The organism is Magnetospirillum sp. 15-1 (assembly GCF_900184795.1).
In the GTDB taxonomy this organism is placed as follows: domain Bacteria; phylum Pseudomonadota; class Alphaproteobacteria; order Rhodospirillales; family Magnetospirillaceae; genus Phaeospirillum.
In genome coordinates, this window is sequence record NZ_FXXN01000027.1 from 56,964 (window position 1) to 114,315 (window position 57,352).

52 protein-coding genes (2 of these 52 only partly in view) are annotated in these 57,352 nt (G+C 64.3%); 22 read left to right on the plus strand and 30 right to left on the minus strand.

All coding sequences use genetic code 11. The features are described from left to right. From CP958_RS18460 to CP958_RS18470, 3 genes are all read right to left on the minus strand, one after another. Positions 1 to 756 carry the 5' end (the start) of a cache domain-containing protein gene (locus CP958_RS18460; protein WP_096703682.1) on the minus strand. 933 nt of this gene lie to the left of the window's left edge, so only the first 756 of its 1,689 coding nucleotides appear in the window; the start codon lies at positions 754 to 756; its stop codon lies off the left edge, out of view. Between the two features lie 280 nt (positions 757 to 1,036). Then, positions 1,037 to 1,741 (minus strand): glutathione S-transferase N-terminal domain-containing protein, encoded by a 705-nt coding sequence (locus CP958_RS18465; RefSeq protein ID WP_096703683.1) that lies wholly within the window; start codon positions 1,739 to 1,741, stop codon positions 1,037 to 1,039. A gap of 100 nt (positions 1,742 to 1,841) precedes the next feature. Next, positions 1,842 to 2,264, minus strand: coding sequence for a bacteriohemerythrin (locus tag CP958_RS18470; RefSeq protein ID WP_096703684.1), 423 nt, complete (start codon positions 2,262 to 2,264; stop codon positions 1,842 to 1,844). A 181-nt stretch (positions 2,265 to 2,445) separates the two neighbouring features. Here CP958_RS18470 and gcvA point away from each other — a divergent pair, with 181 nt between their 5' ends. Beyond that, positions 2,446 to 3,336 carry a transcriptional regulator GcvA gene (gcvA, locus tag CP958_RS18475; protein ID WP_096703685.1) on the plus strand — a complete coding sequence of 297 codons (891 nt, stop codon included), beginning with the start codon at positions 2,446 to 2,448 and terminating at the stop codon, positions 3,334 to 3,336. On the opposite strand, the gene CP958_RS18480 is transcribed toward gcvA, so the two are convergent. Beyond that, positions 3,321 to 4,145, minus strand: a complete 825-nt coding sequence (locus CP958_RS18480; protein ID WP_242442989.1) for a crotonase/enoyl-CoA hydratase family protein — start codon at positions 4,143 to 4,145, stop codon at positions 3,321 to 3,323. The genes gcvA and CP958_RS18480 overlap by 16 nt on opposite strands. A gap of 154 nt (positions 4,146 to 4,299) precedes the next feature. On the opposite strand from CP958_RS18480, the gene CP958_RS18485 reads away from it, so the two are divergent. The 7 genes from CP958_RS18485 (at position 4,300) to CP958_RS18515 (ending at position 12,332) form a co-directional block, all read left to right on the plus strand. Then, positions 4,300 to 5,211 carry a glycine--tRNA ligase subunit alpha gene (locus CP958_RS18485; RefSeq protein WP_096703686.1) on the plus strand — a complete coding sequence of 304 codons (912 nt, stop codon included), beginning with the start codon at positions 4,300 to 4,302 and terminating at the stop codon, positions 5,209 to 5,211. Positions 5,212 to 5,214: 3 nt separating this feature from the next. Beyond that, on the plus strand, positions 5,215 to 7,281 hold the full coding sequence (glyS, locus tag CP958_RS18490) for a glycine--tRNA ligase subunit beta (protein WP_096703687.1): 2,067 nt from the start codon (positions 5,215 to 5,217) through the stop codon (positions 7,279 to 7,281). Between the two features lie 108 nt (positions 7,282 to 7,389). Continuing rightward, positions 7,390 to 10,074, plus strand: a complete 2,685-nt coding sequence (gene ppdK, locus CP958_RS18495; RefSeq protein ID WP_096703688.1) for a pyruvate, phosphate dikinase — start codon at positions 7,390 to 7,392, stop codon at positions 10,072 to 10,074. Between the two features lie 101 nt (positions 10,075 to 10,175). After that, positions 10,176 to 10,586 carry a response regulator gene (locus tag CP958_RS18500; RefSeq protein ID WP_096703689.1) on the plus strand — a complete coding sequence of 137 codons (411 nt, stop codon included), beginning with the start codon at positions 10,176 to 10,178 and terminating at the stop codon, positions 10,584 to 10,586. Positions 10,587 to 10,670: 84 nt separating this feature from the next. Further along, positions 10,671 to 11,045, plus strand: coding sequence for a hypothetical protein (locus CP958_RS18505; protein WP_096703690.1), 375 nt, complete (start codon positions 10,671 to 10,673; stop codon positions 11,043 to 11,045). A 13-nt stretch (positions 11,046 to 11,058) separates the two neighbouring features. Then, positions 11,059 to 11,565 carry a sigma-70 family RNA polymerase sigma factor gene (locus CP958_RS18510; RefSeq protein ID WP_096703691.1) on the plus strand — a complete coding sequence of 169 codons (507 nt, stop codon included), beginning with the start codon at positions 11,059 to 11,061 and terminating at the stop codon, positions 11,563 to 11,565. Beyond that, positions 11,562 to 12,332: an anti-sigma factor gene (locus CP958_RS18515; RefSeq protein WP_096703692.1), complete on the plus strand. Its 771-nt coding sequence runs from the start codon at positions 11,562 to 11,564 to the stop codon at positions 12,330 to 12,332. The genes CP958_RS18510 and CP958_RS18515 overlap by 4 nt, the downstream gene beginning before the upstream one ends. Positions 12,333 to 12,345: 13 nt before the next feature. On the opposite strand, the gene CP958_RS18520 is transcribed toward CP958_RS18515, so the two are convergent. After that, entirely contained in the window at positions 12,346 to 13,143 is a 798-nt protein-coding gene (locus CP958_RS18520; RefSeq protein WP_096703693.1) for an RMD1 family protein, read from the minus strand. A 186-nt stretch (positions 13,144 to 13,329) separates the two neighbouring features. Here CP958_RS18520 and CP958_RS18525 point away from each other — a divergent pair, with 186 nt between their 5' ends. From CP958_RS18525 to CP958_RS18535, 3 genes are all read left to right on the plus strand, one after another. Then, positions 13,330 to 15,915 (plus strand): PAS domain S-box protein, encoded by a 2,586-nt coding sequence (locus CP958_RS18525; RefSeq protein WP_242442990.1) that lies wholly within the window; start codon positions 13,330 to 13,332, stop codon positions 15,913 to 15,915. Between the two features lie 164 nt (positions 15,916 to 16,079). Continuing rightward, positions 16,080 to 16,541: a response regulator gene (locus CP958_RS18530; RefSeq protein ID WP_096703694.1), complete on the plus strand. Its 462-nt coding sequence runs from the start codon at positions 16,080 to 16,082 to the stop codon at positions 16,539 to 16,541. A gap of 58 nt (positions 16,542 to 16,599) precedes the next feature. Next, entirely contained in the window at positions 16,600 to 17,685 is a 1,086-nt protein-coding gene (locus CP958_RS18535) for a cobalt-precorrin-5B (C(1))-methyltransferase (protein WP_096703695.1), read from the plus strand. Here CP958_RS18535 and CP958_RS18540 read toward each other — a convergent pair whose 3' ends face one another. The 16 genes from CP958_RS18540 to CP958_RS18615 form a co-directional block, all read right to left on the minus strand. Then, the gene (locus CP958_RS18540; protein ID WP_096703696.1) at positions 17,686 to 18,435 is read right to left on the minus strand and encodes a cobalt-precorrin-6A reductase; all 750 of its coding nucleotides are present in this window, start codon (positions 18,433 to 18,435) and stop codon (positions 17,686 to 17,688) included. Beyond that, positions 18,432 to 18,842 carry a response regulator gene (locus CP958_RS18545; protein WP_096703697.1) on the minus strand — a complete coding sequence of 137 codons (411 nt, stop codon included), beginning with the start codon at positions 18,840 to 18,842 and terminating at the stop codon, positions 18,432 to 18,434. Before CP958_RS18545 ends, CP958_RS18540 begins: the two co-directional genes overlap by 4 nt. A gap of 88 nt (positions 18,843 to 18,930) precedes the next feature. Then, entirely contained in the window at positions 18,931 to 20,847 is a 1,917-nt protein-coding gene (locus CP958_RS18550) for a response regulator (RefSeq protein ID WP_096703698.1), read from the minus strand. Between the two features lie 19 nt (positions 20,848 to 20,866). After that, positions 20,867 to 21,241: a response regulator gene (locus tag CP958_RS18555; protein ID WP_096703699.1), complete on the minus strand. Its 375-nt coding sequence runs from the start codon at positions 21,239 to 21,241 to the stop codon at positions 20,867 to 20,869. A 10-nt stretch (positions 21,242 to 21,251) separates the two neighbouring features. After that, complete coding sequence (locus CP958_RS18560; protein ID WP_096703700.1) at positions 21,252 to 21,773, minus strand: chemotaxis protein CheX; 522 nt, start codon at positions 21,771 to 21,773, stop codon at positions 21,252 to 21,254. Between the two features lie 37 nt (positions 21,774 to 21,810). Beyond that, a complete protein-coding gene (locus CP958_RS18565; protein ID WP_096703701.1) occupies positions 21,811 to 22,962 on the minus strand; it encodes a HAMP domain-containing sensor histidine kinase in 1,152 nt (383 codons plus the stop codon). Positions 22,963 to 22,984: 22 nt separating this feature from the next. Beyond that, positions 22,985 to 23,356 (minus strand): response regulator, encoded by a 372-nt coding sequence (locus tag CP958_RS18570; protein WP_096703702.1) that lies wholly within the window; start codon positions 23,354 to 23,356, stop codon positions 22,985 to 22,987. 280 nt (positions 23,357 to 23,636) lie between these two features. Continuing rightward, positions 23,637 to 25,415: an acyl-CoA dehydrogenase gene (locus CP958_RS18575; protein WP_096703703.1), complete on the minus strand. Its 1,779-nt coding sequence runs from the start codon at positions 25,413 to 25,415 to the stop codon at positions 23,637 to 23,639. A gap of 3 nt (positions 25,416 to 25,418) precedes the next feature. Then, on the minus strand, positions 25,419 to 26,354 hold the full coding sequence (locus tag CP958_RS18580; RefSeq protein ID WP_096703704.1) for an FAD-binding protein: 936 nt from the start codon (positions 26,352 to 26,354) through the stop codon (positions 25,419 to 25,421). 129 nt (positions 26,355 to 26,483) lie between these two features. Further along, a complete protein-coding gene (locus tag CP958_RS18585; RefSeq protein ID WP_096703705.1) occupies positions 26,484 to 27,233 on the minus strand; it encodes an electron transfer flavoprotein subunit beta/FixA family protein in 750 nt (249 codons plus the stop codon). Between the two features lie 44 nt (positions 27,234 to 27,277). Beyond that, a complete protein-coding gene (locus CP958_RS18590; RefSeq protein ID WP_197706425.1) occupies positions 27,278 to 28,765 on the minus strand; it encodes an aldehyde dehydrogenase family protein in 1,488 nt (495 codons plus the stop codon). 31 nt (positions 28,766 to 28,796) lie between these two features. Beyond that, positions 28,797 to 30,434, minus strand: coding sequence for a GMC family oxidoreductase N-terminal domain-containing protein (locus CP958_RS18595; protein WP_170959029.1), 1,638 nt, complete (start codon positions 30,432 to 30,434; stop codon positions 28,797 to 28,799). Positions 30,435 to 30,500: 66 nt separating this feature from the next. Next, positions 30,501 to 31,952, minus strand: coding sequence for an MFS transporter (locus CP958_RS18600; RefSeq protein WP_096703708.1), 1,452 nt, complete (start codon positions 31,950 to 31,952; stop codon positions 30,501 to 30,503). Between the two features lie 220 nt (positions 31,953 to 32,172). Then, positions 32,173 to 33,576, minus strand: a complete 1,404-nt coding sequence (locus tag CP958_RS18605; protein ID WP_141400569.1) for a DcaP family trimeric outer membrane transporter — start codon at positions 33,574 to 33,576, stop codon at positions 32,173 to 32,175. A 97-nt stretch (positions 33,577 to 33,673) separates the two neighbouring features. Next, entirely contained in the window at positions 33,674 to 35,101 is a 1,428-nt protein-coding gene (locus CP958_RS18610; RefSeq protein WP_197706426.1) for an aldehyde dehydrogenase family protein, read from the minus strand. Positions 35,102 to 35,159: 58 nt separating this feature from the next. Continuing rightward, positions 35,160 to 36,308: an acyl-CoA dehydrogenase family protein gene (locus CP958_RS18615; protein ID WP_096703711.1), complete on the minus strand. Its 1,149-nt coding sequence runs from the start codon at positions 36,306 to 36,308 to the stop codon at positions 35,160 to 35,162. 300 nt (positions 36,309 to 36,608) lie between these two features. Between CP958_RS18615 and CP958_RS18620 the strand changes: the two genes are divergently transcribed. From CP958_RS18620 to CP958_RS18655, 8 genes are all read left to right on the plus strand, one after another. Beyond that, the gene (locus tag CP958_RS18620; RefSeq protein WP_141400570.1) at positions 36,609 to 37,274 is read left to right on the plus strand and encodes a TetR/AcrR family transcriptional regulator; all 666 of its coding nucleotides are present in this window, start codon (positions 36,609 to 36,611) and stop codon (positions 37,272 to 37,274) included. A 146-nt stretch (positions 37,275 to 37,420) separates the two neighbouring features. Next, entirely contained in the window at positions 37,421 to 38,302 is an 882-nt protein-coding gene (locus tag CP958_RS18625; RefSeq protein ID WP_141400571.1) for an alpha/beta hydrolase, read from the plus strand. A 213-nt stretch (positions 38,303 to 38,515) separates the two neighbouring features. Beyond that, on the plus strand, positions 38,516 to 39,403 hold the full coding sequence (locus CP958_RS18630; RefSeq protein WP_096703714.1) for a fumarylacetoacetate hydrolase family protein: 888 nt from the start codon (positions 38,516 to 38,518) through the stop codon (positions 39,401 to 39,403). Positions 39,404 to 39,417: 14 nt separating this feature from the next. Continuing rightward, positions 39,418 to 40,404, plus strand: coding sequence for a cupin domain-containing protein (locus CP958_RS18635; RefSeq protein WP_096703715.1), 987 nt, complete (start codon positions 39,418 to 39,420; stop codon positions 40,402 to 40,404). A 43-nt stretch (positions 40,405 to 40,447) separates the two neighbouring features. Next, a complete protein-coding gene (locus tag CP958_RS18640) occupies positions 40,448 to 41,644 on the plus strand; it encodes an FAD-dependent monooxygenase (protein ID WP_096703716.1) in 1,197 nt (398 codons plus the stop codon). A 188-nt stretch (positions 41,645 to 41,832) separates the two neighbouring features. Next, positions 41,833 to 42,441 (plus strand): UbiX family flavin prenyltransferase, encoded by a 609-nt coding sequence (locus CP958_RS18645; protein WP_096703717.1) that lies wholly within the window; start codon positions 41,833 to 41,835, stop codon positions 42,439 to 42,441. A 34-nt stretch (positions 42,442 to 42,475) separates the two neighbouring features. Then, positions 42,476 to 42,826: a hypothetical protein gene (locus CP958_RS26015; protein WP_141400572.1), complete on the plus strand. Its 351-nt coding sequence runs from the start codon at positions 42,476 to 42,478 to the stop codon at positions 42,824 to 42,826. Continuing rightward, entirely contained in the window at positions 42,823 to 43,299 is a 477-nt protein-coding gene (locus CP958_RS18655; protein ID WP_170959030.1) for a pyridoxamine 5'-phosphate oxidase family protein, read from the plus strand. Before CP958_RS26015 ends, CP958_RS18655 begins: the two co-directional genes overlap by 4 nt. 66 nt (positions 43,300 to 43,365) lie before the next feature. Here the strand turns inward: CP958_RS18655 and CP958_RS18660 are convergent, their stop codons facing one another. Then, positions 43,366 to 44,130 (minus strand): IclR family transcriptional regulator C-terminal domain-containing protein, encoded by a 765-nt coding sequence (locus tag CP958_RS18660; protein WP_170959031.1) that lies wholly within the window; start codon positions 44,128 to 44,130, stop codon positions 43,366 to 43,368. A 17-nt stretch (positions 44,131 to 44,147) separates the two neighbouring features. Further along, the gene (locus CP958_RS18665; RefSeq protein WP_242442992.1) at positions 44,148 to 45,944 is read right to left on the minus strand and encodes an aldehyde ferredoxin oxidoreductase C-terminal domain-containing protein; all 1,797 of its coding nucleotides are present in this window, start codon (positions 45,942 to 45,944) and stop codon (positions 44,148 to 44,150) included. 255 nt (positions 45,945 to 46,199) lie between these two features. Between CP958_RS18665 and CP958_RS18670 the strand changes: the two genes are divergently transcribed. Both CP958_RS18670 and CP958_RS18675 read left to right on the plus strand, forming a co-directional pair. Next, positions 46,200 to 47,297 carry an FUSC family protein gene (locus CP958_RS18670; RefSeq protein ID WP_141400573.1) on the plus strand — a complete coding sequence of 366 codons (1,098 nt, stop codon included), beginning with the start codon at positions 46,200 to 46,202 and terminating at the stop codon, positions 47,295 to 47,297. Between the two features lie 39 nt (positions 47,298 to 47,336). After that, the gene (locus CP958_RS18675; protein ID WP_096703722.1) at positions 47,337 to 47,819 is read left to right on the plus strand and encodes a MarR family winged helix-turn-helix transcriptional regulator; all 483 of its coding nucleotides are present in this window, start codon (positions 47,337 to 47,339) and stop codon (positions 47,817 to 47,819) included. A 68-nt stretch (positions 47,820 to 47,887) separates the two neighbouring features. Here CP958_RS18675 and CP958_RS18680 read toward each other — a convergent pair whose 3' ends face one another. The 7 genes from CP958_RS18680 to CP958_RS18705 form a co-directional block, all read right to left on the minus strand. After that, entirely contained in the window at positions 47,888 to 49,657 is a 1,770-nt protein-coding gene (locus CP958_RS18680; protein ID WP_096703723.1) for a thiamine pyrophosphate-requiring protein, read from the minus strand. Next, positions 49,654 to 50,556 (minus strand): NrfD/PsrC family molybdoenzyme membrane anchor subunit, encoded by a 903-nt coding sequence (nrfD, locus tag CP958_RS18685; protein WP_096703724.1) that lies wholly within the window; start codon positions 50,554 to 50,556, stop codon positions 49,654 to 49,656. Before nrfD ends, CP958_RS18680 begins: the two co-directional genes overlap by 4 nt. Before the next feature lie 7 nt (positions 50,557 to 50,563). Continuing rightward, complete coding sequence (locus CP958_RS18690; protein ID WP_170959032.1) at positions 50,564 to 51,169, minus strand: 4Fe-4S dicluster domain-containing protein; 606 nt, start codon at positions 51,167 to 51,169, stop codon at positions 50,564 to 50,566. Then, positions 51,166 to 53,778, minus strand: coding sequence for a molybdopterin-dependent oxidoreductase (locus CP958_RS18695; protein WP_096704176.1), 2,613 nt, complete (start codon positions 53,776 to 53,778; stop codon positions 51,166 to 51,168). The genes CP958_RS18690 and CP958_RS18695 overlap by 4 nt, the downstream gene beginning before the upstream one ends. Positions 53,779 to 53,789: 11 nt before the next feature. After that, a complete protein-coding gene (locus CP958_RS26020) occupies positions 53,790 to 54,140 on the minus strand; it encodes a MoaD/ThiS family protein (RefSeq protein ID WP_141400574.1) in 351 nt (116 codons plus the stop codon). A gap of 34 nt (positions 54,141 to 54,174) precedes the next feature. Further along, complete coding sequence (locus CP958_RS18700; RefSeq protein WP_096703726.1) at positions 54,175 to 54,384, minus strand: hypothetical protein; 210 nt, start codon at positions 54,382 to 54,384, stop codon at positions 54,175 to 54,177. Positions 54,385 to 54,484: 100 nt separating this feature from the next. Further along, complete coding sequence (locus CP958_RS18705) at positions 54,485 to 56,098, minus strand: UbiD family decarboxylase (protein WP_347337846.1); 1,614 nt, start codon at positions 56,096 to 56,098, stop codon at positions 54,485 to 54,487. Between the two features lie 379 nt (positions 56,099 to 56,477). Between CP958_RS18705 and CP958_RS18710 the strand changes: the two genes are divergently transcribed. After that, positions 56,478 to 57,352, plus strand: the 5' portion of a protein-coding gene (locus CP958_RS18710) for a tripartite tricarboxylate transporter substrate binding protein (protein ID WP_096703727.1). Its footprint extends 157 nt past the window's final position; the window shows 875 of its 1,032 coding nt (coding positions 1-875); the start codon lies at positions 56,478 to 56,480; the stop codon falls past the right edge of the window.

Consider the following 57,352-nt stretch of genomic DNA (forward strand, 5'->3'; position numbering starts at 1 on the left):
GCGGGCCATGTCGCCCACCTCGTCCTTGCGGGCGACGGCGGGAATCTCCACGTTGAATTCCTTCTTGGACAGGCCGTCCATGACCGTGGACAGATTGACCAGCGGCCGGGTGATGCGCCGCGCCACCAGCACCGACAGGGCCAGCACCAGGACGGTCAGCAGCACGACGCCGCCGCCGAAATACAGGGCGCTGGACCAGAAGGCGGCGTCCACGTCATCCAGGTAGATGCCGGTTCCCACTACCCAGCCCCAGCCGGAATCCAGCTTGACGTAGGAGACCTTGCGCACCGGCTTGGGCGATCCCGGCTTGGGCCAGTCGTAGTAGTGGAAGTCGGCGCCCTTGGCCTTGACCAGTTCGTTCATGCGCATGAACAGCGGGTGGCCGGAAGCGTCCTTGAGGTCGCTGACGTCCTTGCCGTCCATGTCCGGCTTGACCGGATGCATGACCATGCGTCCGGTCAGGTCGTGAATCCAGAAATAGTCGTTGTCGCCATAGCGCAGCGCGCCCACGTCGCGGCGGGCCGCCGCCTGGGCCGCGGCCTCCGGCAACCGGCCGGCCTTGGCGTCGGCCTCGTAGGCGGCGATGATGCCGGCCGCGCTGTCCACCAGGTCCTTGACCTTGGCCTTGCGCCCGTTCAGCACCTCGCCATTCAGCATGTTGAGGGCGCCGATGAAGATCAGGCACATGCCCATGAAGGCCGCCGCCACGATCAATCCGATTTTTGTTCCGATCCGCCTGTCGTCAAGCCACGTCATCACCGCCCTCGAGTCGTGAAATCCATTTTGCTGCGCTGCAACTAGATCGCAACGTGCGGCGGATGTCAAACATCGGAGGGTGGCGAATTTAAAATGAATCCGAGATGTCGCAGGTTGTCACAAAAGGAAATCCGGGTGACGAAAAGTGCCTCCCGGATACTCCTCTGAGCCATCACTGTGGATATATTAGAATTTTGACCCTAGGTCGCAGCGTGGCGCGACGCCAAAGCTATAAGATGCTAAAAATATGCATCATAAGTCCGATGAAACTTTTCCCGCGTCACGGCTTGGCGGCCGGGGGCGCGGCGGTTTGCCCGAACAATACCTTCCTGGCCTCCTCGGTGACCACGCGCTGGGTGTTGACCTCGTCGGCGCGGGCATAGGCGCGGATGACCGCCGGGCGGGCGGCGATGGCATGGAACCAGCGCTTGAGGTGAGGAAAGTCGTCCAGGTTCTGGCCCTGGCGCTCCCACGGCACGATCCAGGGATAAGAGGCCATGTCGGCGATGGAATACTCGCCCGCCATGAATTCCCGGTCGGCGAGGCGGCGGTTCAGCACGCCGTACAGCCGGTTGGTTTCCTTGACGTAGCGGTCGATGGCATAGGGAATCTTCTCGGGGGCGTACTGGACGAAATGGTGATTCTGGCCGAGCATGGGGCCGAGGCCGCCCATCTGCCAGAACAGCCATTGCAGCGTCTCGGCCCGCCCGCGCGGGTCGGCGGGCAGGAAGCGGCCGCACTTCTCGGCGAGATAGACCAGGATGGCGCCCGATTCGAACACGCTGAGCGGGGCGCCGCCGTCGGCCGGCTGGTCGTCGACGATGGCCGGCATGCGGTTGTTGGGGGAGATGCGCAGGAAATTGGGCTCGAACTGCTCGCCCTTGCTGATGTTGACCGGCTTGATGCGGTAGGGCACGCCGCTCTCTTCCAGGAAGATGGTGACCTTGTGTCCGTTGGGCGTGGTCCAGTAATAGAGATCGATCATTCCGGCGCTCCTGTTTGGTGTCCCTGACAGGTAGGCCGCATCCGGCAGGGCGGAAGCCCTGCCGATGGTATGATGACCGGCCGACCGGTATGAGGTCAGATCAGCGCCACTGCTCGACCTTCATCTTGCCCTTCATCTTCAGGTCGGTTTCCAGGATGTGGTTCATCAGCCAGTGATTCAGGAAGGCCGACATCTCGCCGGCGGCGGAATTGAGGTCGGCGTACTGACCGGCGTTGAACTTGGCGATGTAGTCGCCGAGCGTCTTCCTGAGGGCGGCGTGCTGGCGCTTGTTCTCTTCCAGCCCCTCGTACTTGGCGACCGCCTGGATGTATTCCTCACGCGCGAAGTGGTCGTAGGCATAGAGCTGCAGGCGTTCCAGGGTCACCTGGATGGCGTGCTTGTCCACACCGTCCGGCGCCTTGGCCTTGGCTTCGAAGTCGTTGATCAGTCCGATAAGTTCCTTGTGGTCGGCGTCGATCTCGATATCGCCGACCTTAAGCGTTTCATCCCAGGCGATGGCCATGGTTGTTTCCCCCTTTGGCTACGCCCTTAGGGTAACGCGTCCGGGGGCGGGGCTCAACGGGGGAACCTCGGGCAGGACGTATGGATGAATTCCGCTCATCCCGTGGTTCGGGTAAATCGTTTGCAATGATGGCCGCCCGCCGGGACACTCGGGCAGGGACCTTTCACAAGGGACGAGCCCCATGGCCTACCGACTGCCTCCGTTGAATGCGCTGCGCCTGTTCGAGGCGGCGGGGCGGCATCTCAGTTTCAAGCTGGCGGCCGAGGAGCTCAACCTCACCCCCAGCGCCGTCAGCCACGGCATCGCCTCGCTGGAGGACTGGCTGGGAGTGGCGCTGTTCGCCCGCGGTCACCGTTCGCTCAGTCTGACCGCCGCCGGGCGGGCCTATCTGCCCCGTATCCGCGACGTGCTGCAGCAATTGGCCGGCGCCACCGAGGCGGTGCCGGGGCGGCGGCCCAGCGGCCGGCTGTCGGTGAGCGTCGCTCCCAGCTTCGGTCTGCGCTGGCTGATTCCCGGACTGCCCCGTTTCAACCAGCGGCATCCCAACATCGAGGTGACCCTGGACACCGCCCGGCGTCAGGTGGAGTTTCCCCGCGACGGCATCGACGTGGCCATCCGCATGGGGCAGGGGGGCTGGCAGGATCTCTACAGCCTGTGCCTGACCATGGAGGATCTGGTGCCGGTCTGTTCGCCCGCCCTGGCCGCCGAGATCCGTTCGCCCGCCGACCTCTTGGGCCGCAAGCTGCTGCAGGTGACCAACATCTCCGAGGATTGGGCCGCCTGGGCCGATCTGGCCGGGGTGGAGGGGCTGGACCTGGAGCGCGGCCTTAAGCTCGATACCCTGCACATGGCCTGGGAAGCGGCGGCGCAGGGGGTGGGCATCGCGCTCGGCCGCCTGCCGCTGGCCGCCCCCGATCTGGACAGCGGGCGGCTGGTCCCCGTGCTGGGGCCGCCGCGCCGTTGCCGCACCGGCTATTGGCTGGTGGCGGGCCGCGACTCCCTGGCCCGGCCCGAGGTCGTCGCGTTCCGCGATTGGCTGCGCGAGGAGTTGGCGGGTTACGCTCCCGTGTAATGGGGGGCGCGGCGGCCGATCCAGGCGTCCAGGCCTTCGCGCAAATCGTGGGTGGGGGCCATGCGGGCGAATTGCTCGCCCTCGGCCGCCAATCCCTCGGCGATGGGCAGGTTGATGCCCCGCGTCACCGCGTTGATCACCGCCCTGGCGGCCAGGGGCGAGTGGCGGATGATCCGCCCGGCCATGTGGCGCGCGGCTTCCAGCAGGGTGTGGTGGGGCACCACCGCGTTGATCAGCCCCATCTCCAGGGCGCGGACCGGCTTGAACGGGTCGCCGGTCAGCAGCAGTTCCAGGCCGCGCTTGCGTCCGGCCAGCCGGGGCAGGCGCTGGGTGCCGCCGAAGGTGGGCGGCATGCCCAGGTTGATTTCCGGCTTGGCGAACATGGCGCGCTCGCTGGCGATGGCCAGATGCACCGCCTCGGTGATCTCGCAGCCGCCGCCATAGGCGATGCCGTTGACCGCCGCGATCACCGGCTTGCCGAAGGCTTCCAGGCGGGCGGTCAGGGCCTGGCCCCGGCGCACGAAGTCGCGCAGAGCCCGCTCGGTCCCCACCTCCACGGAACGGGAGAATTCGTGGATGTCGGCACCGGCCGAAAAGGCCCGCTCGCCGGCCCCGGTGAGGATCACGGCGCGTACCGCGTCGTCGCCTTCCAGGGCGTCGAGCACCGCCATCAGGGTATCGGCAAGGTCGTAACTGATGGCGTTGAGCTTTTCCGGGCGGTTGAGGGTGATGGTCGCGATATTGCCGCTGACCTCGCAAAGAATGCAGTCCGACATATTCCTCTCCATGACCAGATCGGGTCCGGTCATGATTTGCCGTTCGGTCGCTGCCGTGCAAACGCAGGCTTTTCACTATTGGATGCCTTCCGGTCATGGGAAACGGCGCCCTCGGTCTTGACCGAGTCCGGCCGCATGGCTAGGGTTGCGGCGATTTCGCTGCAACCTGATCGAATGGCGGTTTTCCATGGGCATTGTCGGGACCAAGAAGCCGAGCTTCCAAAGCCTGATCCTCACCCTGCAGGCTTTCTGGGCCGAGCAGGGCTGCGTCATCCTCCAGCCCTATGACATGGAGGTGGGCGCCGGGACCTTCCATCCGGCCACCACGCTGCGCGCGCTGGGTCCGGACCATTGGAAGTGCGCCTATGTCCAGCCGTCGCGCCGCCCCAAGGACGGCCGCTATGGCGAGAACCCCAATCGCCTGCAGCATTACTACCAGTATCAGGTGCTGCTGAAGCCCTCGCCGCCCAATGCCCAGGAACTGTACCTGGAAAGCCTGCGGCGCTTGGGGGTGGACCCGCTGGCCCACGACATCCGCTTCGTCGAGGACGACTGGGAGAGCCCGACGCTGGGCGCCTGGGGCCTGGGCTGGGAAGTCTGGTGTGACGGCATGGAGGTCACTCAGTTCACCTACTTCCAGCAGGTGGGCGGTATCGAGTGCGACCCGGTGGCGGTGGAGCTGACCTATGGCCTCGAGCGCCTCGCCATGTACATCCAGGGCGTGGAGAACGTCTACGACCTGGACTTCAACGGCGACGGCGTCACCTATGGCGACGTCTTCCTCCAGGCCGAGAAGGAATACTCGGCCCATAATTTCGAGCACGCCGACACCGACATGCTGCTGCGGCATTTCCTCGACGCCGAGACGGAGTGCAAGAGCCTGCTGGAGAAGGGCGTGGCGCTGCCGGCCTATGACCAGTGCATCAAGGCGAGCCATCGCTTCAATCTGCTGGACGCGCGCGGCGTGATCTCGGTCACCGAGCGCCAGGCCTATATCGGCCGCGTCCGTGCCCTGGCCAAGGCCTGCTGCGAAGGCTGGCTGGCTTCCCGCCCGGCGGCGAAGGCCGCCATTCCCTCCAGTTCCGGAAAGGAGGGCTGAGCCATGGCCGAGTTCCTGCTTGAAATCTTCTCCGAGGAAATCCCCGCCCGCATGCAGGCCCGTGCCGCCGACGACCTGCGGAGCATGGTGACCGACGGCCTGGGCAAGAACGGCATCACCTTCGAGGCGGTCCGCTCCTACGTCACGCCGCGCCGTCTGGTGCTGGTGATCGAGGGACTGCCCCAGGCCGGCCCCGACGTGTCGGAAGAAAAGCGCGGTCCGCGCGTCGGCTCGCCCGCCCAGGCCATGGACGGCTTCCTCAAGTCCACCGGCATGAGCGTCGAGCAACTCGAGCAGCGCGACACCGGCAAGGGCGTGTTCTATTTCGCGGTGATCAACCGCAAGGGCCGTCCCACGGCCGAGGTTCTGAAGGAAGCGGTCGAGGGCGCCATGGCCGCCTTCCCCTGGCCCAAGAGCCAGCGCTGGGGAACCAATTCCATCCGCTGGGTGCGCCCCATCCAGTCCATCCTGGCCCTGTTCGGCGGCGCGGTGGTGCCGGTGGAGTTCGGCCCGGCCAAGGCCGGCGACATGACCTCCGGCCACCGCTTCCTGGCGCCCGAGACCTTCCGGGTCAAGGACTTCGCCGAATACCTCGCCAAGCTGCGCCACGCTAAGGTGATGCTCGACCCCGTCGAGCGCCGCCACGCCATCCTGGCCGGCGCCGAGGCCCTGGCGGCGGCCGAGGGCCTGACGCTCAAGGCCGATGACGGCCTGCTGGCCGAGGTGACGGGTCTGGTGGAATGGCCGGTGCCGCTGGTGGGCTCCATCGACGACAAGTTCATGGACGTGCCGGCCGAGGTGCTGATCACCTCCATGCGCGCGCACCAGAAGTACTTCTCGCTCTTGAAGGCCGACGGGTCGCTGGCGCCGCGCTTCATCGTCATCTCCAACATGGAGACCAATGACGGCGGCAAGGCGGTTGTCGCGGGCAATCAGCGCGTGCTGCGCGCCCGTCTGTCCGATGCCAAGTTCTTCTGGGACACCGACCGCAAGCAGCGCCTGGAATCCCGCCTGCCCAAGCTGGCCGAGCGTACTTTCTACGCCTCGCTGGGCACCGTGGCCGACAAGGTGGACCGGATCACCGCCCTGGCCGGCAACATCGCCGGCATGATCGGCGCCGACAAGGCGGCGGCCGAGCGGGCAGCCCGGCTGGCCAAGGCCGATCTCTCCTCCGAACTGGTGGGCGAGTTCCCCGAGTTGCAGGGGTTGATGGGGCGCTACTATGCCCTGAACGACGGTGAGACGGCGGAGGTGGCCGATGCCGTCGCCGCCCATTACTCACCGCAGGGGCCGGGCGATTCCTGCCCCGACGCCCCGGTCTCGGTGGCCGTCGCCCTGGCCGACAAGATCGATTCCCTGGTGGGCTTCTTCGCCATCAACGAGAAGCCGACCGGTTCCAAGGACCCCTTCGCGCTGCGCCGCGCCGCGCTCGGCATCATCCGCCTGGTGCTGGACAACGGCCTGCGCCTGCCCTTGTCCCAGGTCATCTTCCTGGCCTCGGGTCACTTCAAGGCGACGTTGGAGCTGTCGCCCGGCGAGGTGGCCAGCGACCTGCTGAACTTCTTCGCCGACCGTCTGGCGGTGGCGCTGAAGGAGAAGGGGGTCCGCCACGATCTGATCACCGCCATCTTCTCGCTGGGCGGCGAGGACGATCTGGTCCGCCTGCTGAAGCGGGTCGAGGCACTGGGCGCCTTCCTGGACTCCGACGACGGCGCCAACCTGCTGATCGCCTACCGCCGTGCCGCCAACATCGTGCGCATCGAGGAAAAGAAGGACGGAACCGTGTTCGCGGGGCCGGCCGATCAGGCTCTGCTGCGTCAGGACGAGGAAAAGGCCCTTTCCGCCGCCCTGGCCGAGGTCGGCCCGGCACTGGAGAAGGCCCTGGCCGCCGAGGATTTCGCCGCCGCCATGGCCGCCCTGGCTCGTCTGCGCCGGCCGGTGGACGCCTTCTTCGACAAGGTGACGGTCAATGCCGACGAGCCGGCGCTGCGCATCAACCGGCTGAAGCTGCTGGCGCTGATCGGCTCCGCCATGGGCCGGGTGGCCGACTTCTCCAAGGTTGAGGGGTAGATAGGACGACTGCCTATTTTCAATCCCTCTGGGACGTTGCATGATGAAACCCGCGTCGCACTCAGTGGCGCGGGTTTTCCTTTTTACGGATCGGGGATGAGAACGGCCATGACGAAATGGGTCTACAGCTTCGGTGGCGGCAAGGCGGAAGGTCGGGCCGACATGAAGAACCTGCTGGGCGGCAAGGGTGCCAATCTGGCGGAGATGAGCAACCTGGGTATCCCGGTTCCTCCCGGCTTCACCATCAGCACCGAGGTCTGTACCTATTATTACGCCAATGGCGAGACGTATCCCGCGACCCTCAAGGACGAGGTGATCGCCGCCCTGTCCCAGGTGGAGGAGGATATCGGGCTGAAGTTCGGCTCCACCGCCGATCCGCTGCTGGTCTCGGTGCGCTCGGGCGCGCGGGCCTCCATGCCGGGCATGATGGACACCATCCTCAACCTCGGCCTCAACGACAAGTCGGTGGAAGGCCTGGCCCGGCGCTCGAACGACGCCCGCTTCGCCTATGACAGCTATCGCCGCTTCATCCAGATGTATTCCAACGTGGTTCTGGGCGTCGACCATCACAATTTCGAGGAAATCCTCGACGAGGTGAAGGAAGACAAGGGCGTCAGCCTCGATACCGAGCTGGATGCCGCCGACTTGAAGAAGGTGGTCGCCAAGTACAAGGACAAGGTCGCCGAACAACTGGGCAAGCCGTTCCCCCAGGACGTGCACGAGCAGCTGTGGGGCGCCGTGGGCGCCGTGTTCGGCTCGTGGATGAACCAGCGCGCCATCACCTATCGCCGTCTGCATGACATCCCCGCCGAGTGGGGCACCGCCGTCAATGTGCAGTCCATGGTGTTCGGCAACATGGGCAACGACTGCTCCACCGGTGTGTGCTTCACCCGCAATCCCTCCACCGGCGAGAACGCCTTCTACGGCGAGTTCCTGGTCAACGCCCAGGGCGAGGACGTGGTGGCGGGCATCCGCACCCCGCAGCAATTGACCATCGCCGGCAAGAACGCCCAGTCGTCCGAGCTGGCGGCCATGGAAGAGTGCATGCCCGAGGTGTTCAAGGAGTTGAACGCCATCCGCCACAAGCTGGAGGCGCACTACAAGGACATGCAGGACATGGAGTTCACGGTTCAGCAGAACCGCCTGTGGATGCTCCAGACCCGCACCGGCAAGCGCACCACCAACGCGGCACTGAAGATCGCCGTGGACATGGCGCGCGAAGGCCTGATCACCCGCAAGGACGCCATCAAGCGCATCGATCCCGCCTCGCTGGACCAGTTGCTGCACCCGACTCTCGACCCCAAGGCGCCGCGCAAGATTCTGGGCCGCGGCCTGCCGGCCTCGCCGGGCGCCGCCTCGGGCAAGGTGGTGTTCTCGGCCGAGGATGCCGAGGAATGGGTGAACAACCGCAAGGAGCGGGTGATCCTGGTGCGTATCGAGACGTCGCCCGAGGACATCGGCGGCATGCACGTCTCGGAAGGCATTCTCACCACCCGAGGCGGCATGACCAGCCACGCCGCCGTGGTGGCGCGCGGCATGGGCACGCCTTGCGTCGCCGGTGCCGGCGAGATCCGCGTCGACTACGCCGCCAAAACCCTCAAGGTCGCCGGTCAGGTGGTCAAGGAGGGTGAGACCATCACGCTCGACGGCTCCACCGGTGAAGTGTTCATCGGCGCCGTCGCCACCATCCAGCCGGAGCTGACCGGCGATTTCGGCACCCTGATGGAGTGGGTGGACACCATCCGCACGCTGAAGGTCCGCGCCAACGCCGAGACTCCGCTCGACGCCGCCACCGCGCGCAAGTTCGGGGCGGAAGGCATCGGCCTGTGCCGGACCGAGCATATGTTCTTCGATCCCAAGCGCATCATCGCCATGCGCGAGATGATTCTGGCCGAGGCCGAGAAGGGCCGCCGCGCCGCCCTGGCCAAGCTGCTGCCTTTCCAGCGCCAGGACTTCATCGAACTGTTCGAGATCATGCAGGGCCTGCCGGTGACCATCCGCCTGCTGGACCCGCCGCTGCACGAGTTCCTGCCCAATTCCGAGGCCGAGATCGCCGAGGTCGCCAAGGAAGCCGGGGTGGAGCCCGCCGTGGTCAAGGCCCGCAACATCGCGCTGCACGAGAACAATCCCATGCTCGGCCATCGCGGTTGCCGTCTGGGCATCACCTATCCGGAAATCTACGAGATGCAGGCCCGCGCCATCTTCGAGGCGGCCGTGCATGTCAGCCGTGAGACCGGCCGCACCGTGGTGCCCGAGATCATGATCCCCCTGGTGGGCGCCAAGAAGGAGCTGGACCTGATGAAGGCCAGCATCGACAAGGAAGCCGAGGCGGTGTTCGCCGAGCAGAAGTATTCGGTGAAGTACATGGTCGGCACCATGATCGAATTGCCGCGCGCCGCCCTGCTGGCCGGCGAGATCGCCCAGACCGGCGAGTTCTTCTCGTTCGGCACCAACGACCTTACCCAGACCACCTTCGGCATGAGCCGCGATGATTCCGGCCCGTTCCTCGAGGTCTACCGCGCCAAGGGCATCTACGAGCACGACCCCTTCGCCAGCCTGGATCAGGCCGGCGTCGGCGAACTGATCCGGATCGCCGCCGAGCGCGGCCGCGCCACCCGGCCCGGCCTCAAGCTCGGCATCTGCGGCGAGCATGGCGGCGATCCGGCCTCCATCCACTTCTGCCAGGGGGCGGGGCTGGATTACGTGTCCTGCTCGCCCTACCGCGTGCCGATCGCCCGCCTTGCCGCCGCCCAGGCCGCGCTGGGTGGGTCGTCGTCCTCCGGGACGGCCTGACCGAAGGAAAAGGGCCCTCCGGGGCCCTTTTTCAATTCCAGGGCTGGAAACCTCGGGGGTGGCATACTAAAGTAATTAGGGTTCCTTAGGAGATGCAGGTTATGAGCACGCCGGAAGATTCTGACTTCACCGCCTGGATGAACGGCAAGACGTTCATGGTGGTCGAGGACATGACCTCGGCCCGCATGCTGGAATCGAGCCTGCTGCGCGGTCTGGGAGCCAGGAAGGTGGTGCCGGCCACCGACGGCGCCGACGCTCTGGCCAAGCTGACGGCAGCCGAATCCGTACCCGACATCATCATCAGCGACTGGACCATGCCGGAGGTGGATGGTCTGGCCCTGCTGGAGGCGGCCAAGGCCAGGTTCCCCCAGGTCCAGTTCATCATGCTGACCGCCAGGACCGATCTGGACGACGTGCGGCTGGCCCGGACCAAGGGCGTCGACGGCTATATCGCCAAGCCTTTCACCCGCGAGACCCTGGTGGCGGCGCTGAAAAAGCTGAAGGCCGGCTGAAAATTTTCCGGGCGGTGGAATAAACCCCGCCCGCCATCCGTTCTCTCCTATGTGGCCCATGTGGAGCCAACCCTGGAGGGAACCATGAACATTCGCAGCCTCACGATCTTCGCCGCCGCGCTTCTCATCGGCTCGGCCGCCTACGCCGCTCCGGTCAAGCAGGGCCAGTCCTCGATGGGCCCCGTGCTCACCGACGAGAAGGGCATGACCCTCTACGTTTTCGACAAGGATACCCCCGGCATGTCGGCCTGCATCGAGGGCTGCGCCCAGTTGTGGCCGCCGCTGATGGCCGCGTCCGGCGCCATGGCCGAAGGCGACTATACGGTGATCAAGCGGGCCGACGGTTCCATGCAATGGGCTCACAAGGGCAAGCCGCTCTATCACTGGAGCAAGGACGCCAAGCCCGGCGACGTGACCGGCGAAGGCTTCAAGGATATTTGGCACGCGGCCAAGCCGTAGCCATCTATTCCATATGAGCAAGGTGGAGAGTCAGATCGAGGCGGAGATTCCCGGATTGCGGCGCTATGCCCGCGCCCTGTCCGGGGATGTCGCCCAGGCGGACGACCTGGTCCAGGACTGCCTGGAGCGGGCTCTGTCCCGGCTGGCCTTGTGGCGCCGCGACGGCAACCTGCGGGCCTGGCTCTTCACCATCCTGCGCAATGTATGGATCGACGAATTGCGGCGGCGCAAGGTCCGCCCGGAACAATACGGCATGGATGACGCGATGGAAGGTGCGGCGGCCGCTCCCAATCAGCATGACCGATTGGCGGTGCGCGATCTGGTCGCCGCCCTGGCCCTGCTGGTTCCCGAGCAGCGCGAGACGGTGCTGCTGGTCGGCCTGGAGGGCATGACCTATGCCGAGGTGGCCGGGGTGACCGGCGTGCCGGTGGGTACGGTGATGTCACGCCTGAAGCGTGGCCGCGACCGCCTCGCCGTGTTGATGCACGGCGGAGAATCCGCCATCCGGAGAGTGAAATGAGCGGCCCTTTGCATGACGACGACCTGCTGTCCTATGTGGATGGCGCCCTCGACCCCGCCAGGGTTGACGAGGTGGACGCGTGGCTGGCCGCCAATCCCCGCGATGCCGAACGGGTGCGGCAATGGCGCGAGCAGGTGGACGGTCTGCATCGCCTGTTCGATCCCGTGCTGGACGAAGCGGTGCCCGACCGCCTGAGCGTGGCGGCGGTGAAAGCCGGGAGGGGGCGGTCGCGGCTGGCGCCGCTGTTGCGGATCGCCGCCATGCTGCTGCTGGTCCTGGCCGGTGGGGCGGGTGGCTGGTGGCTGCGCGGCGGGGCGGGCGAGGGCAAGGCGGCCCCCGGTGCGGTGGTCGCCGCCGAGGCCCTGTCGGCTCATGTGGTCTTCGCCGCCGAAATCCGCCATCCCGTCGAGGTGGGGGCGGGCGAGCGCGCCCATCTGATCGCCTGGCTGTCCAAGCGCCTGGGGACGGATTTGAAGGTCCCCGATCTCTCGGCGGCCGGCTTCTCCCTGGTGGGTGGGCGGCTGCTGCCCGCCGCGTCGGGGCCGGCGGCCCAGTTCATGTACGAGAACGGTGACGGTCGCCGGGTGACGCTGTACCTGCGGCGCAACACCGACGGCACGGAGACCGCCTTTCGTTTCGCCGCCCTGGGGCGGGTGGAGGCCTTTTACTGGCTCGACGGGCCGCTGGGCTATGCCCTGGCCGGCGACGTGGACCGCGAGCGCCTGATGGAAATGGCCAAGGCCGTGTATCACCAGTTGGAAAGCTGAGGGAGTGGTTCGCCTATCCCCGCGCCATCTCGTAGATGGAAATCATGATCTCGAAGAGGATCAGGCCGACGATGTACCACTCCACCTTCATGGAGGAGCGGGTCTGAATCAGGTCGAGCAGGGTCTCGGCGGTATCCGAGATCACCTCCAGCTTGCGGTCCAGCGCCCGGTTGCGGCCCGACAGGTCGTATTCGCGCTCCAGCCGGATGAACAGGCGTTCCAGTTCCGGCTTGATCCACAGGACCTCGGGGCTTTCCAGCAATTCGACGCGGCCGACCATGCGATGCTCGGCCAGCAGCACTTCACCGATCTGGGACAGCAATTCCTTGGTCTTCAGCTTGCGCAGCGAGCCCCGGCTCAGCGACAGGGCCAGCGGCTCGACGCTGTCGAACACCTTGGCGATGCGGGTCTCGTAATGGGTCAGGATCAGGTCGCGGGCCAGCACCTCGGCGATCAGTTGCAGGTGCTGGGGGCTGGCATCGGCCAGGAATACCGTCCCCGACTGGTCCACCCGGTCCTCGCAGCCCGGTTCGATCTGCACCACGGCGGCGTCGCGGCCCTGGACGGGCAGCGGGTCGGCCACCAGCTTGCCCAGCGAGGCGAGGAACACCGCCTCCTCCATGGGGTCCAGACCGAACAGCACCGCCACGCCGTAGCGGAACAGTACGGCAAAGCCTTCGCGGCCGGCGCGGATGATCAAAGGCGCGGTGGCCAGCACCACCCCTTCCTCCAGGCGTTTGGTATCGAGCCGTTCGCCCAGCAACAGGACCTGAACCGAAAGGCGATGGGAGACGATGGCCGTTTGGATCATGGGGCGAACTCTGGGGTTGAATGAGGCATTCTATCATTTTTCGCCTGTGGTGCGGTGGTGGATACGCGATGTCACCGATTTTTCATGCGCGCAGGCCGCCATGAGTGCTTTTCCATGTGGAACAGTTCTTGAGAAGGATTGGGAATTGGCCTTACCCTAGAGCCGGGATATCGGGCGGGGGACACGGTGGATTTCAGGTCGCTGCGCGTCAGGATTCTTATCCTTTTTCTTCTGTCTTTCGTCGGGGTCGGCGGAGTGGTGGCGCTGGGGCTTGCCGGTTCGCTGCAGCGCGACGTGGAAAGCCTGCTGGCCCGGCAGCAATTCGCCTTCGTCAGCGGATTGGCCGAGGAACTGGACCAGAAGATCAAGCTGCAGATCGCCGCCATGGAGCGGGTCGCCCCGTTGATTCCCCCGATCGGCCTGGATGACCAGAAGGCATTGACGGCCTTTCTTGAGAATCGTTTCGGAATCAAAGGCTTCTTCGAGGGCGGGCTGATCATCGTCGGCGTTGACGGCACGGTTCGCGCCGAAGCGCCCGCCCTGGGGCGGTTGGGCCGGGACCTGGCGAAGCTCAAGGGGGTGGACTCGGTGTTGGAGACCGGCCGGTCCCTGGTCGGCGAGCCCTATTTCGATCCGGCTCTTAACCAGCCCGCGGTGGCGGTGGCGGTGCCGATCCGGGACGGCGGGCGGGTTCTGGGGGCATTGGTGGGAACCGCCACCCTTACCCAAAGCAATTTCCTCGGCCGTCTGGTGGAGCAGAAGGTGGGTGAGACCGGCGGCCTCTACATGGTGTCGCCAAAATCCGGCCTCATCGTCGTCTCCACCAACAAGGAGCGTATTTTCACGCCGCTCCCCCGGCGGGGGGCCAATCGCATGCTCGACCGCTACCTGGATGGTGAAGAAGGATCGGGCGTGACCGTCAGCTCGGTGGGGATCAAGGAACTGACCTCGGCCCGGCGCATCAGTTCCACGGGTTGGGTGCTGGTGGCGCGGCTGCCCGCCGCCGAGGCGTTCGAGCCTATTTCCGGCATCAAGACCCGGCTGGTCGTCGCCCTGGCGGGGCTGGGGCTGGTGTCGCTGGGGCTGCTGTGGCTGGTGCTGCGCGCCGCCCTGTCACCCCTGCACCGGGCCACCGGACGCATCCAGGCCATGGTCGACGGCACCAGCCCGCTCGAGGCCCTGGAGGTTTCGCGGGTCGACGAGGTGGGGCGGATGATCGGCGCCTTCAACGCGCTGCAGGCCAAGGTCGCCACCGCCGACGTGGCCTTGCGGGACCGTGAGGCCCTTTATCATGCGTTGTTCCGTGGCTGCAAGGCGGTGGAACTGCTGGTCGATGCCGCCGACGGGCGGATCGTCGACGCAAACCATGCCGCCGAGGTTTACTACGGCTGGACCCACGAGCAACTGCTTTCCATGCGCATCTGGGAGATCAACATCCTGGACAAGGCGGCCATCGCCGAGGAGATGCGCAAGGCCAAGTCCGAGGAGCGGGATCATTTCGATTTCCGCCACCGCCTCGCCTCGGGCGAAATCCGCGATGTCGAGGTGTGGTCCGGTCCGGTCCGGGTCACCGGCCGGCAATTGCTCTATTCCCTCGTCCACGACGTGACGGCCCGGCGGCAGGCCGAGCGTGAGGTTCGCTCGTTGCTGGCCTTCCGTCGGGCGGTTCTGGACGGGGCGGGCTCCACCATCATCGCCACCTCCATCGACGGTACGATCCTGCTGTTCAATCCCACCGCCGAGCGCTGGCTGGGCTATGGCGCCGACGAGATCATCGGCCGCGTAACCCCGGCAATCTTGCACGATCCTGGCGAGGTGGCGCGCCGCGCCACCCAATTGAGCGAGGAACTGGGGCGGCCGGTGGAAGCCGGATTCGAATGCTTCGTCGCCAAGGTCCTGGCTTCGGGCAAGCCCGACAGCGGCGAATGGACCTATGTCCGCAAGGATGGCGGGCGGTTTCGGGTGTTGCTCACCATCACCGCGCTGTATGACGACGACGGCGAGCTCAGCGGCTTTCTCGGCATCGCCCAGGATATTGCCGCCCGCCTGTCGGTGGAAAAGGAGCTGAAGCGTTCCAATGCCGAACTGGAGCACTTCGCCTATGTGGCGTCCCACGACCTGCGTCAGCCGCTGCGCATGGTCAGTTCCTACATTACCCTGCTGCAGCGCCGCCTGGGCGATCTCCTCGACGAGGATTGCCAGGAGTTCATCGGCTTTGCGGTGGACGGCGCCAAGCGCATGGACCACATGATCACCGACTTGCTGGAATATTCCCGTATCGGGCGCAGCGGCACCGCTCCCGAGACGGTCAGCCTGGACGAGGTGGTGCGGCTGTCCCTGGGCAATTTGGGGGCGCTGATCCAGGAGCACGGCGCCACGGTCACCATCGCCGATGGGCTGCCCGAGGTTCAGGGCAACGCTGTCGAGCTGGAGCGGCTGTTCCAGAATCTGATTTCCAACGCGGTGAAGTTCCAGGCCAAGGGGCGACCGCCCCATGTGGAGGTGGAGTGCGGCGCCACGCCCGATGAGTGGATCATCTCCATCCGTGACAACGGCATCGGCATCGACGAGGCCGGGCAGGCGCGGCTGTTCCAGATTTTCCAACGGCTGGTGGGCCAGGACGAATATCCGGGAACCGGCATTGGTCTGGCGTCGTGCCGCAAGATCGCCGAGCATCACGGAGGGCGGATCTGGGTGGAATCCTTGCCCGGTCAAGGCTCGATTTTCCGGGTGGCCCTGCCTATTTCGGGCGGGGCCGGGGGGATGGTCTGATCCTTTAGGCCTTTCGTACAGACGATGTTTGCGTGTTGTTTGTCCTGTTCAAGGCATGGTTGCATTCGGTCGGCGTAGAGGATAGGGTTGTTCCTGGGCGTCGCATTGGGTGAGGGCGGCGTTTTTTGTGTTTGTGTGGGGTTATCAAAGGGTGGGGCTGGCAGATGCAGCAGAATCAGGTGGCGCCTTTCGAGGTGCTGATCGTCGATGACGAACCGGGCGATGTGGAACTGATCCGCTCGGCGATCCATGACGGCCGTTTCATTTGTCGTACCCATGTGGCCGCCGACGGCGTGGAGGCCATGGCCTTCATGCGCAAGGAGGGGCCGACCTACCAGGATGCCGTGACCCCCGATCTGGTGCTGCTCGACCTCAACATGCCCCGGATGACCGGGCGCGAGGTTCTGGCCGCCATGCAATCCACCGATCATCTGGCGCGCATTCCCGTGGTGGTGCTGACCACCTCGGATGTGGAGCGCGATGTGCTGCAGGCCTATGACCTGGGCGCCTCGGGCTTCGTGACCAAGCCGGTGGACATCGAACAGCTGTTCAACGCCATCCACGGCATCCAGGACTATTGGTTCGGCGTGGTGCGCAAGCCGGCCGGCCTGGCCGGCAACGTCTGATCTCTTTCCCTTCGATTTCGTGCTATGACCTGCCAAGCATGTTTGGCGGCGAAGAGTCATGACCGAGGACGGCAAGGAACGAGCCCTGCGACCGGGCTGGACCACCGGAGCCTGCGCGGCGGCGGCGGCCAAGGCCGCCTGCTCTGCTCTGCTGGGGGACGGCTTTCCCGACCCGGTCGATATCGTTCTGCCCGGCGGCCAGATTCCGGCCTTTGCCCTGGCCCTGACCGAGAGCGGTCCCGGCTGGACGCGGGCCGGGATCATCAAGGATGCCGGTGACGATCCCGACGTCACCCACGGAGCGACCATCATCGTCACCCTGCGCCATGCCCCCGCCGGGGCGGGGCTGGTGTTCAGGGCGGGACCGGGCGTGGGAACAGTCACCAAGCCGGGCCTGCCCCTGGGGGTCGGCGAGCCGGCCATCAATCCGGTTCCCCGCCGCCTGATCGGCGAGGCGGTCGCCGCCATCGCCGCCCGCCACGGCGTGCCCTGCGACCTGGAGGTCGAGGTCTCGGTACCGGGAGGCGAGGATCTGGCCGTCCGCACCTGGAACCCCCGTCTCGGTATTCTGGGCGGTATCTCCATCCTGGGAACCACCGGGATCGTCATTCCCTATTCCTGCTCCGCCTGGATTCACTCCATCCAGCGCGGCATCGACGTGGCGCGAGCCTGCGGCCTGACCCATGTGGCCGGCTGTGTCGGCTCCACCTCGGAGAAGGCGGTGCGCCGGGTGCGCCGCCTGGGTGAGGAGGCCATCATCGACATGGGCGATTTTGCCGGCGGCATGCTGAAATACCTGCGCCGCCATCCCGTGCCCCGTGTCACCGTCGCCGGTGGTTTCGCCAAGATGTGCAAGCTGGCGGCGGGCCAGATGGACCTGCATTCCAGCCGCTCGCAGGTGGATATGGCCTGGCTGGCCGGTCAGTTGGAGCAACTGGGCGGGGATGGCCGGCTGGTGGCCGCCGCCGCCGCCGCCAACACCGCCCTGGAGGTGCTGGAGATGGCCGGAACGCTGAAACTGGGCGAAGCGGTCGCCCGTCAGGCCGAGGCGGTGGCACGGGCGGTGCTCGACAATGCCGAGATTACCCTGGACGTGCTGGTGGTGGATCGCCAGGGCCGGGTGATTGGCGATACCACCGCCTGACTACGAGAGAACCGAGCGAACCCAGATGGCGGCCTCTTCCGCCGAACCGACACATGGTCCTTCGGGACGAGGCGGGCGGCGGCGCATGATCACCGGCAGGCCCAGTTCGGCCGCCGCGCTCAGCTTGGCGCGGGCGGCGGTTCCGCCGCTGTTGCGGCAGACGATGGTGTCGATGGCGTGCTCTTGCAGCAGAGCCCGTTCGCCGGCCAGGGTGAAGGGACCGCGGTCGGCGATCAGGGTGAAGCGGGCGGGCGGTGGAAGCGGCGGCGTTTCCTCGGCGAAGCGCAGCAGGAACCATAATTGGTCCAGCCCGGCGAAGGCGGCAAGTTCCTGGCGGCCCACCGCCAGGAAGGCTCGTTTTGACGTCCGGCGCAGATGGATGATGGCTTCGTCCCAGCTTTCCACCTCGGCCCAGCGGTCTTCCGGCCCGGCCACCCAGGCCGGGCGATCGAGGCGCAGAAGCGGCAGGCCCAGGGCCGTGCAGGCCCGGGCGGCATTCCAGCCCATGCGGCTGGCGAAGGGATGGGTGGCGTCCACCACCGCGCCGACGGCCTCGCCGCGCAGGTAATCCATCAAGCCATCGCGGCCGCCGAAGCCGCCGATACGGCTTTCGCCGGGCGGCAGGCGGGGGGTGGCGGTCCGTCCCGCCAGGGAGGAGATCACCCGCGGTCCTCCGCCCTCCTCGGCCAGGAGCCGGGCCAGGGCGGCGGCCTCGGCCGTGCCGCCCAGGATCAGGAGAGTGCCGGTCATCCCCCGTCGGCCAGGGGATCGCTGCGCTGCGGGCGGGGCGGAATGGCGATGCCGATTGCGGCCAGTTTGGTTGCCAGGATTTCCTCGTCGAAGGGCTTCATGATGTACTCGTCGGCCCCTTCGGCCAGGGCGTTGGTGATGTGCTCCATGTCGCTTTCGATGGTGCACAGCACCACCTTGGGGGCCTTTCCCCCCGCCATGGCGCGCAGGTTCTTGAGGAAGGTGAAGCCGTCCATCACCGGCATGTTCCAGTCCACCAGGATCAGGTCGGGCATCTCGGCGGTACAGGCATGCAGCGCCGCCTCGCCATTCTCCGCCTCGCCGACCCTCAGGCCCAGCCGGGTGAGCATGCGGCTGTGGATGGTGCGGATCAGCTTGGAATCGTCGATCACCAGGCAATAGCTCATGGCGGGGCTGTTTCGGGCAAAAGGAAGGGCTCGGGCAAAAGGATGGGCTGGAAAATATACGGGAATGATGCCGGAGAGCGAAGCCCGATTACAGGCCGAACTGCCGGGCGAGGTCGGCCCTGGTATCGTCCCAGTCGCGGCGCAGCCGGTGAATCAACTGTTCCATCTGGTCCGTGTCGCCGTCCTGCATGGCCTTGCCGATGGAGACCGCCAGATTTTCCAGCCACGGCGTGCCGGAATAGGCGGCCAGCCCCTTCAACTCGTGGATGGCCGCTCCGACGATCCTGAGGTCGCCGCCGGCTCCTTCCAGCCGGCCGCAGATGTCCTCGCCGCTGTCCATGAAGGTACGGGCCAGGATGGCGGCGTTTTCGTTCCCCAACTGCTCGGCCATACGGGTGAGGGAATGGCCGCCCCGCTCCCCGTCCTCGCCGGGAAGGGCCTGACGGATCAGCACTTCGGCGATGGTGGCGCGCAACAGTCGCGGGTCGATGGGCTTGGCCACATGCCCGTCCATGCCGGCCGCCCGGCAACGGGCGATGTCGTCGGCCATGGCGTTGGCGGTCAGCGCGATGATGGGAATGCCGGCCACCGGGCCGGGCATGGCGCGGATGCGCCGGGCCGCTTCCGGGCCGTCCATCTCGGGCATCTGCATGTCCATGAGGACCAGATCGAAATTCTCACCCTGCAGTTTATCCAGCGCTTCCTGGCCGTTGCAGGCCACGACGACCCGGTGGCCCTCGCGGTTGAGCAGGCCGGCGGCGACCTTCTGGTTGAAGACGTTGTCCTCGGCCAGCAGGATCGACAGGGCGGGCAGGGCGGGGGCGTCGGCGCGCGGCGGTTCGGCGGCGGGTGCCGCCGCCGCCGGGTAGTTCAGGCGGAACCAGAAGCGGCTGCCCAGGCCCCTGGTGCTGTCCACGCCGATCTCGCCGCCCTGGGCGGCCACCAGCTTCTTGCAGATGGCCAATCCCAGGCCCGAACCGCCGAAGCGGCGGCTGATGGAGGCGTCAGCCTGATGAAAAGGCTGGAACAGGCTTTCGGCCTGGGCTGAATCCAGACCGATGCCGGTATCGATCACCGAGAACTCATAGCCGTCACCCTCGGCGGCGCGGGACAGGCGCAGGACGATGCCGCCCTGGGTGGTGAATTTGACGGCGTTGCCGATCAGGTTGATCAGCACCTGCCGCAGGCGCGAGCCGTCGCCGCTGACCCAGCCTGGCAGGGGCGTGGGGGCGTCGAGCGCCAGGGTCAGTCCCTTTTCCGACGCCCGGCCGCGCAGCAGCGACACCACGCCTTCCACGGTATTGCCCAGGTGGAAGGGGGTGTTCTCGAACTGCACGCCGTCGGCTTCCAGGCGCGAGAAGTCGAGGATATCGTTGATGATGCCCAGCAGGGCGGCGCCGGAATCGTGCACCACCGCCAGCTTCTCGCGGTCCTCGGCGGCCAGGGGGCGGTCCATCAGCAGGTGGACCATGCCCAGAATGCTGTTCATGGGGGTGCGGATCTCGTGGCTCATCACCGCCAGGAATTCCGACTTGGCGCGCTCGGCGTCGCGGGCCTGGGTGACCGCCTTTTCCAGGTCGCGGTGCTTCAGCGCCAGTTCGGCGTGGGCCTCGGCCAAGGCGTTCTGGAAGCCCTTCAGCGCGCTGATGTCGACGGCGATGGAGTACTTGGCCCGCCGTCCGTCGAACCAGGTGAGCATGGTTTCGCGCAACTGGTACCAGCGGTCGTCGCGATCGTTGAAATGCTCGAATTCCAGCGAGGTCTCGACGCTCTGGGCCATCATCTCCGGCATCCGGCAGAAGCGGCAGGGCTGGGTCTGCTGGTAGATGGCCTCATAGCATTTGCGCCCCTGCACCACGCCGACCTTCTGGCGCATGGCGCGGTTGGTGCAGATGATGTCGTGGGTGACCGAATCGGCCACATAGACCGGGAACGGGATGACGTCGAAGATCACTTCCCAGTAGCCGGGATCGCCGGGATTCAGGCCTGGAAAGGGAGAGGTCATGCCGATGGGTGTCCAGGGTTCAGGTTGTGCGGGCCATGACCTTGTCGATCATGTCGGCGAGCTTTTCCGTACGGACGGGCTTCAGTACGTAGCCCCTGGCTCCGGCGTCCAGCGAATCGATGACCATCCGCTCCTGCCCGTGGGAGGTGACCATGACGATGCGGGCGGCGGGGAACTCTCCGATGATCCTGGCGGTGGCCTCGACCCCGTTCATGTCGGGCATGGTGATGTCCATGGTGACCAGATCGGGATTGCAGGCGCGATAGGCGTCCACCGCCTTGGCTCCGGTTCCCGCCGTGCCCACCACCTGATGGCCCATCCCTTCCAACATCAGGGTCAGCTTCTTAACCGCAATAAGTGAATCGTCGACGATGAGGACTTTAAGCGCTGACATCAGGTCTGCCTTAGGATTGGTAGTTCAGGTGGTCATCAAACAGGTCGCGCGGACCGACGAAACTTACGCTGACGATACCTCTTTCGGTACGTATCCGCATATTGGCGAATACTGCGTTTTTTGGGCGATGAATGCAACGCGCATCCTCGATGATCACCGGCGGCGAGAGCGCGATACTCTCCTCGATGTTCTGGAAATCCGTCGTGCACAGCCCAAGAATTGTGTTGACGATTTCCGCCGCGGTTTCTCTGCGGTACAGGTCTTCCTCGCCGGGCGGCACCTCGATATCGGCGGTGACGCGGGTGAACAGGGCCTCCATCAGCGATTTCTCGAAGCTGAAGGCGATCAGCAGGCTGATGGGGCCGCCCAGTCCGGCGATGACCGTCATGTCGTGAAGATGAAGCCTGGTGACGTCGCAGTCGAAGGTCTCGGCGCCATCGACCGCGATCACCGCCTCGGCCGCCAGCACCTCCCTGGTCTGGCCCAGAATGGAGGCCATGACCCGGGGAATGATGGTTTTATTGAAGGTCATTCCTTGTCGATCCTTGACTGTAAACGGGACGCAACAATCAGCCCGCCCGCGCGGAATCCACCGGCAGGGCGATGACGAATTCCGATCCGCCGGGGGAGCCCGGACGGACCTGGACATGGCCGCCATGGCTTTCGACGATCTGCTTGACGATGTAAAGGCCGAGACCGGCTCCCCTTGTGCCGGTGGCCGAGGGCGAGCGGTAGAATTTCTCGAACACCCGGTCCGCTTCGTCGGCGGGAATGCCCGGTCCGTGATCGGTGACGGTGATCCGGGCCTCGGACGGGCCGGAATCGAGGGAGATCCGGACCGGGCCGCTGTTGGCCGGCGAGTATTTCAGGGCGTTGTCGACCAGATTGGAGACGGCGACGCGCAACATGGCGGGATCGGCGGTGATGGTCATCCTGGCGCCGATGGTCAGGCGCAGGCGCTCCGGTCCGCCCAGCTCGGCTTTTTCGCGGCAGATGTCTTCGACCAGCGCCGCCAGATCCATGGGCCGCACCTGCAGCGCCGCCACCGCCGAGGTCAGGCGGTCGTCGGCCAGGCAGACGTCGATCAGGTCGGACATGCGATGGACGGCCCGGCCGATCTTGGCGACTTCCTCCCCGGGTTCGGGCTGGCCGGCGGTATAGAGCTCCAGCACCTGGGCGGCTCCGCCGATGATGGACAGCGGCATGCGGAACTCATGCGATACCATGGCCAGGAAGTTGCGCTGGTTGAGGGTGACTTCCTGCTCGGAAAGCAGGGCGCCGTTCAGGCGGCGGTTCTTCAGCGCCAGTTCGGCATGGGCCTCGGCCAGGGCGTTCTGCACTTCCTTCAGTGCGCTGATGTCCACGGCGATGGAGTATTTGGCGCGGCGGCCGTCGAACCAGGCGACCATGGTCTCGCGCAGTTGGTACCAGTGGTCGTCCTGGTCATTGAAAAGCTCGAATTCCAGGTAATTGGCGGTACAGGCCGCCCCGCTCTCCAACTCCTGCATGCGACAGAAGGTGCAGGGCTCGGGCTGCTGGTAGATGGCGGAATAACATTTGTCGCCGGGTCTGACGGTTACCCGCTGCATCATGGCGCGGTTGGCGCAGATGATGTCGAAGGTCTTGCTGTCGGCCACGTAGACCGGGAAGGGAATGACGTCGAAAATGACTTCCCAGTAGCCGGGGTCGTTTGGATTGCCGCCGGGAAACGCTGTCGTCATCGACCTTCTCGCCTTCGCTCCGTCAGCCGGAGCGTTCCATCACCTTGGCGATCATATCGGAGAGTTTCTCGATGCGCACTGGCTTTAGCACATAGCCCTTGGCGCCGGCGTCCAGGGAATCGATCACCATCCGCTCCTGACCGTGGGAGGTGACCATCATGATGCGGGCCTGGGGGAATTCGGCGACGATGTGGGTGGTGGCTTCCATGCCGTCCATGTCGGGCATGGAAATATCCATGGTCATCAGATCGGGGCGGTGCTGGCGATAAGCCTCGATGGCGCCGCGACCGGTCGACGCGGTGGCGACCACCTGATGGCCCAGCCCCTCCATCAGGACAAGCAGCTTCTTCACCGTAATGATCGAATCGTCAGCAATAATAACTTTTAGTGGCATGGTATGCAAATCTGTAAGCTATTTGTAATTATAGGCGACATTCTGTCGATAATAGAAGTATTGCGGAAAGTGGTGGTCGGTCGCAATTGGATTTTCTCAATGATTTATATGCGTATACTTTCAATTGAGATGCACCATTGCCGCTGATGCCGGGGGTTGGCAAAAAGAGAGGCCGGACGTTGCCGTCCGGCCTTGAAGTCTGGCTCGTGAAGGGAGACACAGCGATTCCGGCAGAGGACTCGAACCCGCGGAACCGAGAGCCGTCGAGAGCCGCCGACGGCTAAAGGATGGCTTCGTCCACCGCCATGACGGTGGATGAGCCGTTGATCACCGTGCGCTCCAGGGCAACGGCCTGGGGCAGGACATGCTCGGCATAGAAGTGGGCGGTGGCCAGCTTGGCGGCATAGAAACCGTCATGGTCGCGGCCTTCATCCATGGCCGCCTTGGCGACCTTGGCGGCCAGGGCCATCTGCTGCCCACCGACCACGATGCCCATCAGGTCCAGGGTGGGAACGGCCGCCGCGGCGGCCAGACGCGGGTCCTCGGCGGCCGAGCCGACCAGCCAGTCGACCACCCGGGCGGCGGCGGCGGTCCCTTCCGACAGCCTGCCGCCGACGGCCTTCAGAGAGGCGAGCCCGCTGGCCGACAGCTCGGCGGCCAGGCCGGCGATCTCGGCCAGCATGGTGTGGGCGAAGGCTCCCTTGTCGCGCAGGATCTTGCGGCCGATCAGGTCGTTGGCCTGGATGGCGGTAGTGCCTTCGTAGATGGTGGTGATGCGGGCGTCGCGCAGATGCTGGGCGGCGCCGGTTTCCTCGATATAGCCCATGCCGCCATGGACCTGGACGCCCAGCGAGGCGATGTGCTGGCCCAGTTCGGTGCACCAGCCCTTGGCGATGGGGGTCAGGAACTCGAGCCGCTGGCTGGCCTCGTAGCGGCTATTGGGCTCGGGATGGTGGTGGGCGATGTCGGAGAGGGCGGCGGCGGTGTAGTGGATGCCGCGCATGGCCTCGACGCCGCTTTTCATGGTCATCAGCAGGCGGCGGACGTCCGGGTGATGGACGATGCCGGCCGCACCCGAACCGGTCCAGCCCGCCGGCTTGCCCTGCACGCGGTCACGGGCGTAGGAGCGGGCCTGCTGGTAGGCGCGCTCGGCGATGGCCAGACCCTGCAGGCCGACGGCCAGACGGGCGTGGTTCATCATCACGAACATATATTCCAGGCCGCGATGGGGCTGGCCCACCAACTCGCCCAGGGCGCCCTCGTGGTCGCCGAAGCTCATCACCGCCGTGGGGCTGCCGTGGATGCCCAGCTTGTGCTCCAGCGACACGCATTTGACGTCGTTGCGGCTGCCGTCGGGCAGGATCTTGGGCACCACGAACAGCGAGATGCCCTTGACCCCGGCGGGCGCATCGGGCAGGCGGGCCAGGACCAGATGGACGATGTTGCCGGTCAGGTCGTGGTCGCCATAGGTGATGAAGATCTTCTGGCCCGAAAGGCGGAATTTGTCGCCATCGGGAACGGCCCTGGTGCGGATGGCGGCCAGATCCGAGCCGGCCTGGGGCTCGGTCAGGTTCATGGTGCCGGTCCACTCGCCGGCGACCATCTTGGGCAGATAATAAGCCTTCTGCTCATCCGAGCCGTACAGCGACAGGGCATTGACGGCGCCCTGGGTCAGCATGGGGTTGAGGGTGAAGGCCATGTTGGCGGCCTGCCACATCTCGTGGACGGCGTGGTTGAACAGGTTGGGTAGGCCCATGCCGCCGAAATCGGGCGAGAAGGGCAGGCCGTTCCAGCCGCCGTCGACGATGGTGGCCCAGGCTTCCTTCCAGCCCGGCGCGGTGCGCACCACGCCGTTCTCCTGAACGGCGCCTTCCTGGTCGCCGACCCGGTTCAAGGGCGACAGCACGCCCTCGGCGATATGGCCGGCCTCGGTCAGGATGGAATCGGCGGTATCCGAGGTGGCATCCTCGAAGCCGGGCAGGGCGGTGACGGCATCAAGGCCCACCACCTCTTCCATGGTGAAACGGATGTCTCTGAGCGGCGGAATGTAGGTGGACATGGATCAGCCTCCCAGAGCGGCGGAAAGTTCAGGCAACACCTTGAAGAGGTCTGCGACCAGGCCGTAATCGGCGACCTGGAAGATGGGGGCCTCTTCGTCCTTGTTGATGGCGACGATGACCTTGGAATCCTTCATGCCGGCCAGGTGCTGGATGGCGCCCGAGATGCCGACGGCGATGTAGAGGTCGGGGGCGACGATCTTGCCGGTCTGGCCCACCTGGAAGTCGTTGGGCACGAAGCCGGCGTCGACGGCGGCGCGCGAAGCCCCCACTGCGGCGCCCAGCTTGTCGGCCACCGCTTCGAGCAGCGGGAAGTTGTCGCCCGACTGCATGCCGCGCCCGCCCGAGATGATGATGCGGGCGCTGGTCAGCTCGGGACGCTCGGACTTGCTGAGCTGGCTGCCCACATAGGACGACAGGGCCGGGTCGGCGGCGGCGGCCACACTCTCGACGGCGGCGGAACCACCCTCGGCCTTGGCCGCCTCGAAGCCGGTGCCGCGCACGGTGATCACCTTGACCGCGTCCTTGGACTGCACGGTGGCGAGCGCGTTGCCGGCATAGATCGGGCGGATGAAGGTGTCGGGGGACACCACGCCGGTGATCTCCGACACCTGGGCCACGTCGAGCAGCGCCGCGACGCGGGGCGCCACGTTCTTGCCCCCCGTGGTGGCGGGCGCCAGGATGTGGCTGTAGCCGCTGGCCAGGCTCACCACCAGGGCGGCCAGGGGCTCGGCCAGATGGTTGGCGTAAAGGGCGGCGTCGGCCGACAGCACCTTGGCCACACCCGCCACCTTGGCGGCGGCCTCGGCCACGGCGGCGATGCCGCTTCCGGCGACCAGGACGTGCACATCGCCGCCGATCCTGGCGGCGGCGGTGACGGTGTTCAGCGTGGCGGCCTTGAGAGCGCCGCCCTCGTGCTCGGCTAGAACCAGAATGGTCATTCGTTCGTCCCTTTCCCGTCGTCATGCCCGGACTTGGTCCGGGTATCCACGGCCGTGCCGCGCCTCGATCCTGGGTGCTGCGGCACCGTCGTGGATGGCCGGGTCGAGCCCGGCCATGACGATGAAGTGTTAAATGACTTTGGCTTCGTTCTTCAGCTTGTCGACCAGGGCGGCCACGTCGGGCACCTTGATGCCGGCCTTGCGCCTGGGCGGCTCCTCGACCTTCAGCGTCACCAGACGCGGCGCCACGTCGACGCCCAGATCGGCCGGCGAGACCGTGTCGATGGGCTTCTTCTTGGCCTTCATGATGTTGGGCAGGGACGCGTAGCGCGGCTCGTTGAGGCGCAGATCGGTGGTCACCACCGCCGGCAGCCTGAGGCTCACCGTCTCCAGGCCGCCGTCCACCTCGCGGGTCACCGTGATGGCGTCGCCGACAATTTCCACCTTGGAGGCGAAGGTGCCCTGGGGGCGGCCCAGCAGCGCCGCCAGCATCTGGCCGGTCTGGTTGCTGTCGTCGTCAATGGCCTGCTTGCCCAGGATGATCAGGCCAGGGGCCTCCTTGTCCACCAGGGCCTTCAGGACCTTGGCGACGGCCAGCGGCTGGACCTCGTCGTCACAAGACACCAGGATGCCGCGGTCGGCGCCCATGGCCAGAGCGGTGCGCAGCGTCTCCGATGCCGCCGCCGGACCCACCGACACCACCACCACCTCGGCGGCCTTGCCGGCTTCCTTGAGGCGAACCGCCTCCTCCACCGCGATCTCGTCGAACGGGTTCATGGAGAACTTGACGTTCTGCGTCTCGACGCCCGAACCGTCCGACTTCACCCGAATCTTCACGTTGTAGTCGATCACCCGCTTGATCGCGACCAGGACTTTCATTTGCGACATTTCCACTCACTCATTGGTCCACCCCTCCAGGCCGGTCACAGACAGACGGCGACCGACTTCAGCTCGGTATATTCCTCGACCCCTTCACGGCCATTCTCGCGCCCCCATCCCGACTGCTTCTGGCCGCCGAAAGGCAGGCCGAAATCCAGAGCGGCGGAAGCATTCACCTTGACACTGCCGGCCTTGATCCGCCGGGCCAGCCGATGGGCAAGCCCGATATCACGGGTCCAGATGGAAGCCGAAAGGCCGAAAACACTGTCATTGGCCAGCCGGGCAATGGCGTCGGGATCACAGTCATCGAAGGGCATGACGCAGGCCACCGGCCCGAAAATCTCTTCGCGCACCACCGCCATGTCGGGACGGGTCCCGGCCAGAACCGCCGGCTCGATAAAGTAGCCGGGACGGTCGGGACGTCGCCCGCCGCACACCAGTTCCGCGCCGTCCCGACGGGCTCCATCGATATAGCCCAGGACCCGCTGGACCTGGGCCGAAGAAATCACCGGGCCGATATCGCATTCGGGATCGAGTCCGGGCCGGACCTTGAGCATGCCGGCCCGCCGGGCGATCCCCTCCACCACGCGGTCATAGATGCTGCCGTGGACCAACAGCCGCGACCCGGCGGCGCATACCTGGCCGGAATTGCCGAAGACCCCCATGGTGGCCGCGTCCATCGCCCGCTCGATATCGGCATCGGGAAGAATGACAACCGGTGATTTACCGCCCAGTTCCAGGGTCACGCGCTTCAGATTGCCGCCCGCCGCCGCCAGGACGGCCTTGCCCACCGCGGTGGAACCGGTGAACGAAACCTTATCCACGTCGGGATGCTCGACCAGGGCGACCCCGGTCTCCTTTCCTCGTCCGAAGACGATGTTGATCACGCCGGGTGGGAAACCCACCATCTCGGCCAGTTGCCCCAATCGAATGGCGGTCAGCGGCGTCTGCTCGGCAGGCTTCAGGACCACCGTGCATCCGGCGGCAAGGGCGGCCGACATCTTGTTGGCGGCCATGGTCAGGGGAACGTTGAAGGTCACGATCTGGCCCGCCACCCCGACGGGCTCGCGCACCGTGAAGGCGTGCCATTCACCGGCCTGCGACATGGGATGGGTGACGCCACCCAGCTTCGTCGCCCAACCGGAATTATAGCGGATACTCTCCACCGCCAGATGGACGTCGAATGCCCGGGCCACCCGCAGCGGCTTGCCGGTATTCAACGTCTCGATCAACGCCAGATGGTCGCCATCCCGCTCGACGGCATCGGCCAGCTTCCACAGCAGCCTGGCCCGCTCGGATGGCGGCATGGATCGCCACGGCCCGTTCTCGAAGGCGGCTCGGGCCGCCTGGACGGCCAGGTCGATATCGGCCGCCCCGCCGTCGGCGACCGTGGCGAAAGGCTCGCCGGAGGATGGGTCGACGATATCGAAGCGGGCACCGGAACAAGACGGTACCCAGCGGCCGCCGATATGGAGGTCGAGCGGCTTGCCGAGAAATTCTCTCCTGAGATCGGCGACGGATTGAATGCTCATCTTCATCTCCAGAACCTGGGAAAAAGCCCGATCACGGGTATTCCGGCGGCAGCAGCAAGCCGAGGATCAAGTCGGCCGCCTTCTCGCCGACCATCACGGTGGCGGCGTTGGTATTGGCGCCGGGAATGGTCGGCATGATCGAGGCGTCGGCCACCCGCAGCCCCTCGATACCGTGGACACGCAGCCGCGAATCCACCACGGCGTCGGCATCGCTTCCCATGCGACAGGTCCCCACGGGATGGTGAGTGATCCCGAGCAGATCGCGCATGGCGAGGTCGATATCCTGGTCGGAGGCGATATGAGCGCCCGGAATGGTCTCGGCGCCGGTGATGGCGGCCTGGGGTTCGGTCCGGTATATGGAGCGCGCCGCCTTGAGGCCTTCCCGCAGGGCGACGGCATCTTCGGGCGCCGACAGCAGATTAAGGAATATGCGTGGGGAATGGGCCGGATTGGACGAACGCAGCGTCACGTGGCCACGGCTCTTCTGATGGACCAGGCAGACGGTAATATAAAAGGAATGCTCCCGCGGCCGGATCAGGCCGGGGACCCAGAGTCTGGCGTCGAAGCCCACCGGATTGCACAGCAATTGGATATCGGGCCGATCCAGTGACGGATCGGTTCGAAGCAGCACGGTCCCGCTGCATATCTGGGTCGCGAACGGTCCCTTGCCGAACAAGGCCCAATTGAAGAAAGACATGATGGCCCGGTCGAGGCGCAATTCGTTGGTGAACGTCACCGGAGCCGAGGCGGTAAAGCGCAGCGGCAGCCGGGGATGCTCGATCAGATTCCGGCCGACCCCCGGAAGGTCCAGGATCGGCTTGACGCCCACCCGGCGCAGGTCGTTGGCGGGTCCGATCCCGGAGAGCATCAGAAGCTGGGGGGAGTTGTAGGCTCCACCCGACAAGATGATCTCGCCTTCCACCTTGATACGATGAAGCTCGCCCCCGCGAACGCACTCGAGCCCAACCGCCCGATTGTTCTCGATCAGGATGCGGTGGGTCAGGGCCCCGGTCCATACCGTCAGATTGGAAGGCTTGCCGCCCTTTCGCAAATACGCCTCGGCGGAACTGGCGCGGCGCCCCCGCCGATTGATGGCGACCTCGCCCTTGGCGAAGCCTTCCTGGACGGCGCCGTCATAATCCTCGGAAAAAAGATATCCCGCATTGACCGCCGCCTGCTTCAACGGCTCGTGCAGCAGCTTGGCGGTATCGATGGCCTTGACCGACAGTGGCCCCTCGCCGCCGTGATAGGGACCATCCCCCCTCCAACTGCTCTCCGAGCGCTTGAAATAGGGCAAGACATCGGCATAGCCCCAACCTTCGTTGCCGAGTTCACGCCACTCGTCGAAATCCCGGGCATGACCTCGAATATGGAACAGCCCGTTGATGGACGACGACCCGCCCAGCACTTTTCCCCGGGGAATGGGAATTTCCCGCCCCCCCAGATTAGGTTCGGGTTCGCTGGTATATCCCCAGCTCAACGAGGGATTCTGGAGAGTCTTCAGAAATCCCACCGGCATATGGATAAAAGGGTTGCGGTCGGCGCCGCCGGCCTCGAGCAGCAGGACCGAATGCCCGCCCGCTTCCGCCAGACGGCGCGCCACGACACAGCCTGCCGTCCCCGCGCCGATCACGACGTAGTCGACGACCTGGGAATAGGAACCTTTCACTGACACGCCTCCATGAACAACAGGCGGCGGGCATGTCACCATGCCCCCCTTATTTGATTTTCCGGATCAGCTCTCGGTCTCGGCGACGGCGACGGCCAGAGAGGGATGCTCGTGACCGGCCGGAACTTGCTTCAGGTCGGAACGCAGCGACACACTCGCCCAGACATAATGAAGCCCCGCCCATCCAATCAGCGGAACGAACGACAGCATGCCGAAGCGAATTCCCTCCGCCGACGCCTTGGCGCACGCCGCAGCCAGTTCCGACCCCGGCTGAAGCGACGCCATTCCGGCCACGCAGGCGGCGTGATAGACACCGGCGCCGGTGAACGCCCGCGTCGCGAACCAGTCGCTGGCAAAGCCGATCACCGCCGGCCCCATTCCATGTCCGATCACGCTGATGACCAGCAGAACCAGGGCGGTGGACGATGCCCGCATGCGGGGATGAACCGAGGCATGGACGACGCTGAATGTCGGGCCATTCCAGACCATGACGAGAACGATGTAGCCGAAGATGGCGACTGTCGCTTCGGTCACGTTGTTGCTCAGAAAGCCATAGGCCGCGATCGGAACCGCGCCGAGGGTCGCCAAGCCCGGCACCCACCCGTACCAGCGCTTGTCCCACACCGCCAGACGATCGGACAGATATCCCCCGAGCGCGATTCCGATCAGCCCACCGATACCGACGATGATCCCGAAGGTAAAACCCGCCTTGGCCAGGCCCATGTCGAAGACACGGCCGAGATAGATGGGAATGAACTGGTTGATCCCCTGAAGGGCGAAGGCGCCCACCGTCGTGCCGATGATCATGTGCCGCGCCCCGTGCATGGACCACACGCGCTTAAGCACGGCCGTCATTGGGGGGACGGCATCGGAACTTGCCGCGGAATTGGCTCCGTCCGACAATCCTCGACGCGGCTCGTGCAGGGTGAAATAGGTGAGCATGCCGATGGCCATTCCCGGCAAGCCCAAGACCACGAAGGTGTAACGCCAGCCGAACATCTGAGCCAGCCAACCGCCGGCGAACGAGGCGATCAGAATGCCGACGGGAACGCCCAGGGCATAGATGGACAAGGCGGTGGCCCGCCGTTCCGGGGGGAAATGGTCGGCGATCAGCGAATGGGCCGCCGGTGTTCCACCGGCTTCACCGATGCCGACGCCAGCCCGGAACAGCACCATCTGCCAGAAATTCTGGGCCAGACCGCAGAGCGCCGCGAAGCCCGACCAGGCAACAATGCTGGCGGAAATGACGTTGATCCGACGTTTTTTCTCCGCCATGCGCCCCATGGGAATACCGGCGACGGCATATAACAGGGCGAAGGCGAGGCCCCCGAGAAGTCCAAGCTGGAAGTCACTCAGGGACAGATCGGCTTTGATCGGCCTCGCTAAGATCGCAATAATGATTCGGTCAAGAAAACTACACGCATATACGAGCACGAGAAGAAACAGGAGCCATGCTCGGTATTTTGCCGAGTATGTCATCGGCGGGACAACATTTTGTATCTTGGCCGGCTCACTCATGACGCCCTCCTCCGATCAGGCTTATCGATGCCCGATCATTATTTATGTTGTTTGTATGCCGCGACGCGGCCGCGTTCAAAGCCGCCGATGGTCAACCCACCTGACATTCCGTGACACACCACCCCATCGCCGCTCTTTCGGACAAGACGGCGGCACGGGCGCCCAAGCCATCATATGCCACGGCCATATGGGAGGGGGGGGACGCCCCCTCCCGCCGATGTCAGAAACTGAGCTTCGTGAAGGTGACCCACCGGCTGGAATGGCCGTCCGACCGGTCCTGGACCTGGCGATACTGCCATTCCCATTCCAAACCGAACTTCCACTTTGGCGTCATCTGATAGACGGTGTTCACGCCGAACAGATCCAGCTTGGTGTTCCAGGCGGCGGCAGCCGCGTTGCTGAGGAAATTCGACTTGTCCGACAGGCTTTCACTGTAGCGGACACTACTGCGCCAGTTCGGGTCCCAAACCTGGGTATAGCCGCCATACCACCCCAAGGCCTTGACCGAGTGGAGGTTCCCGCGCGGGTCCATGACGGCCCCCTGGTAACCCAGGTCGGTGATGTAGTTGGCGATACCGTCGCCATAATTGAGGCCGTAGTTGAAGCGCGAGGTGCCCCCGGTTATGTCGGTGGCGCCCAGCGGAACATTGAAATGGCCGGTAAGGCCGACGCCCCACCCGAAGACCGATGTGTCCTTGATGGAATCGTCCGAACGGATCTGACGTGCCATACCGTGCCCCATGACGTGGCCCCAGGTATCTTCATAGGTCGCCGCCACGTTGAGATCCGGATAGGTGGAAATGGCCCTGGCGCCCTGGGTGCCGCTGTCGTATTCCGATTCCTGGACATTGTTCCAGGTGGTGTAGGACGACGCGGGGCCGACCAGCGAGGCCGCCAGCTTGGTGTTCTTGTCGTAAGGATAGGTATAGGTGATCTGCGGCATGCGGTTGAGATTCATGCCGGAATGGTGGAGGCCGGCATCCAGCGGCTCGGTGATCGAAGCCGGGTCGGCGAAGATCGGCGCGGTCTGCCCCACCAGCCAGTTCCCGTAGGTCAGATAGGCTTCGCGCAAACGCGGGACGTAGGCGTTGGTCGAACTTTGCACCACGGGGTTCGCAGTGGTGGTTCCGGCGAAGTCCATGGCGGCGAAGGCGCGAAGTGTCTCGCCATCCTGCAGCTTGGTACGGCTCTCGAATTCCAGTTGGGTATACTTGGCGCTGAACCGGGTATACCCTTTCCGGTAGGGATTGTTCGAGGCGTTGTTCGGGCTGTTGACGGCGACGCCGGCGGCGATGGTCCCCTCCGGCCCCTTCTGCCCGACGTCGAACATGCCCTCGAGCATGATGGCACCGCCCAGACGGACAGAGGTTTGGGTTCCGGGAACGCCGATGAATCCCGGGGGCACGCTGTCCGGAAGCGGAGCCCCAGCGGCAGAGGCCGCGACCGTGGACTTGCTCACCTCTCCCTGCTTGGCCTGCAGGTCCCTGACGCTTTCCTGCAGAGACTTGATCTGCTGGTTGAGCTTTTCAAGTTGATCCTCGGCCGCCCCCGCATGGGCCGCCCCTGCTCCTCCACATAACGCCAACCCGATGATGGCGGAAATAGGTGTTCTATTACCTTTCATTGGACCCCTCCTGTTCGTTTCCCACCCTTCCGACGGAACGATGGCGCCTTCCTGTTTTGGTGTTTTGTTATATTTTTATTTGCTGTTTGTAGATTTATTAGAATGGATACTCACGCACACCTTGTTGAATGGTGATCCATTTGGTCTCGGTCATTTCTTCCATTGACCACTGCCCCCCCTCCCGCCCCATGCCCGAATCCTTGACACCGCCGAAAGGAGCGTGCGGGTTGTCTTCGATGGTGGAGCTGTTGATATGGACGATGCCGCTCTCCAGCTCTTGCGCGAACCTCATGGCAAGCTGGAGATCATTGGTGAGGACGGCCGAGGACAGGCCGTAGCAACTGTCGTTGGCCAGTTCCAGGGCATGCTCGGCATCGCGCGCCTTGATCACGCTGGCCACCGGCCCGAACAATTCCTCACGGAAGACCGCCATGGCCGGAACCACGTCGGCGATCACGGTAGGCTCGAAGAAATTGCCGGTGGAGTGACCGCCACAGAGCACGCGGGCACCCGCCTTGACGGCCCCGGCGATGCGCTCGGCCACGAAGGCGCATTGGGACCGCCGGATCAGCGGCCCGATAACCGTATCGGGCTGACGAGGATCGCCCATCTTCAGCGTCTTAACCTTGGCGACGAAGCGATCGAGGAAGGCGTCGTAAATCCCCGCCTCGACGATGATGCGCGAGCCGGCCATGCAGATTTGGCCCTGATGGCTGAAAATCCCGAACGCAGCGGTCTTGACCGCATAGTCGACATCGGCGTCGCCAAGCACCACCAGCGGGCTCTTGCCGCCCATCTCCAGGGTGATCTTCTTTCCTTGCCCGGCACATTGGGTGGCAAGCAGGCGGCCGACCCGCGTCGATCCGGTAAAGGAAATCAGCCGGACGCGCGGGTCCTCCACCAGCACCTTGCCCAAGGTCGCGCCGTCGCCGGGGACCACGTTGAGCACGCCGGCCGGCAACCCGGCCGCCTGGAAAATCTCGGCCGACTTCAACCCGATCAGGGACGTCTCTTCCGAGGGCTTCAGCACCACGGTATTGCCGGCGGCAAGGGCCATGCAGATCTTCTTGGTGCCCAGCAGGAAGGGATAATTGAACGGGGCGATGGCACCGACCACCCCCAGCGGGCGACGGATGGTCAAGGACAACGTCCCCGGAGCGTCGGACGGGATGACATGGCCGAATATCCGCCGGGCCTCGCCAGCCGCCGACCGCAGCATGGCGGCGGTGAATTCCACCTCGAACATCGCCTTACCGAACGTGGAACCCGCCTCGTCGATCAGGATCGACACCAGTTCGTCCCGCCGCGTCTCGACCATATCGGCCATGCGGATCAGGATCAGTTCCCGCTCCGCCGCCAGGGTATTCCCCCAGGTCTTCCCGGCCGCCGCCGCCGCATCGATCGCCCTGGCCATGACCTTGGCATCGGCCATGCGCACATGGCCGACGGTCTCGCCATTGGCCGGATTGATCACGGCCGAGGGTGAACCGCCGCAATCGATCATTTCACCATTAATGAATGCCACGTCTTCCTCCCATGCTTGAAGCCGGCGCGCTTGAAGGCCGCCGTACCGGCGAGCGGATTTACATCGACCTGGAGATCAGATCCTTGAGGACTTCGTTCGAGCCGCCGTAAATCTTCTGGACGCGCGCGTCGACATAAAGCTGCGCAATGGGATATTCCATCATGTAACCATAGCCGCCAAAGAACTGGAGGCATTGATCGATGATATCGCACTGCTTTTGACTGCTCCACCACTTGGCCATTGCCGTTACGGTTGAGTCCAGTTCCTCCCCATCCAGGAGTCTTAAGATTAAGCTGTCGACGAATACCCTCCCAATACGCGCTTCCGTCAGGCACTCGGCCAGCTTGAATCGCGTATTCTGGAAATCGAACAATGTTTGATTGAACATCTCGCGTTGCTTGGTGTAGTCGATGGTCAATTCGATGGCGCGCTCGGCCGATGCGATGGCCGTCAGCGCGATGGCCAGACGCTCGCGCGTGAATACTCTCATCAGGTTGGAGAAGGCGCCGCCCTCCACCCCGCCGATCAGGTTTTCCGCCGGCACCCGCAGGTCGTCGAGGAACACCTCGCAATTATCGAGGCTGGCCTGCCCGATCTTCTCCAGATTGCGGCCAACCTGGAAGCCGGGGGAATTGCGCGTGTCGACATAGAACAGCGAGAGCCCCTTCGCCCCCGGCCCGCCGGTACGGGCTGCCACCACGGCGCAATCGGCCTGCTTGCCCAGGGTGACGAAGGTCTTGCTGCCGTTGATCACATATTCGTCGCCTTCGCGGCGAGCGGTCGTCCGGATGGTCTTGACGTCACTGCCGGCGCCGGGCTCGGTCGCGCATACGGCGATGACGTGCTCGCCGGTGGCCAGCTTCGGCATCCACTTCAGCGCCTGTTCGTGGGTGGCGCTGTTGAGCAGGAGATGGGGACCACCCACACTGCCGGGAACGAAGCCGAACGCGGTATCCACCACCCGGACCTGCTCTTCCATGATCACCGCCTCATGGGCGAAGGTCCCACCGCCGCCGCCGTATTCCAGCGGCACGCTGGCGCACAGCAGTCCGAGTTCCCCGGCCTTCAGCCAGACGTCGCGATCGATGATCTTGTTCTTGCGCCAGCGCTCCGCATGAGGGGCGACCTCCCGCTCGAAAAACCGGCGGGCGGTTTCCCGAAGCATGTCCAGTTCCTCATTTACCCAAGGAGACTTGTACGTCTGCATTCCCCGAAACCCTTTCACTGAACGCCATCACCCACAGCCTCGGCCGGTGGGCCAGATCAAATACAATCCAACCAGACGGTTGCTTTTGATGACAAGCGCAAGTCAACCATCCGGTTGGTTGATTGTCAATCATCTTTCGAAGCGATCCGTCAGACCCTGGGCGAACGCTCGCGAATCCCCCCTTATCGCGGGCGAACGGCAGGGAACTGATCCGTTTACTGCGACGCAGCATTACGTTAGAGTTCTCTCGAAATTCCAGACCAACCGGTCGGTTTGACCCGCCAGGAGACAAGGCGGATCATGCCGCTTTTTCCACAGACAAAGGCAACCAGAGCAATGGCAGAGCAGGAAAAACCGAGAAAGAGAGCACCAACCAAGAAGTCGTATCGGATAAATAAACTGGATACGATCTTGATAGAGTCGGCAAAGCTCTTTTGTGAGCGTGGATACGATGCAACATCACTTGACGATGTCGCCGATGCCGTAAAAATACATAAAGCTACAGTTTATCATTACATCAAGAGCAAGGAGGAAATACTATACCTGTGTCTTGAGCGCTCGCTTTCGGGCTACGAAGACACATTGATCGAAATGAAGGACACGACGATTCCGCCGGTGACCCGCCTGGTGAAATTCTTCTCGATCATCATTGAAGCCCAGAACAACGATTTCGGCCGGTGCCTTTGCCTCGTCGGGCGGCGCCCGTTGAGCGAGGAAACCGGCGAGCAGATCCGGCAGTTCCAGAGAAAGCTCGACTTCACGACCCGCGGCCTGCTGGAGGAGGGGATCGCCGACGGCTCCATTCGCAATTGCGATGTTCGCCTGGCGACGGCCATGCTGTTCGGGGCCTTCAACTGGATTCCACGCTGGCGCCGCCCCGGACACTCGGTCAGCACCGAGGAGTTGGTTAAGGTCTTCATGGACATCTTCCTGAACGGGATCGCCACCGCCCCCGTCGCCGTCTGATCTGTTCGCGGACACCATTGCCCACGCAAAATCTCGGCCCATCAAATTACCAACCTACTGTTTGGTTGGTTTACTGGACACCCGGTGTGGGCCGCGATATAGTGCTCCCCGAGATTTGCCATTGGGCCCGATTGAAGCGGGAAATCATGGGTAACGACGCCGACGAACCGATTTCCAGAACCTATTCCTCCGGGCGGCTGACGCTTCATTTAGCCGAATGGGGGCAGGAGAATTCGGAAACCGTGGTGCTGGTTCACGGGTACCGCGACCACTGCCGCAGTTGGGACGCCATGGCTCGCGTGCTCCGGAACGGATATCGGGTGATAGCGCCCGACCTGCGAGGCCACGGAAATTCCCAGTGGGTCGTGGGCGGGACGTACGCACTGGACGACTTCGTCTATGACCTTCACAGCCTCCTGCGGGAGCAGGCGGCCAATCCGGTGTCCATCGTCGCCCATTCGATGGGCGCGGCGGTCAGCCTGAATTTTGCCGGCCTGTACCCGGACAGGGTCAAGGCCCTGGTCGCCATCGAGGGAACGTGGCAACTGGAAAGGGCCGAGCCCATATATGGCCCCGATGAAACTCAGAAGCGCCTGACCCATTGGATCGACCAGATCGACAGCCTCACCGTCGGAGGCCACCGGACCTACGCCTCCATCAAGGAGGCCGAGGCCCGTCTGAAGGCCGAACACCCGCGCCTTGATCCCGCATTGATCCGTCATCTGACGGCCCACGGCGTCAGGAGGAGCCAGGACGGCAGCGTCAACTGGAAATATGACCCCCTCCTCAAGGCGCGGGCTCCAAGCCGGTTCGAACGCGCAGCCACCATCGAGCTGTGGTCGCGAATCGCCTGCCCGGTCACGCTGGTTCATGGCTCGGAAAGCAAGATGGGCGATGCCCGCGCCCTGGGGTTGGATCGCCATTTCCGCCAGGCCGATGCCGTCGATATCGCCGATGCCGGCCACTGGGTGCATCACGACAAGCCCGAGGAATTCGCGGCCCTGGTGCTGAAGGCCCTCGGCCGTTAGATCAAACCACGTTTCGATACAGCGCCCAAACCACTGGATGGGGCCTCCACGCGCATGGCTTCCGTCGTACGGGCGGGCCGGCCCCAGGGGGGCAGTTCAGAATCTCTCCAGAACACCTTGACTCCAAACCAACCGGATGGTTGAGTATTTGTGAGACGTCATATCATTTCGACATGATGACGGCTTCTCGGTTTCAAGAAGGCTGGAGACACCATGAAAATCGTTCGCTTTGATGGGGGCCGCATCGGCATCACCGACGGGCGCAAGATCGTCGATATCAGCGCCCTGTGCGGCTCGGGCCCCGCCGAGTGGCCGCCTGTAGGCATCAACCGCCTGATCCGGAACTTTAAATCGCTCCGTCCCGCTCTGGAGCAAATCCTGGCCGAGGATAAGGGGGTGCCGTTCGCAGGCGCCCGCCTGGATACCCCGGTACCGTGGCCCAACAAGCTGATCGCCTATCCGGTCAATTATCACGACCACGCCGCCGAGATGGCCTCCACCGGCCTGGCCAGCATCCAAGGCTTCTTCCTCAAAGCCAATTCCTCGCTGTCCGGCCCCCACGACCCCATCGAGCTTCCCGACCTCGCGGGGCGGCAGATTCATCACGAATGCGAACTGGGCCTGATCATCGGCAAGGAGGGGCGGCAAATTCCGGTGGAATCCGCACTGGACCACGTCTTCGGCTACGCCTGCCTGATCGACGTGACAGTGCGTGGCAAGGAAGAGCGCGTCATGCGCAAATCCTACGACAGCTTCACCCCGGTCGGCCCCTGGATCGTCACCGCCGACGAGATTCCCGATCCCGCCGACATCAACATGCGCCTTTGGGTCAATGACGAACTGCGCCAGCAGGCCAACACCAGGGACCTGATCGTCGATATCCCCAACATGATCGCCGTCGCCTCGTCGGCGGCGACCCTTTATCCCGGCGACGTGTTCGCCACCGGAACTCCCGCCGGGGTGGGGCCGATCAAGGATGGCGATACCGTCACCATCGAAATCGAGAACGTCGGACGCATGAGCGTCCCCGTCATCCAGGGCCGGCGCGGACAAAACGTCGTCTTCGCCAAGCCGTACGACTTCCAGAAAGCAGCAATCTGATCAGGAGAATGCCCATGGACCGCAACGTTATCGCCGACATCCGGGCGACCAGCAATCTCGACGATCTCTACAAGGTCTTCGCCGACAACCACCTGACGGCGGGATGGCACAAGAAGCGCCCGTCGCTGTGGCGCGAACCGCGCACCGGATTCCAGCCGCTGAACTGGCGCTATGCCGACGCCGCCATGGCCCTGGACCGGGCCGGGGAATGGATGAGCACCGAGGATGCCGAGCGGCGTAACCTGCTGATGTTCAATCCGGTCGACGACAATGACTACGACACGGTTCGGACCATCGTTTCCGCCTATCAGATGATCCGCCCCGGCGAATATGCGCGGACCCACCGCCATACCGCCAACGCCATGCGGCTGATCCTGGATGCGGACCCCGGGGTGTTCACGGTGGTGAACGGACTGAAAATCCCCATGCGGGCCGGCGACTTCCTTCTCACCCCCAACTGGTACTGGCACAGCCACTACAACGAGGGTGAGAAGAACGCCTATTGGATCGATTTTCTGGATGTGCCCCTGGTGCACCGGTTGGAGCCCATGTTCGCGGAAGACCTGCCGGCGGTTCATCAGACCGTGACGTCCATCCCCGACCCGGACGCATGTCCCTTCGTCTTCACCCGCAAGCGGGTTCTGGCCGAGATCGGATCGCAGCCCACCCTGCCCGGGGGCGCCCGGCGCCTGGTCCTGCCGACCCAGCAATACATTCCCACGGTCAGCGTGACCTATATCCAGGCCCCCAAGGGAGCGGAGACCGGCGCGGCTCGCACCACCGCCAGCCGCATCTTCGCGGTGACCTCGGGCAACGGCCGGGCACGGGTCGGCAACAAGAGCTTCGAATGGACCGTGGGCGATGTGTTCTGCGTTCCATCCTGGCATGACTTCGAGATCTCGGCCTCCTCCGAGGCGCTGATCCTCGAGGTCTCGGACGAGCCGACACTCCGTCTGCTGGGCTTCTTCCGCGACGAGGCGGCCCCGCCTGCCGCCCCCTGACGACCACCAACGAAACAGCGACAGTAATCAAGGAGTTAGCATAATGGGAAAACCGCATATCCTGATCGCCGGCGGCGGCATCGGCGGCATGGCCGCGGCCCTGGCCCTTTTGAGGAAGGGCTTCGATGTGGATATCTACGAGCAGGCCGAACAATTCCGCGAAGTGGGAGCCGGCATCCAGATCAGCCCCAACGGCAACCGGGCGCTCCACGCCCTGGGGGTGTTCGAAACCCTCCAAGCCCTTTCCACCAAGGCCGAGGGCAAGGAAATCCGCCTGTGGAATACCGGACAGACGTGGAAGCTGTTCGATCTGGGTAAGGAGGCGATCAATCGCTACGGCTTTCCCTATCTGACCGTCTTCCGTCCCGACCTGCTCCAGGTTCTCGCCGACGCAGTCGCCAGACTGAAGCCCGACGCCCTCCATCTCAATACCCGCGTGGTCGGCTGCACCCAGACCGGCGGCAAGGTGACGCTGGCCTTCGATAACGGCGGCACCGCCACCGGCGACGTCCTGATCGGCGCCGACGGCGTGCATTCCAAGATCCGCAACATTCTCCATGGCGAAAGCAAGGCCCGGTTTACCGGCATGATGGCCTGGCGCGGCGTCATCCCCATGGAGACCCTGCCCGAGCACATGACCCGCCGGGTCGCCACCAACTGGGTCGGGCCGGGCGCGCATGTGGTCTGCTATCCTCTGCGCGGCGGCAAGCTGATGAATTTCGTCGCCACCGTCGAACGCACCGGGTGGCAGAGCGATTCCTGGAGCACCCAGGGCTCCGTCGAGGAGTGCATGGGCGACTTCATCGGCTGGCATGCCGACATCCAGACCATGATTGCCAAGGCGCCATCACTGTTCAAGTGGGCCCTGATGGGGTGGCCCCCCATGGAGAGCTGGACCGTCGGCAACACCACCTTGCTGGGGGACGCCTGTCATTCGACCCTGCCGTTCCTGGCCCAGGGGGCGGTGATGGCTCTGGAAGACGCCGTCATCCTTGGCCGCGCCTTCGAGACCCATGGCTCGGATATCGGCGAGACCCTGCGCCGCTACGAGGCGGCCCGTATCGACGTCACCCGCCAGAAGGTACTGGGCGCGACGGCCAATACCGAACGCTTCCACAATCCGCTTCTGGCGACGGTCGCCGGAGCCCAGGCCTATGTGGATCGGGAATGGAGCCGCGAGGCCATCATCCATCGCTACGAGTGGATATTCACCTACGACGTCAACACGGTCACGGTGTGATTCCGGCGATGGCATGAAGCCGCCGGTTTCATGCCATCGTTGCCGCCCGTCCGCAGATGGCCCCGGCTCCGGCGGGACATTCCACGTGGCGGAACGATCGGCAAGCGGCTTTTCCATATCGTCGTATCCCGACACTACCATGGAGAACGTACCGGCGTGGCCGATGCGAACAGCAGGAGGAAGCCACCATGACACTACCCTTGGTTGTCGCCATCACCGGGGCGACCGGCGTGATCTATGGCGTCGAGATGCTGAAGGTCCTGAAGCGGATCGGCCAGCCGACCCACCTGATCCTCAGCGAGTCGGCCGTCCGCAACCTGAAGATCGAGACGGATTGCACCCTCCACGATGTCCAGGCGCTTGCCGATGTCGTCCACAACAACAAGGATATCGGCGCCTCGGTGGCCAGCGGGTCATTCAAGACCAAGGGCGTGGTCGTCGCTCCATGCACCATCAAATCGCTGTCGGCCATCGCCAACTCGTTCACCGCCAATCTGGTGGTCCGCGCCACGGATGTGGCGTTGAAGGAGCGGCGCCGAGTGGTTCTGATGGTCCGCGAGACTCCCCTGCACAAGGGCCACCTGGAACTGATGTCGCGTTGCGCCGATCTGGGCGCCGTCATTCTTCCTCCGATGCCGGCTTTCTATCATGGACCGCAGAGCATCATGGACCTGATCCATCAGAGCATCGGCAAGGCCCTGGATCAGTTCGACATCGAGCATGACCTGTTCCGCCGGTGGACCGGCGAGGCCCATGGCGATGCCTCCGTGTCCCGGGTCAGTGCCGCGGCGGAATGACGTCTCTATGCAGGCCCATGGAAAGCGAGCGCCCTTGAGGCTGGTTGCCAAGGCTCGGTTGCCGCTGGATCAGGTCGAGGACGCGCACATCCTCGCCTTCCGCCCTTCCGGCGGCGGGCAGGAGAGCCTGGCGGTGATCGTCGGCGCTCCGGTCGTCGAAGGGCGCACCCCGGTCATGATCCATCGCCATGACCTTGGCGCCGATCTCGCCGAAAATCTGGGGCCGGGGCCGGGTCCCATAAGGCGGGGGCTTGGGCATCTGGCCACGCTGGGCGGAGGCGTTTTCCTGATCCTGCCGGTGGAAGGAAGTCGAAGCAGTCTCGCCGCCATTGATTCGATCCTTCGCCATCTTGGAATCTCGCGAGCCAGATGGATGCACCCGTGAAAGAGGCGTTCCACTTCCTGTCGGACCACCACGTCCTGTCCCTGGCGGTCTGCAGCGACGGCCAGCCCCATTGCTGTTCGCTGATGTATTCCCATATGGGGTTCACGATCTTCTGGGTTTCGGACCCTGCGGCACGGCATTCCCAGGCGATCGACGCGGCAGCTTCGGTCAGGGTCTCGGCGACCGTCGCGCCCGATTACGGTGATTTTCGCCAGATCAGGGGCTTGCAGATCAGCGGCACGGCCTCCCGGGTCACCGAACTGGCGGATTCCCTGCGGGCACTGGCGCTGCTGGGCCGGCGCTACAGCTTCCTTGCCGGCCTGGCCGACCGGCCGACGGAATTGGCCTCGGCCCTGGCGCGGGCGAAGGTCTACCGCCTTGTCCCCGATACCCTGACCCTGATCGACAACACCAGGGCGTTTGCCGACAAGACCACCTATCACGCCGCGCAACTGGCCGCATTCGTGGCATAAGCGGGACGTGATCCCCGCCGTCGGCCGAGGATCTCTGCCACCCCGGACGATGGCAGGTCGGGACGCTCAATGGCTGACGTAGCGCTGCCCGATGCCTGACGCAGCTTGGATCAGCGCCGGCGCGAATGATCGTTCCATCTGATGCAGCGTTATGGCCTTGGCCGACGTCACGATGCTGAGACAGGCGACAACCCTGCCATCCGCCATGACCGGCACCGCCATGGCGCGGGTGGGCGTCCCCATCTCGCAGTCCCGAGTGGCGAAGCCCCGTTGGCGGATATTGTCGAGAATGGCTCTCAGCGAACCCGAGTTCCGACATCCCGAATAGACCCCCGGATACTCGATCATGCGGCGCAGCAGGTTGTCGCGCTCCTCCTCGGTGCAGAAGGCGAGATGGGCCCGTCCGGTGGCCGAGCCGACAATGGACAGCCGATACCCGCGATTCCGGGTAATCGGCAATTCACGGGCGCTGTTGCCGGGATCGAGCACCACCATGGCCTCCGTGTCGCAAATCACAAGGTCCGATGGCCAGCCGGCCGTTTGCTGCCGCAGCCAGTTGAGAACCGGGCGAGCGACCGTCAACAGCTGATGGGTGTCGACAGGTTGGAACCCTCGCGACAATTCAAGAACCTTGAATGTGAGTTCGTAGCCTCCCTCGGCCCGCCGGGCCACGTACCCAAGGGCGCACATGGTTTCCAACAATCGGACGATGGTCGGTTTCGGCAGCTTGGTAATGCTGTGGATATGGCGGACATCGGTCACCGTCGGGCAATTGAGGGCATCGAGAACCTCGAAACCGCGCTGAATCACGCTGATGACATTCGGGACCATCGGCCGCGCCTCCTCCATCACGTGGAAAAATGCCGCTCGCCCATTTCCGCTGCCATCAGGGCGTCCATGCATTGGCGGACGTCGTTGAAGGGGCGTGCGGTCTTGTTGCTTGGAGGCAATGCCTCATCATAGAAAAAGGCCGGAAGCCGGTCGTCATCGGCCGTGAACCCAGCCCGCCGGTTGAACTCGAGTTCCATCCATACGGTCTCGCGCCCGATCTCGCGCAGGAGCGATGGCTTAATGGCAATGCCGAGGCAGCCATTGACCGCCTCCGCCATCATCTCGTAATTGGCGTCGGTAACCGAACGCCCGAAGATGCACAGACCCATGCTGTCGGAAACGGCGAACTTGAACTGGGCATCCAGACTTGCCGCCGCCAGTTCCCGCGTGGTTTTACCGCTGCAATCCATGGCCGCAATCGCCCCGGCGGTGTGATCCGCCCCTTGGGCCGTGGTCATCATGGAAACTCCAGTCACCTCGACCACCCTTGGATCATAGGCGCTGATCGCCTGTCTCTTGATCACTGGAACGCGCCCGACGCCGAAATGCTCTCCCACTCTGGCGGTGCCTTGAGCCAGCAGGCGTCCCCGCTCATTGCCGAGCCGCAAATCCTCCAACGCCACCTTGATGAAGCGGATATCTCCGAATTCCGCCTGCCCGCCCTCCATGAGCACGCCCAGGGTGGCGCCGGTCTCGATGGAATCGACCCCCAGGTCGTTGACGATGGCATTCAACTGGGCGATATCGTCGGGATCGCCCAGGCCGCAATTGGTCCCCATCAGGCCGAGTGTCTCGTATTCCAGGGGAGACACCATCTCCTTGCCGGCGTCATCCACATAGACGTTGCTGCATTGGATGACGCATCCCGGCATGCAGCCATGGGTGGTGTGCCCGCCTCGCTGAAGAATCCGCTGGCGGATGAAATCACCGCCGACCCTCAGGGGCTGCCGCTTTGGGTCGACAAGCTGACCGGAGCGAAAATTCCGGACGGGCATGCCCCCGATATAGTTAATGAAGTCGGCCATTCCGGCCGTTCCCAGTTCCCGGAAGCTTTTCGTCGCCGGTTGCCCGGCCAGGGCCGTTGCATAGTCCTTCGACAGTTTGTAGAAGGACTTCCTGTCGTGGACGTCTGGCATTTTGTCCAAATCGGCCACGATCGCCTTGACCCTCTTGCTGCCCATGACCGCCCCGACGCCGCCCCGCGCGGCCAGTCGTCCCGGACGCCCCTCGCGATCATTGAAAGCGATCCCCGACAACAACCCCCGGTATTCGCCGACCGGACCGCACAAGGCGAAGCTGATCTTGGGGCCGTATCGCTCGAACAGCGCCGCCGCCGCCTCGAAATTGCCCATGCCCAGAAACGGCCCGGCGGGGTCGAAGCCCAGCGTTCCGTCCCTGCGGATTCGAATCACCACCCATTCGTCGGAACTGCCTTCGAGGATGAAGCCGGCCAGCGCAAGCTGTCCCAGGGCCACGGCAAACATCCCACCGCTGTTCGCCTCCTTGATGCCTCCGGTCAACGGGCTCTTGCATCCCACACTGATCCTGTTGGCGTTGGAGAACGCCGTCCCGGCCAGTGGCCCGGCGGAAAAGATAAGCGGATTCTCGGGCGACAGCGCATCGGCCGTGGCCACCCCGCGCTCCAACAGCATCCTGGCGATCAGGTGGCGTCCGGCCCGGACCATATCCTCGCCATGAAGGTCGGTGGATGTCCAATCGCGCCGCGTGAGGTCAATGTGGAGAAATCGCTTCATGTCAGCCCATTCCCAGACCACCGAAGGCATGACCGGCCGACCGATGCGGCCAACCGTCATAGCCTCCGGCGGCGCCCCGCCGACAGGCGGTTCGCCGAAATTCATGTTGCCGACGAGGAATCGGATTCGTGTCCCGGCATTGCGGGCATTGGAATCTGACCACGAGGCGCATCCCTGTTTCCGCCGCGCCTCTATCGGGCACATTCGGAGACGGACATCCAATATTGAGACGTCTGTCTAATTGTGGATATAATACCATATCATTGGTTGGTTTCAATCGATTTCCCCTGGGCGCCCCCGCCCGAAAGGACAAGCGTGAACGACATTCCGACACGGCCGGATTCTTTGATGTCATGGATTCAACGGCACGCCGCCGATTTTCGCCTCAGCTTCAAGACCACCGTCGCCGGTCTGGCCACTTATGCCGTTGTCGAGTTTCTTCATCTGCACCAAGGAGCCTGGGCGGTCCTTAGCGCGGTGCTGATCATGCAGGCCAGCGTCGGAGCATCCCTCCGGGCGGCCAGGGATAGACTGATCAGCACCCTGGGCGGCGCCGGCTACAGCGCCGCCGTCGTGGTGCTGCTTCCCCATGACGACCCGGTCCGGCTGGGTATCGCCCTGGGCGTAGCCCTGGCGCCGGTGGCCTTCCTTACCTCGATCTACAGCAGCTTCAAGACGGCCCTGATCACCACCGTCATCATCCTTCTAAGCGGCACCGGACAATCGGGCGGCCTCGTCGGCTCCGCCATGGACCGCGTCGTAGAGATCACGCTCGGCAGCGTGATCGGCCTGGGAATCGCCCTTTTCCTCCTGCCGACACGCGCCCATGGCCTCATCGCGCAGACCTCCTCCCGCATCCTGGATCTGCTGGCACGGCTGTTGACGGAAACACTGGCCGATCGTTCGGTGACGGCCGATCCCAAGGCGATCCAGTCTCTGCACGACGTCCTCCGGTCGGCCTTCGTCCGCGTCGAGGCGATCACCGACGAGGCCATCCGCGAACGCCAGGCGTACCTGAGCACCGAACCCAGCCCCGATGCTCTCCTCCGGACCCTGCGGCGACTCCGCTATGACATGGTGATCATCGGCCGGGTCACGGCCCCTCCCTTTCCCTCGGCGGACAGCGCCAGGATCAAGGAAAGGCTTGCCGCGATCGCGCAGTCGGCCACCGCCTTTCTTCACGGGACCAGTCAAGCCCTGATCCGGCAGGCCCGGCCGCCCGGTATCGAGGCCGTCGAGGCGGCGGTCGCATCCTTTCAAGACGAACTGGCCGTCCTTCGCGCGGAAAACGATGCGGCAAGCATCGGCGGCGCCCTGGGAATGCTCACCACCTTGGGCTTCGCCCTCGAGCATCTGAGCCTGAATTTCAAGGACCTCCACAGCAGAGTGGACGAACTCGCGGAACAGCTGTAATAATTTGGCGGATGGCAAGTGTATGAACCATGGGCGATAATGATGATTGATGCCGATCCCGCTACCGTATTGGACGATCTCTATGATCGTCCCGGTTTTTTGTTTCGTCGCGCCCATCAGATCTTTGCCGCGCTATTCGCCGACACATGCCGCCATCTTGATCTCACCCAGAGCCAGTATGGCGTTCTCAGGCTGTTGAAATATATCGGGTCCGCCGACCAGACCACCGTGGCCCTGATGCTGGGGCATGACCGCTCGACCGTCGGCCTGGTGGTCTCCAATCTGGTCAACCGCGGCGCAATCCTCAGAAAGCCCGATTCCAATGATCGGCGACGCAATCTGCTCGTCCTCACGGCGGAGGGCCTTGCCCTGGTCGATATGGCCACCCCGTTGGCCGCCCAGGCTCACGAGGAGGTGTTCAGGCCCCTCGGCCAGGAGGAACGGGCGGCCCTGATGGCAAGCCTGCGCAAGTTGACCTCATTCTTCGGCGATGATATCCGCGTGCCCATTGATCCGCCGTGATCGGCGGGAAATGAGACCAAAGCGGAAAGGAACCGCTCGGACAGAGTTGCCCCGGGAGACGGAAGGCGTCACCCCGGAACCTTCTCGGGCCGGCGGACCGCCTCGATGGCCACCACCAGAACGGCCGAGCGGCCGAGGGTGATCTCGCCGAGGCAGCGGCGAATGGCGGAGGCCAAACCCTGCGGATCGTCCACCCGCTCGCCATGGGCTCCGGCGGCCTCGGCGACCTTTTCCCACTGCATGCCGTCCGAATAGTCAGCCTGGAAGGCCCCCGCCGCGACGGCTTCGCCATGGGGATAGACCCGCGTCGTCGCCCCCGCGACGGCCCCCCATCCGGAATTGTCGAGCACCACCGTAAAAATCGGCAGCCCATACTTCGCCGACACCGCGTAGACCGCCGACGGGGACGAGAAGCAGAAGCTGCCGTCACCGGTGACATGGACGACAAGTTGATCGGGATGGGCCAGCTTGACCCCGAGAGCGGTTCCACCCCCGAATCCCAGGCCACCACCGCCATTGCCGAAATAGGTCCCGGGGCGGGTCCGTGGAAGATGAGTGCACAGGGGAATGACGTTGGTGATCGCCTCCTGAACCACGATGGCATCGTCGTCGATGAATCTGGCCAATTCGGCGCAGACGAAGGCCGCCGACATTCTTCCGCCCCGCCCCGGCTTGAAAGCCACCGGCGCACCAGCGGCCGGAGCCGGCCAATTGGCTGAACGCCGCCGGGCCTTTTCCCTCCACGCCTGGGGGGCCTTGGCCTGCAGGATGGCGAGCAGGCGGTCGAGCACCCGGATACTGTCGGCCTGAACGCGGATATGGCTGGGAAAACCCCACATCGGGCAATCCTTCTTGATGGCATCCACATCGACGTGAACCCAGACGGCATCCGGATTTTCACTCGCCGATGCGGGCAGCCACGGCACATCCACATCGACCAGCAGGCCGAAATCGGCTTTTGCCACCGCCTCGGCCGTATTCAATCCGGCGAAGCACGGCGACGTCCGTGAAACATTCAGATAAAGGGGGTTCGACTCGTAGACCCGAAGACCGGCGAAGAGGGCAAGACTCTCGATCACCCCCGGCGCCCGCGGGTTACGTCCGGCATAGGCGGTGATCAGAATGGGATTTTCCGCCGCCAGCAGCCGGTCGACGATCTCCTCGATGATCTCGTCATCGACACCCTGATTCGCCACCGCGCCGAACCGCGATTCCGGAAAAGCCCGGATATCCGTCTCGTCATGCTCACCCGTCAATATTTCACGGGCGGCGGTGAGATAGACCGGCCCCATGGCACCGCTGTGCATGACGCTATGCGCCCGCCGGAGCACTTCCTTGACGATCAGGCCCGATGGCAGGTCGTAGGACCATTTGACATAGGGTCGGACCACGGATGCCATGTCGAACGGCTCCTGAAGGAAATTCACGAAGGTATCCCGCGAACCGGGCAGTTCTCCCCGGCTGGTGAACGGCGCCTTCCCCGCCAGGAGCAGGACGGGAACCCTTGTCCGGAAAAGATTGTGCATGCCCATGGCCGCGTTGGCGGTTCCGGCATCCACGTGAACCACCACGACCTGGCCTCGGCCGGTCGCCATGGCATAGCCTCCGGCCATATGAACGGCCACCACCTCGTGAGGACAGAGGATGACCTCGGGCGGGGCCTTCCCCTGCCGACGCCAGCGGGCCATCTCCTCGACAATGGGAGCATGGTCCGTACCGAGGTTGCAGAACATGAAGTCGATGCCGATTTCGCAAAGCCCCTCGAGAAGGTAGTGCGCCGTGGGCCTCAAGGTCGGCTCGGGGCGGGAGGTCGGCTCGGGGCGGGAGGTCGTCGTCATGCTTGGCGCCTTTGGGGAAGGTGGAGAGGCCGATAGACGCCGGCCCGGACGGTCGAGAGCTTCATGAAAAAGTCGCCGGCCACCGAGGCCAGACCGATCAGCGCCATGGTCGCCGGTGAATGGGGAATGGGAGCACCGAGCAGCAGGACAGGCACCACCAGTCCGACCGCCAGGGTTCCTCCGTAGAACAGCGTGGCCAGCCGCCCGGCGAAGAGATCATGGACGGAGCGGCGGGCCGCCGCGTCCCCCCCCGACAAAGCGCCATGAATCTCCAGGCCGAACAGCAGGCAGACCAGCATGGTGATGCCGACCCAAAGATGGAGCAGGTTGCCGCCGCCATCCCCGCCCAGGGCGGCGATCACCAGCAGCGACGCGATGCCGCCGCGACCGGCAAAGGCGATATAGATCGCCGGGTGGATCGGCGAATGCCAGAAGGGGATCGCCTTGGAGGCCGTGTAGCAAAACCCCATGTAGCCGATGATGGTGACGGTTCCCACCGCGGCAAGCATCCTGCCCGCCAGACCGAGGACTCCCCCATCCCCTTCGGGCGACAGGAAAACCATGCCCAGATGCAGGGTCGCTCCGGCCAGGAACAGGCTTAACCCGACAAAGCCGCGCGAAATCCATGAGGTCCGCACATGGCGGATCATCTTGAAGGCCCGTTCCGGCCGACCCAGGAACATCAGATGGACAAGCCCCCCCAGCGCCCCCAGGACATAAGCCACCACCAAGCCGGCGGTGACGCCGTAGAGGGAAGCCATCAGCCAGGTGCCGCCGGCGACGCCCACCAGAAAATGGCCGATGACCAGAAGCACCCCCTTGCCCTCCCCCCATTCCCGCTGCGGCCGATAGGCGCTGCGAAGGTCGGCGAGGTGTTGGTCGTATCTCTGAGAGTTCATGAGGGCCTCACGGAGCCAGATAATAGACGGCGGGACCGGTACCGGCCTCGGGATGAAGGGTGAAGCCCCCCCTGTCCCTGATCAGGCGCGACACCTCGCTGTTGGGATCATGGAGATCGCCGAAATAGCGAGCCCCGGCCGCGCAATTGGCGACGCAGGCAGGAAGTTTTCCTTCCGCCCTCCGCTCGGCGCAGAAGTTGCACTTCATCACCACCCTCTCGGGATGGCGCTCGGACCGGGCCGTCTCGTAGACGGTCGGCCCGGATTCGGGAAAATAGAACTGCCGCTCGTCATGGAAGTATCGGTTGTTGTAGGGACAAGCCATCATGCAGGCGCGGCAGCCCACGCATTTGTCATGATCGATATCAACAACGCCATGTGAGGCGTGGTGGCTGGCCTCGGTCGGGCAGACCTCGACACAGGGGGCGTCGTCGCAGTGATTGCACAATACCGGCAGAAATAGCTGCCGCACCGTCGGATACACCCCCTCCTCGCGCTTCAGAACGCGGGCGAAGAAGACCCCCGGTGGCGTTCCGTGCTCGGCCTTGCAGGACAACTGGCATCCATAGCAGGCGATACAGCGCTTGAGGTCGATCACCATTCCCAGTCTCATGACGCCTCTCCGATCCTGGTGACCTTGACCTTGGCGCACAGGTCGAGATTGAGGTTCTGCGGACTGGCATGGGCGAAATCGAGTTCCAGCAATTCGTTGAAGAACACGCCCTTGCCCTTGGCCACCGGCATGCCGGCATGCCAGTGGCCGGCCAGACCGGCAATTCCCAGCCCCTCCGGATGAATGGCCTCGCTCAGGCAGACCCGTCCCTCGACCGAGCGTCCGACCTCGGTCTCGACCCGGATCAGATCGCCGCTCTTCAGGCCGCGCGCCTCTCCGACCGATCGATTGACGACAATCGTGTACGAATACGGGTCCAGCCGCGCCGCCTCGTCCAGCCACGGGTTCTCGGTCGTATAGCTGTTGCTGTGAAGGGTATCGCGGTAATAAAAGGCATAGAAGTCGAATCCAGGCGCCTTGCACTCATGTGAAAGGCACGGATTAAATAATGGCAGAGGATCATAATATTCCTCTGGAGTCGTATACCCATGCGGTTGGGCAATCTTGTTTATCTTCTCACGGATATCGACCATGAACTCCCAATAGATCGGCACCCGCGCCTCCGTCGTCGCCCTCCAGTAAGGTTCGTCGGGAGTCTTCGGCCATTTGATGACACCATTCGTCTTGAACCAGTCGAGACCGTGGACCTCGCCGAAATTGTTCTTCAGCTCGGCATCGCAGATCTCGTCCCAGGAATACCGCCGATCCGGGAGCAGCCGGTAGGGGGCCTCCAGGTTGAGGGAAGCATTCATGGCGGCATGGACATCGGGCAGAATGCCGACGCGATCGGCGAGATCGAGCAGGACATCGGCAAAGCGGCGCTGCTCGCCCCAGGGCTCGTCGGCGGGCTGGCGGATGCCCCAGCACCACTCGCCCATGCCGGCGGGATGCCCGAAGATGAAGGGCCAGGTCGAACGGGAATCCACCGATTGCAGGTAGTCGCAATCGGGCAGGACGATATCGACGAAATCCGATGTCTCGTTGAGGAACAGGTCAAAGGACACGATCAGCTTGTAGCGCTGCAACGCCGCCGCCACCGTTTCCTTGGTCCCCATGCTCATCAGCATGTTGGCGCCGAAGTTCAACAGTACCTCGGGGCGGTAGGGCAGGCCGAATTTCGTCCACATCTCTTCCTGGTCGGACGACGCCAGGAAGGGAGAGTTCATCCCCATCACGAACAGGTCCTGAAGGCCGATGTTCTGGGGCGAGCGGGGCTCGGCCATGGGATAGGGGTAGTGGTAACCCATCCAGGTTCCCGACACCATCAGCCCGTCGCGGCCCGGCTTGGGCCGGTATTTCAACCGCCCGGTCCCGGGAAAGCCGTTGCAGGCGGGGTTGAAGCCGAGACAGCCGCCGGCGACGTCGGCAGCCCCGACCAACTGGTTCAGCAGATCGACCCCCAGGAAGTTGTAGGTCGAATTCATATGCCCCTGCGAGCCGCGAAAGGCGATGGCCGCCGCCGGGCGGTAGGGAACGCTGACGCCGTCGATGACGATGGTGCTGCCGATGCGGGCCTCGGTGGCGAATTCCGTCGCCAGGCGGCGAATGTTCGCGGCGGGAACCGTGGTGATGGCCTCGGCGGCTTCAGGGCTGAAGCTTTTGAGATGATCCTTGAGCAATTGAAACGCCGGATGGCAGACCACGCCGTCCACGCGATACTCACCCAGAAGCGCCATGCTCGCCGAAGGCACCTCGGTGTAGGGCCGGGCCTCGTTGCGCCCGCAATCCCAGACCAGCGGCTCTCCGCTTGCTGGGTCGCGGACATAGCGCTTGTCCGGACCGATCAGGTAGGGACCGTTGGTCTTGGATTGGAGATAAGGCTCGTCGATGCTGCCCAACTCGTTGACGATGACGTTGCACATCGCCAGGGCCAGCGGCCCATCGGTCCCCACCCGCAGGGGGACCCATTCCGAGGCCTTGGCCGAGGCGAAATTGCACATGGGGTCGACCACGACCATCTTCATGCCGCGCGCCCGCGCGTCGGCCGCCAGCCCCATGTTCGAGCAGGACGCGTGGCCCGCGGAATGCCCCTTCGAGGCGCCGAAATAGATGGCGTAATTGCAATAGGCGAAATCAGGGACCACCGACCACGAGGCATGCATTATCCCGCTGATTTCATGGGCGCCGTTTCCGCAGTGAAGCCCGCCGCCAGCGGTCGCGATGTTGGGGGTGCCGAATCCGGCTGCGAAACTGTGAAACGGAATCCGGCTCGCCGTGACGGTGGTGGTCCGCTGCACCACGAGCTTGCGCGGGTCCTCGGCCCGCACCCGCCTTAAGGTCTCGGCGATCTCGGTCAGAGCCTCCTCCCACGAAATTTCCTTCCAGCCGGGGTCCACACCGATTCCCTTGCGGGGATTGGTGCGGCGCAGCGGCCGGGTCAGGCGGTTGGGATCGTAATGCCCCATCAGGCCGCTCACCCCCTTTCCGCAAAGCTTTCCCTTGCCAACCACGCTGTCGGGATTGCCTTCGATCTTGATCACCACGCCATCGACGTTGTGAGCCCGGATCGAGCAGGTGGCGTAGCAAAGGGCGCAGGCCGAGGGCACCCATTTGTCGATACCCGATGCGTTTGAGGACTTTTCTTCCCGCCTGGAAAGATGAATGGTCATGGCAATTCCTTTCATCCGCCTTCGGCGGCGGTGAGCACGATCAACTCGAAATCGGAAAGACCGCCGGGCGTTTCGGGCAACCGGTCGTCGAGATCGACCGGCATTCCGTCGATGAAAACCCGGCAGATGCTGAATTTGCGCGATGGCGTTTCCATCACGGATTCCAGCAACGCGGCCCCCAGGCGTCTCCCGAGAATTCCAAGCAACTCTCCAACCGTTATCCCCGGCGGCACCTCAAGTGTCAGTGGCCGCTCCGGACACAGCACCGACAGGCCGCCGAACAGCCACAGGCGAACCGCCTGATGCCCCGGCTCTCCCGCCTCGCCCCGAAGTCGACCGGCCCCCGCCGCTGAATGTTCCACCACACCTCCCCCGGGCAGCGACCAGCCCCCGCAGCTAGGGCCTGCTCGGCGGCTCGGCACTGCCGCCGCCAAGGCCGGAATCCGTCCACTCGACGATGCGGGACATTGTTCCGGATATATCCGGACACAATATGGACAACTCCTTGGCGAGATTGCGGACCGCCTTGAGATCAACTTGATTTCCGGCGATCTGATCGGCAAGAAGCCCCGCCAGGGTATCTATCTGATCGAAGCTGTACTTCATCACCGGCTTCCTCGGATGGCATGGTATTCAACGGCCGACGCTCCCCCGGAAGACCGCCCGGCACCACATCCATGGTGACGCCGGGCGCCATTTTCCCGCATCAGCCCTTCTTCGCGCCTTCCTCGCCGGGCTGGAGGCCCGGCTCGAAGCCGCCGACTTCGTGGTAGACGACCTTCTGGTCGGACTCGAAGGCCCGGACCGTCGGGATCTTGCCCGGCAGACCGAGATCGCTCCACCGGCCGGCGACCTTGTTGTAGACCTCCTCGCGCAGGGTGGTCCGCTTGGAGAACACCGGCAGGTATCGGTGCTCCTTGCAGGCGTTGATCAGCGCCTTCGAGCCATAGGGCCGCTCCTCGGGCGGATTCTGGGTAGGATCGAGCCAGGTGCTCCAGGTATTCCGGAGGATGTCGATGTCCTCGACCGGATTGCACCGGCTGGCCATGGCCCAAATCACCTGGTCCATGTCGGTGGGATCGATGTCCTCGTCGACCGCGATGATCCACTTGGTGTAGTAAGCCCCTCCCGGCCCCTGGGCGGCCAGGGCCAGCGTCTGGGCGGCGTGGCCGGCATAGCGCTGCTCCATGCTGATCACGGTCATGCCGAAGCCGCCGGCGGCGGCGGGATGGGAATAGACGCCGTGAATGCCGGGAATACCCAGTTTGTCGAGATCGTCCCAGATCTTGGCCGACCGGATCACCGAGAAGAAGCCGCTCTGCTCGCACGACGGATAGTCCGCCATCAGCGCATTGGTCAGTATCGGCTTGGTCCGGAAATGAACCGCGGTGATCTCCACCAGCGGACATCCCGCCTCGGGGCGGCCGTAATAGCCGGGAAACTCGCCGAACGGCCCTTCCGCCCGAACGGAATTCGGGCGGATGATGCCCTCGATCACCAATTCGGCATTGGCGGGAAGGAGCAGATCGGTCGTCTTGCCCTTCACCACCGGAATCGGCTCGCCCTTGATGCCGCCGGCGAATTCGTATTCAGAGACATTCTTCGGAAAGGTCTGGGACCCCACCATCATGAACAGGGGATCGATGCCCCAGGCCGCCGCGACCTCGATCGCCTTGCCCTGCTCCCAGGCGCGGGTGATATGCAGGCGGGCGTCCTTGCCCGGCGAGAGATACAGGCCGCATTCGCGCTTGCCCTGGATCATCATCCGGTAGGTGCCGATATTCAGGTAGCCGCTATCCGGATCGCGCGTGATAACCGCATCCGCGGTACCGGCGTAGCGACCGCCATCCAACGGCCAATGCCGCGGAATCGGAAGCAGGTCGAGATCGATCTGATCACCCAGCAGGGTATTCTCGAAGATGGGGGCCTCGGCTGCCGGGACCTCGCGCGGGGGAATGCGCCGCTTGAGCTTATCCTTGGCGCGCTTGATCAATTCGGTGGTCGGGGTGTTGGCGGGCTCTTCCAGGGTAAGAGCGACACGCTTGGTGCTCGGCCCGAGAATGTTCCACAGGGACGTCGCCCCAACCGGACTCTTCTCGAACCCGGCGGGGTTCTCGAACAACACGGCCGGAGATGGCGTCTGCTTGGCGGCCAGGTAACCAATCGCGCTCATTTCCTCGTCGCGATCGACCGGCTTATTCACCCGGACCAGTTCACCAATTTCCGCAACTTTCCCAAGCCACTCCCGCAAATCCTGGATCGGTTTCGCCATCTGCCATTCCTTCCTTGTCATTTCGTGGACCTCCAGGACCGCTCGCATCGAGCGTCCGGGCCCCAGTCATGACGAGAGGATAGACATCGGCCCGACGCGGACAATCCGCCGAGCATTGGGCGTTTCACCTCACGGAACGCAGAATTTCCCAGGCCGGACGGCCCGCCCGCCGCCTCATTTTGTATTCCGCAGCATGAAACAGCGGGAACTCCGTTATTGCCCATTCCACTCCCCCCTCCTTAATGTTTTTCCATGTCGGCCATAGAAAATCAGAGAACCAGAGGAGCAAAGAACGCCACGGCGCCAACATCGCAGGCAGCACATAAGAAGCAATACATAAAGATATCAGCTATCTGCGCTGAAATATAAATATAACTTGGGAGAGACAACTCAAATAACATCAAAATCGTCACCGGGAGGACTCACCATGAGAATGCCATTACTTATATTAGCCACAGTAATGTCATTGGCAGGAACCGCCACACTGCGGGCGGAAGACTACCCCGCCAAGCCAGTCACCCTGATCGTTCCCTTCACCCCCGGTGGACCGGCCGACAGCGCCGGGCGGATTATCGCGCGCGCCCTCGAACATCAGAGCGGGCGGCCGTTCATCGTGGAAAATATCGGGGGAGCGGGTTCAACCATCGGAGTGACCCGCGCCGCCAACGCGACGCCGGACGGGTACAGCCTGCTTCTGGCGTCATCAAGCGCCCTGGTCATGGCCCCCCACCTGTATACCAACCTTCGCTACGACCCATTCACCTCGCTGTTGCCCATCGGCCAGATCACCGAGGCTCCGTTCATCGTTCTGGTGAACTCCGCGTCAAAATTCAGGAGCTATGCCGACCTTCTCGACTACGGAAAGGCCAATCCCGGCAAGATGAATTTCGCTACGCCGGGCCTTGGCACGGTGCAGCACGTCACCATCGAATTGATGATGGATGTCGGCCGGTTTTCCGCCACCCACGTCCCATTCAAGGGGGCGGCTCCCACGGTGACGGCGCTGCTGGGCGGGGAAGTCGACTTCATCGTCGAGACCCCCAATTCGGCGGATGCGCTTGTTGCGGCCGGCAGATTGCGTCCCCTGGCGATAACCGGAACGAGGCGACTTCCCCAGATGCCGGACACGCCCACCTTCCAGGAACTTGGGCAGAAAGATGTCGAGATGCGATCCTGGTTTGCCCTGATCGCGCCGAAAGGCGTTCCCGCGCCGATCATGGCCAAACTCGAAGCGATGCTGAATGCCGCGCTGACGAACGAGGAAACCCGCAAGGCATTCCGGGCCGCCGGATTCGAGCCGGC

Excerpts from the sequence above, each read along its gene's own strand:
- CP958_RS18465 (WP_096703683.1), bottom strand. The coding sequence starts at position 1,741 with ATGATCGATCTCTATTACTGGACCACGCCCAACGGACACAAGGTCACC.
- CP958_RS18470 (WP_096703684.1), bottom strand. The coding sequence starts at position 2,264 with ATGGCCATCGCCTGGGATGAAACGCTTAAGGTCGGCGATATCGAGATC.
- gcvA (WP_096703685.1), top strand. The coding sequence starts at position 2,446 with ATGGCCTACCGACTGCCTCCGTTGAATGCGCTGCGCCTGTTCGAGGCG.
- CP958_RS18480 (WP_242442989.1), bottom strand. The coding sequence starts at position 4,145 with ATGACCGGACCCGATCTGGTCATGGAGAGGAATATGTCGGACTGCATT.
- CP958_RS18485 (WP_096703686.1), top strand. The coding sequence starts at position 4,300 with ATGGGCATTGTCGGGACCAAGAAGCCGAGCTTCCAAAGCCTGATCCTC.
- glyS (WP_096703687.1), top strand. The coding sequence starts at position 5,215 with ATGGCCGAGTTCCTGCTTGAAATCTTCTCCGAGGAAATCCCCGCCCGC.
- ppdK (WP_096703688.1), top strand. The coding sequence starts at position 7,390 with ATGACGAAATGGGTCTACAGCTTCGGTGGCGGCAAGGCGGAAGGTCGG.
- CP958_RS18500 (WP_096703689.1), top strand. The coding sequence starts at position 10,176 with ATGAGCACGCCGGAAGATTCTGACTTCACCGCCTGGATGAACGGCAAG.
- CP958_RS18505 (WP_096703690.1), top strand. The coding sequence starts at position 10,671 with ATGAACATTCGCAGCCTCACGATCTTCGCCGCCGCGCTTCTCATCGGC.
- CP958_RS18510 (WP_096703691.1), top strand. The coding sequence starts at position 11,059 with ATGAGCAAGGTGGAGAGTCAGATCGAGGCGGAGATTCCCGGATTGCGG.
- CP958_RS18515 (WP_096703692.1), top strand. The coding sequence starts at position 11,562 with ATGAGCGGCCCTTTGCATGACGACGACCTGCTGTCCTATGTGGATGGC.
- CP958_RS18520 (WP_096703693.1), bottom strand. The coding sequence starts at position 13,143 with ATGATCCAAACGGCCATCGTCTCCCATCGCCTTTCGGTTCAGGTCCTG.
- CP958_RS18530 (WP_096703694.1), top strand. The coding sequence starts at position 16,080 with ATGCAGCAGAATCAGGTGGCGCCTTTCGAGGTGCTGATCGTCGATGAC.
- CP958_RS18535 (WP_096703695.1), top strand. The coding sequence starts at position 16,600 with ATGACCGAGGACGGCAAGGAACGAGCCCTGCGACCGGGCTGGACCACC.
- CP958_RS18540 (WP_096703696.1), bottom strand. The coding sequence starts at position 18,435 with ATGACCGGCACTCTCCTGATCCTGGGCGGCACGGCCGAGGCCGCCGCC.
- CP958_RS18545 (WP_096703697.1), bottom strand. The coding sequence starts at position 18,842 with ATGAGCTATTGCCTGGTGATCGACGATTCCAAGCTGATCCGCACCATC.
- CP958_RS18550 (WP_096703698.1), bottom strand. The coding sequence starts at position 20,847 with ATGACCTCTCCCTTTCCAGGCCTGAATCCCGGCGATCCCGGCTACTGG.
- CP958_RS18555 (WP_096703699.1), bottom strand. The coding sequence starts at position 21,241 with ATGTCAGCGCTTAAAGTCCTCATCGTCGACGATTCACTTATTGCGGTT.
- CP958_RS18560 (WP_096703700.1), bottom strand. The coding sequence starts at position 21,773 with ATGACCTTCAATAAAACCATCATTCCCCGGGTCATGGCCTCCATTCTG.
- CP958_RS18565 (WP_096703701.1), bottom strand. The coding sequence starts at position 22,962 with ATGACGACAGCGTTTCCCGGCGGCAATCCAAACGACCCCGGCTACTGG.
- CP958_RS18570 (WP_096703702.1), bottom strand. The coding sequence starts at position 23,356 with ATGCCACTAAAAGTTATTATTGCTGACGATTCGATCATTACGGTGAAG.
- CP958_RS18575 (WP_096703703.1), bottom strand. The coding sequence starts at position 25,415 with ATGTCCACCTACATTCCGCCGCTCAGAGACATCCGTTTCACCATGGAA.
- CP958_RS18580 (WP_096703704.1), bottom strand. The coding sequence starts at position 26,354 with ATGACCATTCTGGTTCTAGCCGAGCACGAGGGCGGCGCTCTCAAGGCC.
- CP958_RS18585 (WP_096703705.1), bottom strand. The coding sequence starts at position 27,233 with ATGAAAGTCCTGGTCGCGATCAAGCGGGTGATCGACTACAACGTGAAG.
- CP958_RS18590 (WP_197706425.1), bottom strand. The coding sequence starts at position 28,765 with ATGAGCATTCAATCCGTCGCCGATCTCAGGAGAGAATTTCTCGGCAAG.
- CP958_RS18600 (WP_096703708.1), bottom strand. The coding sequence starts at position 31,952 with ATGAGTGAGCCGGCCAAGATACAAAATGTTGTCCCGCCGATGACATAC.
- CP958_RS18605 (WP_141400569.1), bottom strand. The coding sequence starts at position 33,576 with ATGAAAGGTAATAGAACACCTATTTCCGCCATCATCGGGTTGGCGTTA.
- CP958_RS18615 (WP_096703711.1), bottom strand. The coding sequence starts at position 36,308 with ATGCAGACGTACAAGTCTCCTTGGGTAAATGAGGAACTGGACATGCTT.
- CP958_RS18620 (WP_141400570.1), top strand. The coding sequence starts at position 36,609 with ATGCCGCTTTTTCCACAGACAAAGGCAACCAGAGCAATGGCAGAGCAG.
- CP958_RS18625 (WP_141400571.1), top strand. The coding sequence starts at position 37,421 with ATGGGTAACGACGCCGACGAACCGATTTCCAGAACCTATTCCTCCGGG.
- CP958_RS18630 (WP_096703714.1), top strand. The coding sequence starts at position 38,516 with ATGAAAATCGTTCGCTTTGATGGGGGCCGCATCGGCATCACCGACGGG.
- CP958_RS18635 (WP_096703715.1), top strand. The coding sequence starts at position 39,418 with ATGGACCGCAACGTTATCGCCGACATCCGGGCGACCAGCAATCTCGAC.
- CP958_RS18640 (WP_096703716.1), top strand. The coding sequence starts at position 40,448 with ATGGGAAAACCGCATATCCTGATCGCCGGCGGCGGCATCGGCGGCATG.
- CP958_RS18645 (WP_096703717.1), top strand. The coding sequence starts at position 41,833 with ATGACACTACCCTTGGTTGTCGCCATCACCGGGGCGACCGGCGTGATC.
- CP958_RS18660 (WP_170959031.1), bottom strand. The coding sequence starts at position 44,130 with ATGGTCCCGAATGTCATCAGCGTGATTCAGCGCGGTTTCGAGGTTCTC.
- CP958_RS18665 (WP_242442992.1), bottom strand. The coding sequence starts at position 45,944 with ATGACGGTTGGCCGCATCGGTCGGCCGGTCATGCCTTCGGTGGTCTGG.
- CP958_RS18675 (WP_096703722.1), top strand. The coding sequence starts at position 47,337 with ATGATGATTGATGCCGATCCCGCTACCGTATTGGACGATCTCTATGAT.
- CP958_RS18680 (WP_096703723.1), bottom strand. The coding sequence starts at position 49,657 with ATGACGACGACCTCCCGCCCCGAGCCGACCTCCCGCCCCGAGCCGACC.
- nrfD (WP_096703724.1), bottom strand. The coding sequence starts at position 50,556 with ATGAACTCTCAGAGATACGACCAACACCTCGCCGACCTTCGCAGCGCC.
- CP958_RS18690 (WP_170959032.1), bottom strand. The coding sequence starts at position 51,169 with ATGAGACTGGGAATGGTGATCGACCTCAAGCGCTGTATCGCCTGCTAT.
- CP958_RS18695 (WP_096704176.1), bottom strand. The coding sequence starts at position 53,778 with ATGACCATTCATCTTTCCAGGCGGGAAGAAAAGTCCTCAAACGCATCG.
- CP958_RS18700 (WP_096703726.1), bottom strand. The coding sequence starts at position 54,384 with ATGAAGTACAGCTTCGATCAGATAGATACCCTGGCGGGGCTTCTTGCC.
- CP958_RS18705 (WP_347337846.1), bottom strand. The coding sequence starts at position 56,098 with ATGCGAGCGGTCCTGGAGGTCCACGAAATGACAAGGAAGGAATGGCAG.